Genomic DNA, 57,671 nt, shown 5'->3' with positions numbered 1-57,671 from the left:
TTGACAAGTCCATTGTCTGATCCAGGCGAGCAGGTAATGAAAGTCATACGATAACGGATACCATTTATTATTATTCATTGGAGGAAAAAGATATGTCATTTAGAAAAGATTTTTTATGGGGCGGCGCTACAGCGGCCAATCAATGTGAAGGCGGCTATAATGAAGGCGGACGAGGCTTAGCCAATGTGGATCTAGCCCCTGTCGGACCCGACCGTTTTCCAGTGATCACTGGTGAAAAGAAAATGTTTGAGTTTGATGATGAGCATTTTTATCCTGCACAAAACGCGATCGATATGTACCACCGTTACAAAGAAGATATTGCTTTGTTTGCAGAAATGGGCTTTAAGACCTATCGTTTATCGATTGCCTGGAGCCGGATTTTCCCTTTAGGTGATGAGACTGAGCCGAATGAAGAAGGCTTGAAATATTATGAAGATCTCTTCAAAGAATGCCGTAAATACAACATCGAACCATTGGTAACCATCACCCATTTTGATTGTCCAATGCACTTAGTCGAAAAATATGGCGCATGGCGCAGCCGTGAAATGGTTGGTTTTTACGAAAACTTATGCCGTGTGATTTTCAATCGTTACAAAGGTTTAGTGAAATACTGGTTGACCTTCAATGAGATCAACATGATCCTTCATGCACCATTTATGGGCGCAGGCTTGTATTTTGAAGAAGGAGAAAATAAAGAACAAGTCAAATATCAGGCTGCTCACCATGAGTTGGTAGCTAGTGCTGTGGCGACAAAAATCGCCCATGAAGTCGATCCGGAAAACCAAGTCGGCTGTATGTTAGCAGCTGGAACCAACTATGCGTATACATGTAAACCAGAAGACGTTTGGGCAGCACGTAAAGCAGACCGTGAAAACTTCTTCTTCATCGATGTCCAATCTCGTGGCGAATATCCAGCATATGCGCTGAAAGAATTAGAACGTGAAGGGATCGAATTACCGATCGAAGAGGGCGATTTGGAATTATTGAAAGAGCATACAGTTGATTTCATTTCCTTCTCTTATTATTCATCTCGCGTCCAATCAACAGATCCAGCGGTCAACGAACAAACAGCTGGCAATATCTTTGCCTCAGTAAAAAATCCTTACTTGGAAGCAAGTGAATGGGGCTGGCAGATCGATCCGCTTGGCTTGCGTGTAACAATGAATGACTTGTATGACCGCTATCAAAAACCATTATTCATCGTGGAAAATGGCTTAGGTGCCGTGGATACACCAGATGAAAACGGCTATGTGGTTGACGATTACCGTATCGAATATTTAGCGGCACATATTCAAGCAATGAAAGATGCCGTGGAATTAGACGGTGTCGATCTACTAGGCTATACAACCTGGGGCTGTATCGACCTTGTGTCAGCTGGAACAGGTGAAATGAAAAAACGATACGGCTTTATTTATGTCGATCGCGACAACGACGGGAATGGTACGTTGAAACGCTCGAAGAAAAAATCATTCGACTGGTATAAAAAAGTCATCGCGACAAATGGCGAAGATTTGACGAACTAAATCCTTGTGAATTGAAAAAGGGTGAACTTGAGAAATAATCCTCAAGTTCACCCTTTTTTGTATATTTTTTATTACAGTTTTTTTCTATATATGTTCTTTTCTAAATTCTGCCAATACATAAATATCTTTGAGCTGTGAACATTCTGTAACATCGAAAATTAGCGAAAGATACTGCATTTTTTTTCCGTTAGGTTCTGTATTGTTGATCAATTCTTTGGTTTGTTCTGATAAAGGTAGAGCGACCAACTGAGCTCGAATTTTTTCAGAAAAGAAAAATGACACTTTAAAAAAGCCATCCCAGATAGATAACCAAAAAATAGGCTTCACTTTTTCGTTTCCTCGCGTGCTTATCCATTTATACTCACCCTTAGATAACCAAGCTTTTCCATCATTATAATAACGCCACTTCATCAATGAAATCTGATACTCTTTTAAGTCTTCGAGAAACCTAACATAAACATCAAAGGAATGACCAAGTCCCTCAGAAATAAGATCGTCCGATGGTCGTATTTCAGGAACTCTTAATAATTGTTGTGCCTTTTCAGTCATCGCATTTCCTCCTCGTCTTCACTTGATTTAATTAAAGTATAGCATGGTCAAAATAAAAAAAGTATATTTCTTTGGTTGATCTTACATGTAACGTGTTACGTAAAATGGAACAAGATACATGCTGCTTTTGACTTTATCAAGAACTTCGAAAACGCTTTAAAAATTATTTTCCAGGCGTTATGATTAACTCGTCAAAAGGAATACTCGAGTAGCCGACAAAAAATCAAGAAAAGATTGGTGGAAAACAAGATGATGAAAAAAAGAGATTTTGTAGACACAAATGATTTTACGAAAGCAGAAATCGATTATCTGATCCAGTTAGGCTTAAAATTGAAAGAATCGATCAAAAATGGTTATTATCCGCCATTATTAAAAGATAAAACATTAGGAATGATTTTTGAACAATCTTCTACACGGACAAGAGTATCATTTGAAACAGCAATGACACAGCTCGGCGGTCATGCCCAGTATTTAGCGCCCGGACAAATCCAGCTTGGCGGTCATGAATCTTTAGGTGATACAGCACGTGTGTTATCACGTTTAGTTGATATTTTGATGGCTCGAGTAGAACGTCATCATACGATCGTAGATTTAGCCAAAGATGCCAGCATTCCAGTTATTAATGGCATGAGCGATTATAATCATCCTACGCAGGAATTGGGAGATATCATCACTATGACAGAATATTTACCAGCAGGTAAAACATTAAGCGATTGTAAAATCGTTTTTGTGGGAGATGCGACGCAAGTATGTGTATCAACGATGTTTATGGCAACAAAGATGGGGATGGACTTTGTTCAATTTGGACCAAAAGGCTTCCAAATCAAAGAAGAAACATTAGCAATTGGCCGTGAAAATGCTGCTGTGTCTGGCGGAAGTGTCTTGATTACAGAGGATGCCAAAGAAGCAATGAAGGATGCTGATTTTATTTATACAGATGTATGGTATGGCTTATATGAAGCTGAGCTATCAGAAGAAGAACGGATGGCAGCATTCTATCCGAAATATCAAGTCAATAAAGAATTGATCGAGTTAGCTGCACCTCATGTGAAATTTCTACATTGTTTGCCTGCGACTAGAGGAGAAGAAGTCACAGATGAAGTGTTAGATGCACCGTACTCTGTTGTACTGGATGAAGCAGAAAATCGTTTGACTGCGATGCGGGCATTACTTGTTTATTTCTTAAATCCTTATTTAAATTATGCAGGTGAAGCAGTTGCGGCTCACTATGATGCTGAATTCGAATTGATGTTAAGAAATGCTGTTGTTGCTAAATGATCTGAAGTAATGGCAAGAAAAAAGCATGGGATGACGCCTTTTTTGAACCGTGCCGTGCTTTTTTTCCAGCCGCTTTAATGAAAGGTGCGTACAAAACATGAAAGAAAAAAAGAAATTTCGGTTGTTTGACGCAGTTCTAATGGCTGTTGTAGTTATTTTAGTCGTTGAATCCGCTGCACCAGCAGCAGCTATAGGCTCATCACAATTTTTTTGGTGGGGAATTCTGTTGATTTTGTTTTTCCTTCCTTATGGTTTGATCTCCGCTGAGTTGGGAACGACCTATACAGGAGATGGAGGTATTTATGACTGGGTAAAAATGGCATTTGGACGCCGCTGGGGCGCTCGCGTTGCTTGGTTTTATTGGATCAATTTTCCAATTTGGATGGCAAGCCTTGCGGTTCTTTTTACAGAGGTCATGGTTCAAATTTTTGGATTGAATCTTGGAACACCAGCATTGATCATCGGTCAATTGATTTTTATTTGGTTAGTTACCTTGATCAGTTGTTACCCGGTCAGTGATAGCAAATGGATCTTAAATATCGCTGCATTTGCAAAAGTTGCGATCATGGTTTGTTTAGGTATTTTAGGTATTTATCATGCTGTAACAAAAGGCATGGCCAATGATTTTTCCGGCAAAGCGTTGTTGCCAACATTCGATCTAAATAGCTTAAGCTTCATTTCAGTCATCCTATTTAACTTTTTAGGATTTGAAGTTGTGACGACTCTGGCTAGTGATATGGAAAATCCTAAAAAGCAAATTCCTCAAGCGATTATTTACGGTGGAATCCTGATTGCTTTCTTTTATCTATTCGCTGCATTTGGTATGGGTGCTGCGGTTCCAGCGGATCAGTTATCAACCTCAGGTGGTTTGATCGACAGCTTCATTTTGTTGGTCGGAGGGATCAACCCGTTTGTTATCATAATCGGGATATTGTTTATGTATACATTAGCGGCAAATTTGATCTCATGGGCTTTAGGGGTAAATTATGTAGCGTTCTATGCGGCAAAAAATCATGATATGCCTAAAGTTTTTGCAAAAGAAAATCCTAAAAATGACATGCCTGTTGGTGCTTCTGTGATCAATGGCATTGTTGCCTCTATTTTAGTTATCGCAGCGCCATTTATTCCAAATGAAAATATATTCTGGGCTTTCTTTGCCTTAAATGTGGTCGCGCTTTTACTATCTTACATTATGATGTTTCCGGCATTTTTAAAATTGCGGAAAATAGATCCGAACAAAGAACGTCCATTTAAAGTGCCTGGCGGTCCAGTTCTATTAAAGATCATGGCATATGTTCCTTTAGTTTTATTAGTGATCACGTTATTTTTCTCTACGATTCCTTTATCAAGTAGTGAGTTTAGTGAGAAGATCCCTATTTTGATCGGGACTGTCGCAGCAGCACTTATTGGCGAATGCTGTATCCGTTTAGGCGATAAAGAATACAACAAAAAGCAGATGATAAAACAAAATCAGCAAAAGGAGAGTTTAGAGCATGAAAACAATTGATAGTTCACCAAAAAAAGATGGTTTTCGTATGCCGGGAGAATTTGAAGCGCATCAAGGTGTTTACATTTTATGGCCGGAACGTCCGGATAACTGGCGCAATGGCGGTAAACCAGCACAAAAGGTCTTTGTTGACGTAGCAGTAGCAATCAGCGAATTTGAACCTGTAACCGTTGGCGTATCGGCTGAACAATATGATAACGCCCGCCATATGCTCCCGGAAGAAGTTCGTGTCGTTGAAATTGCCAATGATGATGCTTGGGTTCGTGATTGTGGACCGACCTTTGTCAAAAATGACGAAGGAGAAGTGCGCGGGGTTGATTGGACATTCAATTCCTGGGGTGGATTAGTAGACGGCTTGTATTTTCCATGGGATAAAGATGATCAAGTTGCCCAAAAGATATGTGAGATCGAATGGAAAGACCGTTATCGTCTAAATGATTTTGTATTAGAAGGCGGCTCGATTCATGTAGATGGTGAAGGAACTCTGATCACGACGGAAGAATGCTTGCTCTCAGAAGGTAGAAATCCGCAGTTATCAAAAGAACAAATCGAACAGGTTTTAAAAGAATATCTTTCTTTAGAAAAAATCATTTGGCTAAAACGTGGAATATATTTGGATGAAACGAACGGGCATGTCGACAATATCATCAATATCGTCAAGCCTGGTGAAGTTGTATTAGCTTGGACAGATGACGAAAATGATCCGCAATATGACATCTCAAAAGAATGCTTGGAAATTTTAGAAAATGAAACAGACGCGAAAGGCCGCAAGTTGGTAGTGCATAAATTACACGTGCCAAAACCGATCTTGATTACAGAAGAAGAAAGTTTAGGTGTTGATGCAGTCGCTGGAACATTGCCTAGAGAAAAAGGAGATCGTTTGGCTGCCAGCTATGCCAATTATTATACAGCGAATGGTGGAGTGGTCGTTCCAACATTTGGTGATCCAAATGATGAAAAAGCTTTAAATTTACTACAAGAATTATATCCAGATAGAAAAATCGTTGGAGTTCCTGCACGCGAAATTCTCCTAGGCGGGGGCAATATTCACTGTATTACTCAACAAGTTCCGAAGTGAGGTAGAACAAATGACAAAAAGAATCGTCGTTGCTTTAGGCGGGAACGCTATTTTGACCACTGATGCGAGTGCTAAAGCTCAGCAAGAAGCTTTAGCCAAAACAGCACACTATTTAGCAGATTTTATAGAAGCTGGTCATGAATTGATCATTTCACATGGGAATGGTCCGCAGGTCGGTAATTTATTATTACAGCAACAACTAGGCGCTACAGAAAAAAATCCAGCTATGCCACTGGATACTGCGGTAGCAATGACACAAGGAAGTATCGGCTACTGGTTAGAAAATGCTTTGGTGGATGAACTGAAAAAAAGAAAAATTTCAAAACCAGCAGCAACGATTTTAACACAAGTTGTTGTGAGTGAAACAGACCCCGCTTTTCAAGCACCAAGCAAACCGATTGGTCCATTTTTGAGTAAAGCTGAAATGGATGCTGAAAAAGAGCAAACACAAGCAACATATGTAGAGGATGCGGGTAGAGGCTATCGCAAGGTGGTCCCTTCACCAACGCCTGTCGATATTGTTGAATATGCAGTGATCAAACAATTGGTCGAAAATGGCATCGTGACAATTGCAGGTGGCGGAGGCGGTATTCCAGTCGTCATGAAAAATGGCGTTTATGAAGGTGTTGAGGCTGTGATCGATAAGGACTTTGCCTCTGAGAAAATCGCCGCTTTGGTTCATGCAGATATGCTGGTGATACTGACTGGAGTAGATCATGTCAGTATCAATTTCAATCAGCCGAACCAAGCTGATTTGACGAAGGTAACGGTTACGCAAATGGAAGAATACATTCAGCAACAACAATTTGCTCCTGGCAGTATGCTGCCGAAAGTTCAAGCAGCAATTGCGTTTATAAAAGAGAGTAAAAACGGCAAAGCAGTAATCACTTCTCTTGAAAATATCAAAAATCTATTAGAAGAAGAAACGGGTACGATCATTACAGCCTAGTTGAAAAAAAGAGTAGAACAAAAACTAGTGTCTACTCTTTTTTTCTGATATATTAAAAATATATCGTTTACATAAAACAGCAATTTATGAAATGAAAAGGAGTGCAGCATTGATGAAATTAACGACTAGCAATCCTAAAGAAGACGGTTTTTGGGCACCAGCAGAATACGAACGGCATGAAGAAACATATATGATTTGGCCAGAACGTGCAGACAATTGGCGGAATGGCGGCAAACCAGCGCAAAAAGCATATGCTGCTGTCGCAAAAGCAATTGCTCAATTTGAACCAGTAACGATGCTGGTTTCAGCGAAACAATACAAAAATGCACGTCAGCTGTTGCCAAATTTTATCCGTGTGATGGAAATGAGTAATAATGATGCCTGGATCAAGGATTATGGTCCAATCTATGTCGTGAATAAAAGTGGCAAGGTTCGTGGTGTGGATTGGCGTTTTAATGCTTGGGGCGGCTTGCTGGACGGACTATATTTCCCATGGGATCAAGACGATCTGATCGCTGAAAAGCTGTGTGAATTTAAGCGGCTGGATTATTACAGTTTAGAAGACTTTGTATTAGAAGGCTGTTCTGTTCATTTAGACGGAGAAGGAACGCTGTATACTACAGAAGAGGTTTTGCTTTCAGAAGGAAGAAATGAGAACTATTCTAAAGAAGAGATCGAAGCAATTTTGATTGACTATTTTAATGTTGAAAAAATCATTTGGCTCAAACAAGGGTATTTTTTAGATGAAACCAATGGAGATATAGATAATATGATCAATATTGTTCGTCCCGGAGAACTTGTTTTAACTTGGACTGAAGATACAGAAGATCCCCAATATGAAATCTCTAAAGCAGCCTATGAACAATTACGGCAGGAGACAGACGCAAAAGGAAGAAAACTCGTTATCCATAAAATGGTAATGCCGGAGCCAATTTATATCACCACTGAAGAAAGTGAAGGGGTGGATCCTGTTAACGGGATGCTGCCGCGTTTTCCAGGAGATCGATTGACTGCAAGCTATGTTAGCTACTATACAGCGAATGGGGGTATCGTATATCCCATATTCAATGATAAAAATGACCATAAAGCACAGAAATTATTGGAGAAACTTTATCCAGATCGCAAAGTCGTCGGTGTTCCAGCTCGTGAAATTTTACTTGGTGGCGGTAATATCCACTGCATCGCACAAAGTATTCCTAAAACCTGCTAGGAGGGAAGAAGATGGATTTTTTTGAAGTAGTGAACCCTCATGTTTCAGAACTAACGAAAAATGAACATCTGCTCTTTGATTATGTTGTCAAAAACTTGAACGAAATCAAAAATAAAAGCATTCGGGAAGTAGCAGATGACTGCTTTGTTTCGACGACTACTTTTCTGCGATTTGTTAGGAAAGTAGGTTTTTCGGGCTACAGTGAATTCACCACAGTCATCAAATATACGCTGCTCAATCAGATCAAAGAAGAAAAAGTCAGTCCATTCGTCGTATCACAAAAAGATTATCGGGAAGAGTATTTAAAAAATATCAACGAATCTGTTCGTGTGATCGATAAAAAGAGTTTGGCAGTGGTTGGAGAGTACTTAAAGAAAAAACCGATCATTTATTTGTTCGCCAAAGGAATGAATAAACAGTTGATGCAGTATGTGAGATACTTGTTTGTAGCAGCAGGATTTTTGGTTGTTTTTCCAGAGGATCAATCAATGCGGGCTCTTGTTCAAAATCAAATCAAATCGACAGATATGGTTTTTATTTTGACCTATCAAGGTAAGGATCAAGAATGGATCAAACTGATGCAGCAACTGAAAAATACGGTTCATCCTCTACTCGTTTCGATCACCGGAGCAGATAATAATGTTGTTCAAAATATGAGTGATGTTAATTTCTATGTATTTACAGATGAGCTGTTTTTAAATAAAATGGAAATCACGTCGCATATCTCGATGCTTGCCATTTTAGAATTGATCTTGTATCAGTATCTGGATAATGCAGAGGATGGGGAATATCATTTAGTATTCAAATAACGCATTATTTGTGAATCACGTAGCAAAATAAAAAAAGTTGTCAAGAACAGTGAGTGTTCAGGACAACTTTTTCGTTTATAGTTTGCCATAGTCATGTTGATGTTTAGGGGTATGTCTTAAAAATGAATAGGCGGCAAATGAGAGTGCAGACAACGTTGCTCCTGTGACTAAAATTTTTTTCATAAAACACCATTCCTTTCATTAAGGTCATTTATGATCAAGTGCTGATCATCAGCACGTACGTGGACGGTAGGATTCGAACCTACACCTCATCGGTCGAGAATAAACATCCGTTAGTCCTCAAAGAGTTTTAACACCACGTTCATCCACAAAATATATTGGTTGTTTACTATGATTAAACTATACCTTTAATAGATTAAATCAAACATAAAAAAATTTGAAAAAAGTGTGAACTTGTTTGAAATTGTAGTGAAGAATGTGAACATCTTGCTAGATGAAATCACGAGGAGCTATGTTATAATAAAAAAATCATTAACGATAAAAAAAGGTGGGAACTTACAATGTGGAATAATTTAGACGAAAAGGAATCAGCATATAAACTATTGGTGCAACAACAAGCAGCCATCATTGAGATTGAACATGATAAAATCGCAAACTTAGCCAATTCATCAGCATTACTTGCAGAAACGTTACCAAATACAGTGTTTGCCGGCTATTATTTATTCGATGGGAAAGAACTAGTTTTAGGGCCATTTCAAGGGAAGGTATCCTGTACGAGAATCAAAATGGGGAAAGGTGTCTGCGGAGAAGCCGCCGAACATAGAAAAACCCTCATTGTTGATGATGTAAAAAAACATGAGAATTATATCTCTTGTGATTCAGCAGCTCAATCGGAAATCGTTGTGCCAATGGTAAAGGAAGGTAAATTACTGGGTGTTTTAGACTTAGATAGTTCGGTAACAGAAGGATACGATGCAATCGATCAGGAGTATTTAGAACAATTTGTTGAAGTGCTATTAAAAGATACGGATTTTTCATAAAGGTGAGCGTTATTTTCGCGCAATCCATTTCTGCATGAGATAATGAGCAAAATGATAGTGAGAGGATGGTACTCATGTTACAAGTCTATTTAAACTTTAAGAATCAGGCAGCAGAAGCAATCACTTTTTATGAAACCGTGTTTGATGTGAAAAATGACGGGATCATGACGTTTGCGGATGCACCAGAAGATCCGGAGCATCCTACACCTGAGGAATGGAAAGATTTGATCATCAATGCTTCGATGACGATCGAGGGTGTACCCGTCATGTTTTCAGATGTGCCGGATGGGATGGGCTTAACGTTCGTTGAAGGAAACAATGTATCTTTAGTTGTTTCAACAGAAGATGAGGAGAAAATCGATCGTATCTTTGCTCGGTTGTCTGAAGGCGGAAACATAACAATGCCGTTAGGAGAAACCTTTTGGGCTAAAAAATACGGCATGGTCGTTGATAAATTTGGCATCAATTGGATGTTGAATTGCTATACGGAAGCCTAAAGGCGCAATTATCTAAAAGATCATTACTAGTTTTTTCTAGTAGTGGTCTTTTTTTGTTATACTAGTGATGGAAGTTATTTAGGAGGAAAAAAATGATTGGATATTTGTATCTTTTGATCGCTATCATCAGTGAAGTACTTGCAACGAATTTACTGAAAGCTACAGTTGGATTCACCAAATTTATTCCCTCGATCACGTGTTTGATTGCCTACGCCATCTGTTTTTATACACTATCAAAAGCCATCAATTACATGCCATTGAATGTGGCGTACGCACTTTGGGGAGCAATAGGGATCATTATGATCACGGTTTTTTCAGTTGTTTATTGGAAAGAGCAGTTAAACGTACCAACAATGATCGGTTTAGGATTTATCGTCATTGGAACGGTTTTAGTCAATGTTTTTGGAACTGGGCATTGATGTTATACAAAATTCTGTTATTCCTTTTTATTAGAATGATGGAAGATAAGCGCCTGACTCTTTTAAGACAACAAAAAATATGTTATACTATTGAAAGCATGACATATGCTTTTAATCTGTACGGGGACGTTACGGATTCGACAGGCATAGTTGAGCTTGAATTGCGTTTCGTAGGTTACGTCTACGTAAAAACGTTACAGTTAAATATAACTGCTAAAAACGAAAACAATACTTTCGCTCTAGCTGCGTAAAACCAGCGGGTGAAGATCCTCTCGGCATCGCCCATGTGCTCGAGTAAGGGTCTCAAATTAAGTGGGATACGCTAACTTTTTCCGTCTGTAAAATTTAGAAGAGATCATCAGACTAGCGATACAGAATGCCTGTCACTCGGCAAGCTGTAAAGCGAATCTTTAAATGAGTGTACTATGAACGTAGAGGTTTAAGTGGCAATGTGTTTGGACGCGGGTTCGACTCCCGCCGTCTCCATGAATTTTGTGGAGAGAAACAGTAGAAACGCTGATGTACAAAGGATTGTACAGTGTTTCTACTGTTTATTTTTTTGTGTTGAATGCCATTTCTATAACTCAACGTAATTAGCAAACAATGCTGCAGTTTGTTCTTGTTTCTCTTTTTCTTCATTCTCCTATTTTCTTCATTTGTGTGCCCGATCTTTTGTCATGATTTTTTATTAGCTTAAGATTTCTATCAATAGATTTCAACCATTCAGGGGAACTCGCTGACAACGTTATGCTTCTATTTTTAGTAGATTTTACGATCCAACCTTGTCGCAAAAAAGCCGAGCAAAGTGCTGATCCTAAGGAACCTGCAAGATGGAATTTTCTTTCACTCCAATCCATGCAAAGTTTTCCGTTTAAAGATTCAGGTGCTTTGATACCCATTCCTTTAAAAAAAGTTACCCCCTCCTTGGATATACTAACTTCATGATTATTGTTTTCTATATACTGATTTTCTATTAAAAATTCAAACAGTCCCACACCCAATTCTCCCGCTAGATGAGAATAACAAGTACGCGCTTCTTTTATTTCTAAGTATTCTTTCTTTTGGTTGTATGAATTGATTTTCTTCGGAGCGGAAATAGTCATTAATGATTCGATGATCGCCGCAAGAGAATCATTTGTTAGTCCGTAGTAGACATTTCTTCCTTGCTTATAAGTGTCGATCCATCCTATGATAGAGAGCTTTTTCAAGTGATATGAGACTGTGCTAAGAGACACTTTCGTCCGTTTTGAGAGCTCTGTAACTGTATAGTATCGATGATCGATCAGGATTGTCAGTAGTTCTATTCTTGTAGGATCACCAATAAGCTGGAGTGTTTCTGGAAGATCTGGGATACCATTCATTCAATTCAACTCTTTTCTATACTTCGATCACCATCAAAGTATTTCTATGATAATTTATACTTATCATATCAGAAGAAAGAAGTGAATAGAATGGCTATTACTCAAAATCAAAGAGACAAAGCTAAGCAATTTCAAGAAATACATAGAAAAGAGGGACTATTTGTCTTACCAAACATTTGGGATGCTGGGGGAGCAAAAATTTTTGAGCAAAAAGGATTTGCTGCTGTGGCTACCACTAGTGCAGGAGTTGCTTTTGCAAATGGATTCTCCGATGGGGAAGAACTACCTCTTACTATTTTACTAGAGACAGTTCAGCGAATTTCCACTAAAATTACCATTCCGTTGTCGGTCGATTTTGAAAGAGGTTATAGTGAAAATGCTGAAGAGGTATACGAAAATGCCAAACAATTACTTCTTGCTGGTGCGGTGGGGCTCAATATTGAAGACGGATTACCCGACAAAAGTATCTCTGATCGGCAATCTATGAAGCGTAAGCTTGAATATCTGAACCAGTTAAAAAAAGAATTTGCACTTGATTTTTTGATCAATGCGAGAACAGATATCTACTGGAATCAAATTGGTGAGCAAAAGAGCCGACTATCTGCAACGATAGAACGCTTGAATAGCTATCTTTCATGGGGGGCTGATTGTGTATTTGTCCCAGGAAATATTTCCGTTGAAGAATTGCAAAGATTGACAAAAGAGGTGAACGGACCAATAAATATTTTATTGAGCAAAAATTTGAAAAATATAAATCAATTAAATGAATTAGGGGTCAAAAGAGTGAGTTTAGGCTCCTCAGTGAGTAGAAATAGTATCAAGCATCTATTCAATGAAAGCAATAAAATAAAAAGAAATGATTTTGACTCGTTACTGAGTGACAGTTTATCTTATGATTTTGTAAATCAGTTCTATGGAATGGGTGAAGAAAAATGACCTACATTGCAAACTATAAGTCTTCCTTTTTCCTACTGATAAGCATTATTGTTGGAGGAACCGTTGGCGTCATCTATCCTGAAAGTTCAGTAATCACTTATCCTATAGGAAATATCTATCTGAATTATCTTTATGTTTTAGTGGCTCCATTGATCTTCTTTAGTATTATCACATCCATTATTTCAACTAAAACGATGACTAAAGCCAGGAATATTCTATTTCTGAGTACGACTATTTTTTTACTATTTTCACTAGCAGCAAGTCTTATTGCTCTATTTTTAGGCTTACTGTTTCCTTTAATGATCGACACGAACAATATTTTGACTTCAACGACTTTACCACAGACAAATGAAAACGTGACTTTCACAGAAAAAATAATTGACATGATTTCTGTGAAAAATCTCCCTGAATTGTTTCATTCTGAGAATATGATACCGCTGCTGCTTTTTTCCGTGTTAGTCGCGGTGGCTATTCGGAAATTAGGGACTAAAGCAACTCCGTTCATTGCTTTTTTTTCACTAACTACGGAGCTCTTGTACACAATGATCTCAATAGTAATAAAATTTGCTCCGATTGGTTTTGGTTGCTATTTTTCATATAGCATGAGTCAAACAGGCCCTACGATATTAAAGAGCTATGCAAAAATTTTTGTGCTTTTTCTTTTTTTCTCACTCTTTTTTTATTGCGTTTTCTATAGCATAGTTCTTTATTTTTCAGGGGGATTTGCTAAGGTAAAACAATTTTGGAATTTTAGTACAATTCCAGCACTGACTGCTATTGCAACAGCATCAAGTTCAGCATGTATTCCAGCAAATCTAAAAGCTTGTGACCAGTTAGAAATTGATCAGGATGTTTCTAGAGCAGTCATTCCTTTAGGTGCAAACATCCATAAAGATGGTGCAACAGGTGCTAGTGTGTTGAAAATATTATTAATTTTGAGCCTTTGTGATATTGAGTATATGAACCCTTCTACACTAGCCTTAGTGATTTTTACAGCAATATTATCAGGAATTGTAATGGGGACTGTTCCAGGAGGAGGTGTATCTGCAGCAATTTTAACAATTTCACTTTTTCATTTCCCAGCAGAAATGATTTCGATCATTATATTATTGAGTACACTATTCGATATACCAGCAACACTATTAAATTCTGTAGGGAACATTCCAACTGCTATTATTGTGGATCGTCTTCTACAAAAAAAGAACAATTATGAATAATTCATAGAAAACAAAAATTTACTGATATATCTTTCGTTGTGTATGCTATTTAGTAAAAATGCTTTTTTGATTACGTTTGTATAACCGGGTTCATTGATTCATTTGTTAAATATACAAAGTATACATTACTAAATAAATTAGTGTCATTTAGGTTTATTATACATTTTTTGAGATATTAGGATTCGGCTAGTCTTTTGAAAGATGAACAAAAAGGTCTTTGAAATAGCTGGAGGAATTATTTTTTGAAAAGGAAAGCATGAAGTATACAGCTCGATAGCATCAAATAGACCGATCATAAATCTTATGAACTTAAAATACAAAAAGAGAGTACATGAAAAAATTATGCTGGTACTTAGTCAGCATAGTTCAAATAATTTTCCCCAATTATAAGATGTTAGTAAAAATAGGCTAATTATTGTTGTAAAGTAGTCTGTTCATTCTCTAATTGAATTTGTTTCTCTTCTAAATAAGATTTAAATTCATTGAGCTTATCAATTAATTTATATGGGTTTACCAAGTCACGAAGAGGAGCAACGGCTTCATTGTATTCTTGTTTTAATTGAGCGAGCTCTTCTGTAGAAACAGCTTGTTTCATCAAAACAGAAAATTCTTGTTTTAACCGCTTAAATTCTTCTTCTGCACTAGCTTCGTCCATAAAGGATTGATCATTCTCAGTTGAAGGGCTCTCAATCTCAGTCGGAACATGCACAGTTTCGACTGAGTTAGTTATTTCGGGTACCTCCGGATTCTCTCGCTCTTCGGAAGTAGTTGAAAACTTTGTTGGTTTATCATGTTTGGAGGTTTTTGTTTTTTCAGCACTGCTAGCTATAGGTTTTTGGATATCAGAATTATCTTCGCTATTCACCTTAATCAAAAATAGCACAAATAAAACAACAACCCCAATGCGTAATATTCGTCTCATAAAAAAACTCCTTTTCAAATTTTTCTATCAGTAATCATATCTGCTGTAACAGGTTTTTCTTGATGTTTACTTTTTCTTGATTTCAAATCTAGGATTCATTATGTTGCCAAAGGTCTGTTAACTCCAAGTATAGCAAATTAGAGGCTTGAATAAACGCAAATAATTGAAATTAAAGAGATACTTATATTATTTAGTTTGATTGTTTGTTGAGAATTTTATATTGAAAGTGTGTTACTGATGCAGATTCAGAAGAGGGAAAGAGCGTAAAGTGAGGTGTAGTATACATTTTAACCTGTTTTCGATCGAATAAAAAAATATTTAATGACTAAAGGGTTGAAATGTTAGACATTATATAGTATTATAAATATACCCTAACAGTATTTTCATTTTACTCAATCCGAGTAATACTCCTTATCCCACCTTTTATAAGGTGGGATATTTGTTTAATAGTAGGGTATTAAGTTTCTTTGAATAGACCAACAGAATATTTTTTAAGCATCTTTTCGCTGTCACGTTCATGCGTTAATAATTTTACTTCTTTTTTTACTTGTTCAGCTTGCAAGGTATCTCCAGCATTCTCTAGTAAATGTATGAAGTCATAGACTCGTTCCATATAGACTGGTTCACCTTCAAGAATATAATTTAAAAGATTACTTAAATATTGAAGGTTCAGTTTGAAGTTGTAGTTTTCATTTTGCTTATCTTGTTTCTTTGCTAATTTAATATATTTTGCAGCGCCCTCATAGTCTTTTGCATAGAGTCTCATTGAGATTAGATTGATGAGAATATTGTAGGCAAATTTTTTCGTAGTAAAATCCCGTTTTTCCTCAAATTTGATCGGAAACATGCGAGCTAGTAGCAAATCTGCTTGTTTTGAGTTGAAAAATCTAATTAGATTTGCTGTAATGACATAATCATATTGAACATAGAAAGTCTTTGTCAATAAAGAATTATAAATATCGGTTATTTCAACTTGACTTAATTCCTCGATTTCATCCCAATGAGCATAAAAATAATTTTTTATAGCAATATAGTTAGAAGTTTCTCTCAATGTTTTCTTTTTGTTATTCTTTAAAAAAACATAATAATTGATTAGTTTTTGTTTGGTACTTTTGTTTTCTAAATGTGCTCCACAATAGTAAAAAAGCTCTCGAAAATCTTGCTGCTTTTTATCAAAAGTAGCAAAGCTGAAAAACTCTTCAGCATTAATCGATGTATGTTCAAGGATTTCTTCAAGTTCAGTGACTTTTAAAGAACGCTTACCACTTTCTATTTTAGAATAGGTTGAGGGGTCCGTGAATTCTGACATCATTTCTTTTTGAGTAAGCTTCAGTTTGAGTCTGAAAAAACGTAAAGTTTCTATGATATTCAAGCGTTTCTCCCCTTTCATATGCGATTATAGCATGAAAAATGAGCTTATTTCCATTTTTTAAGAAAAAAATTATTTTTATTTTAGATATTTATGCCAATTTCGCACTTTTTCACATTACTACTTTCCTTTTTTTTATCTGTTTGTTATTCTTTACCTAAGGAAAATTATTTGTTTGCAAACGTTGATTTCTAATAATTTAGATGGAGGTGTGCTGGTGATTTCATTAATTGCAGTGTTATTTAGTGGTATTTCTATTTATGTTGTTACAGGAGGGGCCTAGACTTTTGTTTAGACATTTCTAAAAGTATTAAAAATTTGCAAACAAAAAATTAACCAAAAAAAAATAAAAACGTGTATAAATAAAAAGTGCAGAATAATAGCTTCCGATTTACTTTTGTTGAATGAGGTAAATCAGAGGCTATTATTTTTTGTATCTATCATGAGTTAAGCAGAAGCTGGCTGGATATATTGTTGTATTCCATACTTAGCTGCTAATGAGTTTGAGAAGGTTTTCTCTTTGTTCATTCGCATATATTCAAAGAAATGGAGCTCATCCTTTGTCGGAGTTTCTTTAGAAATAATTTCTTTCTCGTAAGTCAATGCAATATTTTCGGCAAAATAATAAGAATCACCTTTAGCAATAGAGAGTCGAAGTGTATCACCAAACAGAATCTTATTCTCTTTTGCAAAAGAATCTTTTTTTACATCGATCAGCCAAGTATTGTGAAACTTAGTGGAGACTTTTATTATATTTTCCATCATTAATTACTCCTATTCATCTTTTTGTCCTTGTTATTTTTATTATACCTAAAAGAAGTTAAAAATAAACAAAAGTATTGAAAAAATGTAGGATATGTCAATAATAAAGGGGGTGTAAAACAAGAAGTGTTCGAAGATGATTGTTTACGTAATTATTTTTTGTTATGATGTTTGGAGTGCAAGGTTAAATAGGAAGGTAAGAAATAGAAATTGGTAATCATCGATTTTTAGACACTTTAGTAAAATAGTTCGCTGATTATTAGATATTTGAAACAATGAATAGTTTCCTTAAATTATCCTTGTTGAAGTAAGGAAGCAAGAAAGATCACCTTTGACATAAAATTGACCTCTGCTTTTTCTTAAGTATAAAGAAAAAAGGAATAGCCAAAGAATAATTTATTGAAAGGACTGTGAAGAGATGCAGCAGATCACGTCAGAACAGTTTATAGATTTCCTTGAGAAAAAAGATCAGCGTTTTGCAGTAGTTATCCAGTATGGGTTCTATTATGTAGAACAAGGACGGATTTATCGTTTTGAGTCTAATCACAATGATAAGGCACTCCAAGCATTGCAAGCATTTTATGGTGGAGAGATGGATAGCTCATCCTTAGAAGAAGAAATTAAAAAAATCATTATTAAGCAAATGCAATATGATTGGTTTACTGATGTTTGGAAGGAAGACATTAATGAAAAAGTGATGCGCTCAGGCAACAATTTAGAGGCTTTTTTCTTTTAGAAGAATAGAATGCATATTATTTGAAATAATCTGTCTACGGCAGTAAGATGAATACATCCTAACAACAAACTTTTTTTCATTTACTCTCATGAGTAAAACTCCTTTCTCATCTTCTAATTGAAGGTGAGATTTTTTTAATTTTTTATGACTTCCTTTACAAAAATTATTGTAATTTCAAAGTGTTTTTGCTAAGATACATTCATGTGAATAAAAATGGTTGGGCGCAAGCTTCAAGGATCAGGTTCTTCAAGGGGTGAGAAGAACGATGTTTGAATTTGTGCCCTTTTTTATTATAAAAAAGGGATAGATCATGTCGTTTGATGAGGGCATGGTGTATTCCTTTTTGATTGTAATAAAAAGTGATCCGCTTCATAATAATAAGTACACTAATCGAAATCATAGAATAGGGGTGAAAATATGGTATTAGAAGCATTAGAGCGCATTCAAGATGCAGAAAAAAAAGTTGAAGAAATGCGTCAAACTGCTCAAAAAGAAATCCTGACATATGAGCAGAAAAAAGCGCAGAAATTCAAGCAATTACAAGATGAAAGCCAGGAAAAAGTCAGCAAGATGCTTCGAGATCGAGAGAGGCAGTTGGCAGAGCAGCTTGAGCAAGAAAGAGTATTATTACTAAGTGAAGCAAAAGAGCAAGATCAAGAGTTTAGGAATAAATATGAAAAAAAGAAAGATGCTATCGTTGATCACATAATAGAGAGGGTGAAAAAAGTTTATGGCAGTCAATAAAATGGAAAAAATGACGATCATTGCAGCCGCTGAGTATGAAGAAGCAATTCTTCAAACGATTCAAGGATTGCAAATGACAGAGATCAAAGATTTTTTTCATTCTAATGTAGATAGCAATTATCTTAAAGAACATTTCTCAGAAACGATACTGGAAGTTGACGATGTCCAACAGAAAGAGTATCAGAAAATATTGAACGAAATTCAGGAAGCGCTGATTTTTATTGAACGTTTTGCTGAAAAGACAGGTCAAAAGAGTACGTTTAAAAGACAGATCAAAACCTTAGAATCTTTAGAGCAAGCATTTGATCAACCAACGATCATTGGTTATTTACAAGACATTTCTAAATTGAAAAAGCAGCTTGCTTCTATTGAAGTAAGAAGAAAAGAATTGCGTACTAGGGAAAAGTTGCTTGCTCGCTGGCAGTATTTGGATGTCGTACCAAAAAAGAATTCATTAGACACAACAACGATTTTACTTGGTTCCATCAATTCAGCGAACCAACCGGACTTTTTAAATGATTGTTCGAGATATCCCTCGATCTATGTTGAAGAAATTTATCATAGTCAAAATCATGCGTATTATAGTTTGATCTATTTGAACGAAATGAAAGAAGTAGTAGCTGAGATCGAAAACAAATACAGCTTCAATGAATTCGTTTATCCATATGAAGAGTTGCCAAAAGAAGCGTATCAACATACAAAAGAAGCCTTAAGCGCTCTTGTTGAAGAGGAGCAACTAGTGAAATCTGAACTAGCAGCATATCGTTCTCATTTAGAAGAGCTGTATTTGGCAGAAGAGATGGTCTTTGCTTATATTCATCGAGAAGAAGCGAAGAAGCATTTGATCAATACGAGTTACTTTTTTATTTTACAAGGCTGGATTCCTGTAACTGAGAAAGATGAACTTACGGCAGCTTTAGATGAAGCTTTACCAAAAAATGAAATTTACATCGTATTTGATCAGCCGACAAAAGGTGAGATACAAGAAGATATTCCAGTGAAATTAAAAAACAATCCGGTTGTCGCACCATTTGAAATGCTGACAGAGATGTATAGTTTACCAAAATATGAGGAAATTGATCCAACGCCTATCATGACCCCTTTTTATATGGTCTTTTTTGGAATGATGGTGGCAGATATCGGTTATGGTCTGTTGATGCTGATAGGAGCTTTTCTTGCACAAAAATTCGTTGTATTGCCAAGAGGGATGAAACGTTTTGCTAAATTCTTTCTGATCTTGTCGTTTCCGACAATTATTTGGGGGTTTATCTATGGCTCATTTTTCGGTGCAGGATTGCCGAAAGAGCTTTTTGGAATCAGCTTGCCATTTCCGATTTTGTCCACAACTGAAGATGTCAATACGATCTTGATTCTGTCTGTTGTGTTTGGTTTTATTCAATTGATGACAGGGTTGATGGTCAATGGGATTGAACTGACGAAGCGTAAACGTTATTTAGAAAGTATTAGTGAGAGCTTTGCTTGGCAGGGGCTGCTTGTCGGTTTATTGATCGCAGTAGTAGGTATGCTGCTGCTTAACAATGATGGATTATTTACAGCCGGTGTCGTAGTGGCAATCATCTCGGCTTTATCGATTATCGCGGTTCCTGTGATTCAATCTAAATCAAAAGCAAAAGGGTTGGCAAAAGGCTTATACGGACTCTATGGTTTGACGAGTTATATTGGAGACTTGGTCAGCTATACTCGTTTAATGGCCCTAGGGATTTCCGGTGGAAGTATCGCAGCTGCCTTTAATATGCTGGTTGCTTTTATGCCGCCACTCGCTCGCTTTAGTGTAGGGATCTTACTGATCGTAGCTCTTCACGCATTAAATTTATTTTTAAGCTTATTAGGTGCGTATGTTCATGGTGCACGATTACAGTATGTAGAGTTTTTTGGGAAATTTTATACAGGTGGAGGACGGGCATTCAAACCACTGAAAACAGAAGAGAAATATGTAAATGTTGAGAAAAAACAAAAATAGATGAATTGTGGAGGAATAAAAATATGATAGATTACTTGATCAATAATAATGGTGGGATTCTTTTTGCAGTACTAGGAATGGCAATGGCGACGATTTTAGCAGGGATTGGTTCGGCAAAAGGTGTTGGGTTCACTGGAGAAGCGGCAGCAGCATTGACGACTGAACAGCCGGAAAAATTCGGCCAAGCGTTGATTCTTCAATTGTTACCAGGTACTCAAGGGTTGTATGGCTTCGTTATCGCCTTTTTGATTTTCATTAATTTAGATAATAGTATGTCGATGGTTCAAGGAATGGATTATTTTGTTGCGTCATTGCCGATCGCATTTGCTGGTCTATTTTCAGGAATTGCCCAAGGGCGTGTTGCAGCTGCCGGGATTCAAATTTTAGCGAAAAAACCTGAGCATGCAACGAAAGGGATCATTTATGCTGCCATGGTTGAAACATATGCTATTCTTGGATTTGTCATTTCATTCTTACTTGTCTTAAATGTGAAGTAACAGGAGGAAAAATATGGATGCAATCGAAAAGATCGTCGATCAAATTCTAGAAAAAGGAACAGCAGAAGTTACTGATTTAAAGAAAGTAGAATATAAACGAATTGATGAGGCTTATGCAGAACAAGAAGAAGTACTGCTGTTACAGGAACATAAATTGATTGAAAAGAATAGTGATCAAACTATTAAAGCGTTTAAACAAAAACAAAACCGTCAGCAATTGGAGATCAAACAAGCAACGTTAAATCAAAAACAAGGATATTTAGAGCAGCTTTTTTTAGAAGCGATCAAGCGAATGGATCGTTGGAATGAAGATGAATTCCAAGTATTTACAAAGCAAATCCTTGATCAATTGACACTGACTGGTCAAGCACAACTACAGTTAGGTGAGTACTCTAAAGGAAAGTTGACAGAGCAATGGTTGGAAAATCATAAACCAAATGAATTGGAGTTAGCTTTACTTCCAGAGTTCATACCAGGCGTTGGCGGTTTCCTCATTGCTCAAAATGGGATCGAGTATAATTTCTTATTTCCAAGTTTAGTTCAGGAAATCAAGAGAGCGGAAAGTTTTTCCATTGCAGAAATGCTTTTTAAATAGAGAGTTTATTAGCATCAAGTTTTTATGATAGGAGGGGCAAGATGAAAGAGACCGCGTATAATCAGATCAATCCGCTGATTCGTCTAAAAGAGACTGAACTGTTGAATAGTGCACAGTATGAACAATTATTGAATGCTAAAACAATCGAAGAGCTTCAAGATATTCTAAAAAGTACAATTTATAGTACCTACATGACGGAAGGATTTGTTGATGATTTTGAATATATTTATTCAAAAGAAAAAGGACGTTTATTTGAATGGCTATATGAGCTGGCTCCTGAACCGGAAGTCATCGATATTTATACGTCTCGTATAACATTCCATAATCTGAAAGTATTGACAAAAGCTGAGTTGACTGGAGAGAATCTGGATCACTTATTTATTGCTGATGGACGTTATTCGATTGAAACGATCAAAAGTGCGATACGTACACGTGTGTCGACAGAAATAGCTGACGAACTGATGCAGGCGATTTTAGAAGTGCTGGACTATTTTCAAGAATCCTCTATATTTCAGGCGATCGATATTATTTATGATCGGAGCTTTCTGACGTATCAAAAACGGTTGGCTGAAAAGCTGGGATATAAGGATATTATTGATGAAGTTACGGCTTTTATCGATTTAACGAATATATCCACGATGGCACGAGGAATCATCCAAGGTCAGCATGAAAACTTTCTATTGACTGTTTTATCAAGTTCTGGGAGTATTCCAAAATCTGATTTTTTAGCTTACAGTGAGCAATCTCTAGCTGCTTTTACAGAGTTTGTACTTAATATATCTCTTGGCGGAATTCTTGCACCGATTGTTTCATCAGAAACAAAAGAGCTTGATTTGATTGCTTTTGAGAAGGTGAAAGATGATTATTTGACAGGTTTATATGATAAATCAAAAATCATGGCTTTTGGCCCGCTGCCGCTGTTAGCTTTTTTAAATGCAAAAGAGGTTGAATGGAAAAATTTACGACTGATTTTAGTCAGTAAGCGTAGTAATTTTTCTGCGGATGTGGTGAGAGAAAGGATGCGTGCAGTAGATGGCTTATAAAATCGGAGTGATCGGCGATAGAGATTCTGTAATGCCGTTTAAGCTTTTTGGATTTGACGTTGTGTACGCAAAATCAGCTAAGCAAATAAGGGCAATGATCGAGTCGATGGCTAAAAAAAGTTATGGTGTCATTTTTATTACAGAAGACGCCTCTGAACGAGCAATAGAAACGATTGAGCGTTATAAAAGTGAAGTAACTCCGGCGATTATTTTGATTCCTAGTCATAACGGAACCAAGGGGATCGGATTAAAGGAGATTCAAAATAATGTAGAACGTGCAGTAGGACAGAATATTTTATAGATGAATCGGTTAACGAATAGATAAACGTCTTAAATGCCAAAAAGCGTCATTGAAGTCGTTTGCTAATTTGTTCAAGAGCTAAACGGATTGCTACGCTTTTTAGTTAATCTAGCTGCGCAACCCAGCTCTTTCAACAAATAGACAACCGTCTTAAATGCCAAAAAGCGTCATTGAAGTCGTTTGCTAATTTGTTCAAGAGCTAAATGGATTGCTACGCTTTTTAGAATAGGAGGAATGATTTTGCAAACTGGTACGATTATTAAAGTTTCTGGTCCTTTGGTCATGGCAGAGAATATGTCTGATGCAAGTATTCAGGATATTTGTCAGGTCGGAGAATTAGGTGTTATTGGAGAAATTATTGAGATGCGCGGTGATGTAGCATCGATTCAAGTATATGAAGAAACGACTGGGATCGGGCCAGGAGAGCCCGTAATAACAACTGGAGAAGCGTTATCTGTTGAATTAGCACCTGGGCTGATCTCTGAAATGTTTGATGGGATCCAGCGCCCATTAGACACTTTTGCAGAGGTGACGAAGAGTAATTTTTTAAGTAGAGGAGTTCAAATCCCAGCGCTGGACCGAACAAAGAAATGGACGTTTGAACCAAGTGTGTCTGTTGGCGAAGAAGTTTCAGCGGGTGATGTGATCGGTTCAGTTCAAGAAACAAAAGTCATCGCACATAAAATCATGGTTCCTGTTGGAATCAAGGGAACCGTAAAAGAAGTCAAGCAGGGCGAATTTACAATCGAAGAAACAATTTATATTATTGAAACAGCGACAGGTGAAAAAGAATTTACGATGATGCAAAAATGGCCTGTTCGCCGAAGTCGTCCGATTTCAGAAAAGTTGAATCCTAATGTTCCCTTGCTGACTGGTCAGCGAGTGATCGATACTTTTTTCCCAGTGACAAAAGGTGGGGCAGCAGCAGTTCCTGGTCCTTTTGGAGCAGGAAAAACAGTGGTTCAGCATCAAATCGCCAAGTGGGCTGATGTTGATTTAGTTGTTTATGTTGGTTGCGGTGAACGCGGAAATGAAATGACAGATGTTTTAAATGAGTTTCCTGAATTGATCGATCCAAATACAGGTGAATCAGTGATGGAGCGAACAGTTTTGATCGCAAATACGTCTAATATGCCTGTAGCTGCGCGTGAAGCATCGATCTATACAGGAATCACTATCGCAGAGTATTTCCGTGATATGGGCTATTCTGTGGCGATCATGGCAGATTCAACTTCTCGTTGGGCAGAGGCATTACGTGAAATGAGCGGACGTTTAGAAGAAATGCCCGGAGATGAAGGCTATCCAGCATATCTTGGAAGTCGTTTAGCAGAATATTATGAGCGTGCTGGACAAGTAGTGACTTTAGGCAAAGAACACCGGGAGGGCAGTATTACGGCAATCAGTGCAGTATCACCTTCTGGGGGAGACATTTCTGAGCCAGTAACGCAAAACACCTTACGTGTGGTAAAAGTTTTCTGGGGGCTAGATGCTACTTTAGCGCAAAAGCGTCATTTTCCTTCGATAAACTGGCTTCAAAGCTACTCTTTGTATGCGTCAGAAGTCGGAAAAGAGCTGGATCAGCAGCTGCAGGTCAATTGGTCTGGTATGGTAACAGAAGGAATGCGCATTTTACAAGAAGAGTCACAGCTTGAGGAGATCGTTCGTCTAGTCGGGATCGATTCTTTATCAGATAAAGACCGTTTGACTTTAGAGGTGGCAAAATCGCTTAGAGAGGATTATTTGCAGCAAAATGCCTTTGATGATGTTGATACATTCACATCACGAGAAAAACAATATAAAATGCTTCAGTTGATTTTGACGTTTTATAAAGAAGGTCAAACAGCTCTAGAATTAGGAGCCTACTTGAGTGAAATCATGTCTGGGACTGTTGATTTAAGAGATCAGATTGCTAGAAGTAAATACGTACCAGAAACACAAATTGAACGTTTAGATACACTGGTCGATGAGATCAAACAGACAATAAAGCAAATCATCGCAGATGGAGGGATGACAAATGATTAAGGAATATCGTACGATTAATGAAATTGTCGGTCCCTTGATGATCGTTGAAAAAGTCGAAGGAGTCAAATATGAAGAATTGATCGAAGTTCGGATGCAAAATGGTGAAATTCGACGTGGACAGGTTTTAGAAATCAACGGTGATAAAGCGATGGTTCAAATCTTCGAAGGAACAAGCGGCATCAATCTACGTGATTCTAAAGTCCGTTTTTTAGGTCATCCGCTAGAACTTGGCGTTTCAGAAGATATGGTCGGAAGGATTTTTGACGGTCTAGGTCGTCCCAAAGATAATGGTCCGGAAATTTTACCAGAGAAAATGGTGGACATCAATGGAGAGGTAATCAATCCGGTTGCCAGAGATTATCCAGATGAATTTATCCAGACAGGGATTTCTGCAATCGATCATTTGAATACATTAGTTCGTGGACAAAAGTTACCAGTCTTTTCAGCGTCTGGGTTGCCGCATAAGGAGCTAGCTGCTCAAATCGCTCGTCAAGCAAATGTGCTGAATAGTGAAGAAGAATTTGCGGTCGTTTTTGCGGCAATCGGAATCACATTTGAAGAAGCAGAATTTTTCATGGAAGATTTTAGACAAACAGGAGCGATCGACCGTTCAGTGATGTTTATGAATCTGGCAAATGATCCTGCGATCGAGCGAATCGCAACACCACGAATGGCTCTGACCGCGGCTGAGTATCTAGCTTATGAAAAAGGCATGCATGTTTTAGTGATCATGACAGATATGACCAATTACTGTGAAGCGTTGCGTGAAATCTCAGCTGCTCGTCGTGAAGTACCAGGACGTCGAGGCTATCCAGGCTATTTGTATACAAATTTGGCAACTCTTTATGAGCGGGCAGGAAGAATCAACGGATTAAAAGGTTCAGTAACGCAGATTCCGATTTTGACCATGCCGGAAGAAGATAAAACACATCCTATTCCCGATTTGACTGGTTATATCACTGAAGGGCAAATCATCTTGTCCAGAGATCTATATAAAAGCGGGATTCAGCCGCCGATCGATGTATTGCCATCATTATCACGTTTGAAAGACAAAGGAACAGGTGAAGGTAAGACAAGGGCAGATCATGCGGCGACAATGAATCAACTATTTGCTGCTTATGCGCAAGGAAAACAGGCCAAAGAGTTGGCGGTCGTATTAGGTGAGTCAGCACTATCAGATGTTGATAAAATTTATGCAAAATTTGCTGATCGCTTTGAAGCAGAATATGTCAATCAAGGGTTTTATACAAACCGTTCTATTTCAGAAACATTAGATCTAGGCTGGGAGTTGTTGTCTATGCTGCCTAGAACAGAATTGAAGCGGATCAAAGATGACATGCTGGATGAGTATCTTACTGAAGGAGAGTGATCGATTGTGGCTCGATTGAATGTGAATCCAACGCGAATGGAACTCTCTCGTTTAAAAAAACAATTAGGTACAGCTAGCCGCGGACATAAACTATTGAAAGATAAACAAGATGAATTGATGCGTCGTTTTATTTTGTTGATCAAGAAAAATAATACCTTGAGGTTGGACGTTGAAAAGGAACTAGCAACAGCTTTGTCTAATTTTGTCTTAGCTAATGCAACATTGAATGAAGCTTTTATTGAGGAATTAGTTGCTATACCTGCAAATGAAGTAACTCTGGATGTGATCGAAAAAAATATCATGAGTGTTACTGTACCAACGATGAATTTTCATTACGATGAAGCAGTGGTCGAAGCACCGTTGAACTATGGGTACTTAAATTCAAATGCAGAACTAGATAGTGTGTTTGTTAAGCTTTCATCGATTCTGCCAAAGCTTTTAGAATTAGCTGAGGTCGAAAAAACCTGTCAATTGATGTCAGAAGAAATCGAAAAAACCAGAAGACGAGTAAATGCACTAGAATATATGACGATTCCGCAATTAGAAGAAACGATTTACTATATACAGATGAAACTCGAAGAAAATGAAAGAAGTGAAATCACCCGATTGATCAAAATCAAAAATATGGGTGGAAATTAAAAAAATAAAGAGCCGAACAAAACTGATTTTTAGTTTTGTTCGGCTCTTTATTTTTTGGGATAGTCATTACTTTGGATCATCCACAATTGATCAGTAACACTTGCGATAAAAGAAATACCCTCATTTGTTTGTCCATTAGTAAAAACGGTTAAAATAAAAGGATGTTCTGTTTCTAAAATACCAATATCATGTAAAAATCCTGCATAAGAACCGATCTTATGAGCAACCTTTCCAGAGGTTGTTGGTGTATCCATTCGTTCATGGAAGACTGTATTTTTCATATAAGCATAAATCGCTTGGTATTCAGAATTTGTTGCTTTTTCGTCATACAAAATCTTAAGGATCTTTGCTGCGTCTTCGGAAGTGAATTTCGCATCATCCCATTGGGTTTCTTTTTGCAGAAAATGAGCATAGAGCGCTTTTTTAGCTTTTACATCATCGCCAAAAGTACCATAAAGCATATTTTTAGCAATATTATCAGAATAGATAATATTATATTCCTGTAATGTTCTAACGGAATAAGTGGGCTGGATATTATTGATGATAATCCCTGTTCCATCCTCATAATCTTCTTTTTCATTATAAACCAATTGATCGTCCCATTTTAATTCTCCAGCTTGGACTTTATCTGCGATCATCATTGCCAAAGGAACCTTGATGGTGCTGGCACTGTAAAATTCTTGTGTGCCATTTACAGAGATCTGCTTTCCAGTAGTCAGATCGACATAGGTCATTCCAACATCCCCATTGAAAGAATCACGGGCATTCTTCATTGACTGCTCGATTTTTTTATAAAAGGCAATGAGTGAAGGATCTGCTTTTTCTTCAGGAAGATCTGGTTTTGAAGCGGCTGCTGAAATAGTTTTTAATGGCATATCACTTTTTTCATTTGCCTCAGCTTCTTTTGCGTAATCTATTGTATGAGGAGAAAAAAAGAAGGATACGATCAAGAAGAAGCAAATTGAAAAAATCATCCCATATAGAGTCATTTTCTTTTTTTCCAAATACCCTTCGTTCCCTTCTAGTACATTCATTTATTATGGATCAAAAAATACGACACAACCATTTAATCATTTTTCCTCTTGTTTTGCAAGGCTCCGCGGACAAAGATTAAAATCAAAAGAAAATAGCTTTCTTTAAGTTCTGTTTAAGGTAACAAGATTAAAGTAATCTTTGTTCACAAGGAAACTTAGGAGGAATCATATGAATTTTATCAAACGAGCATTATTAAGTATGAGAGCAAAGAAGGGGCGGACATTCCTATTATGTGCTGTATTTTCAGCAATATTGATTTTTGTCTTAGCCGGTTTAACGATTCAAAGTGCTGCGTTGACAGCAACAGAAAATGCAAAGAAAAGTGTTGGAGCGACTGTGACACTTTCAGCAAACCGTGAAGCAGCAATGAAAAAAAATCAGGATAGCGCGTCTGGTGAAAGACCCGATCCTGGAAGCTTCAGTTTGACACCCGTTTCTTTAGAAGATGCGCAAAAAATTGCAGAATTGGCAAATGTCAAAACATATTCATTTCTATCATCATCTTCTGCTGGAGCAGGAGAAGGGATCACACCAATTTCTAGTGAAGATAGCGACACAGCCACATCTGAATCTAGCGATAGTGAACAAGCTGGTGGAGAAAATCCTGACGGTCAGATGCAGTCAGGAGGACAAATGGGCGGCGGTCCAATGGCTAATATGAAGCAAAGTGATTTTCAAGTCAGCGGTGTGATGGATTTGACGATGGCTAGTGATTTTTCTAGTGGTACAGCGGAAATAACCAGTGGTGAAGCGATCAGTGAATCAGATAAGGATACAAATAATGTAGTGATCGAAGAAACATTGGCGCAGGCAAATGATTTAGCTGTCGGTGACACATTCAAAATAACTGATCCAGAAGATGATGAAAAAACATACGAATTGACGATAAAAGGTATTTATAAAACATCTGAGAATGGTGATAGTATGGGCATGATGTTCAACTTCTTAAATCCTGCAAATACCTTATACACTTCTTATACATTAGCAAATACGTTAAAAGGAGAAGATTCAGCAGGTACGATCGATTCTGCTTCGTATACATTGGAAGATCCGAAAGAAATGGATAGTTTTGTAGCTGCAGCTGAGAAATTGATCGATACTGAAAGTTTCAGTTTGCAAACAAATGACCAAGCGTATCAACAAATGCTTCAACCATTGAACAATGTTGCTAGTTTTGCCAAAAATATCGTGATCTTGGTCGCTGTTGCAGGTGTAATTATTTTAACGTTGATCGTGATGATGACAATCAGGGAAAGACGATATGAGATTGGCGTATTACTATCTTTAGGCGAATCTCGCTTTAAAGTAGTACTGCAATTTTTCAGTGAGATCATTGTTTGTATGATCGTTGCGTTGATTATTGCTACTTTTAGTGGGAATATCGTAGGAAATGTCGTTGGTGAGCAGTTGATCGATCAACAAACGCAGTCAGCACAACAATCGACAACTGATCAAGCCGGACCGAATGGGATGCCAGGCGGCGATCAGCAAGGCGGCAGACCTAACGGTGGAGGTATGGGTAGAGGGATGAGCGGCATTGGTGCAAGTTCAGCAGAAGCTGCTCAAGCCATTGAAAATCTGAATATTTCGGTTCAGCCAAAAGAAATCGCGATTTTAGCGGGTCTGGGTGTACTGATCAGTTTCTTTTCAATTGTATTATCATCGATCGGGATTTTAAGATTACAACCTAAAAAAATCTTAACAACATAGAAAAGAGGAATTGCGATGTTACAGACACAAGAGGTAGGTTACTGGTATAAAAACGAAGAAGAATACCTATATAAACATGTAAACTTAGAATTTCAACGAGGAAAAATGTACGCTATTTTAGGAGCAAGCGGTTCAGGAAAAACAACCTTTCTTTCATTGATTGCTGGATTAGATCAGCCTAAAACAGGAACGGTTCTCTATAACGGAGAATCGCTGGCAAAGATCGGTCTGAGGAATTATCGTAAAAATGATGTGTCGATTATTTTCCAAGCGTATAATCTGCTCCCTTATATGTCAGCGTTGGATAATGTGTTGACCGCAATGTCGATCTCAAGTTCAAAGCAGGAAGATAAAAAAGCTTATGCGCTAGAAAATCTAGCAAGTGTAGGTATCGACGAAGGATTAGCTAAAAAAAATGTCGCCCAATTATCAGGTGGTCAACAACAAAGAGTAGCGATCGTCAGAGCGTTGTGTTGTGATCATGAATTGATCGTGGCAGATGAACCCACAGGAAATTTGGATGAAAAAACTTCTAAAGACATTGTTCAGCTTTTTCAAAAAGTAGCTCATGATCAACAAAAATGCATCATCATTGTGACACACGAGCAAGAGGTAGCTAAAGCTTGTGATAAAGTATATGAATTAAAAAATCAAGAGTTTATGATGGTGGAATAAATACAAAGATGAGTGCGAGACAAAACTAAAAATCGGTTTTGCTTCGCACTCTAAAACGTAAGAAACGATCGCCAAAACAGTGATTTTACAAAATCGAGCAATACGCTTTTAGTATTGCTCGATTTCATATTGCTCAAGTCTAATCGATTTTTGTCTCAATCGTATCTTTTATTTGTGTTGATCTGCCTAATTTTTTTTTTAAAGAGTTTGCTTCTGCGATTAAAGATGCTCCGATCGTTGTATCTTTGACTTTCAAACGCTTGATTTGCCGATCAACGATTTGTCTGTTGGAAAGAATATCTTGATTTTGTTTAATGGCTGCTTGTTTATCTGAAAATGGTTTATGAGCAGCTAACTGCATGCCAAATGAGTTATACAAAAGGGTGTAACCTGCAATTCCTGTAACACTTTGATAGGCTTTTGAAAAGCCGCCATCGATGACCAGCATTTTACCCTGTGCTTTGATCGGCGACTCTCCTTTGATCGTTTTAACGGGTGTATGTCCGTTGATGATATGAGCATTCTCAAGGTTTAAACGAAACGCATGCAGTATTTTTTGACAAATCTCGGGATCATTTCTTAATATGTAATACGCATTTTTTTCTTCCAGATGAGTGCTTTTATCTTCTATAAAATAGCGTTCAAAGGTTTTCATCGCCTTTTTACCGAAGAGAGAAGAACATTCACCACACCATAAATACCAGATTAGATCAGTTGCAAAATCTTCAGTTTGCCAAGGTTGATCGAACGCTCGTCTGATGTTGCTTTCAAAAAAATCGAGTAATTGTTTTCCAGCATAGGCCCGACCATCAAAGGTGATCGATTGAAAAGTTCCATTTGGATGTAAGGGAATACAGCCGTGGATCAATAAATTATTGTTGTATGGTAAGTAAAGTGCCCCTTTGTCAATGAGAAAAGCCATATGCTGATTGAGTCTTTCAGCATGTTGAAATTGGTGCAGTAAATCAGTGATCACAGCTTCTTCTTCTGAGGTCAATCGATAAGGATCGGACCAGTCGACAGTTTGAAAACATTCATTCACCAACGGGTAGGTAACATGATCTAGCATTATTTGTCCATTATGGATTTTATCCAGCAACAAACGAGGAGTCATCATAAATTCAGGCCTTCTTTGAATCAGTTGTCCTTCCAACTTTTCTTGAATGACTGCCATTGCCTGTTGGATTTTCATAGCGTCTGTGATTTCTGTGATCGAAAGTTTGCGGTAGGGATTGCTTTTAGGTTTGAACTTAAAATTCTCTTGGTATTTTTTTCGGCTAAATGTTCTTAAAGCAGATAAATCGATGCCATAATTGTCTTCTAACAAATCAAGATTGCCATATCGTGCAGAAATTCGTAAGACATTTGCGAGACATGCTTTTGATCCGCTCACAGCACCAAGCCAAATAATATCGTGATTTCCCCACTGGATATCAAGAGAATGATAGTCGATCAAAGCATCCATGATTTTATCGGGATACGGTCCGCGATCGTAGATGTCGCCGATCACATGAAGGTGATCGATGACAAAACGCTGGATCAAATAAGCTAAATCAGTTACAAAACGTTCAGCAGTTCCGAGATCGATGATTTTTTGAATAATTTGACGGTAATAAGCTTTTTTATCCGTTGTTTCATCATATTGATAAATCAATTCTTCTAAAATATAAGCATATGTTTTCGGTAAAGCTTTACGAACTTTAGAACGAGTATATTTACTCGATGAAAAACGAACGATACTCAGCAAGCGTTCGATCGCATCGAACCACCAGTCAGAGTTTAGGGAATGAACTTGTTTTAAAGTATTTATTTTTTCTTCAGGGTAATAAATTAAAAAGCATAGCTCATCCATCTGTTCATTCGTTAATTCTTGCTTGAATAAGGCGTGAACTTTTTCTCGAATACTTCCAGAGCCGTTTCTTAAGATATGATTGAACGCTTCATATTCTCCATGTAGATCACTGATAAAATGCTCTGTTCCTTTTGGCAGGTTCAAAATTGCTTCTAGATTAATGATTTCAGCAATCAATTCTTCATTACGACAATCTTTCATCTGCAGGTCCCCTTGATTATTTATTTTGTGTTAAATCTTCAATGATCGTTGTTGTTTCTTCGATCGATTTTTTATTTACATCGATCACAAGCGCGTTATATTTTGCGAAAACTTCGGCTGCATAATCTAATTCTTCCTGAATTCGATCTGCATTCGTATAAGCCGAATCTTCTTTCAGACCAAGTGAATGGAGGCGAGATTTACGAATATCCATCAAACTATCGATCGTCGTTGTTAAACCAATGATTTTTTTAGGATCGATCTGGTCCAGTTCTGCTGGTAATGCAACTTCTGGAATCAATGGTAAATTAGCCACTTTGTGGTTTCGATTTGCCATATACATGCTTAGTGGTGTCTTGGAGGTGCGGGATACGCCTAAAAGGACATAATCGGCTTCAAGGAAGCCTTTCGGATCTTTTCCGTCATCGTATCGGACAGCGAATTCAATAGCGGAAACACGGCTGAAATATTGTTCGTTCAATTTATGCAGAGCACCAGGTTCTTGTAGAGGCTGGACACCAAATGTTCCTTCCACGATCTCACTTAAAGGACTCATATAATCCACAAATTGTAAGCCGGTACGATCCGAAAATTCTTTCACTAGCTGAACTAATTTTTTATTCACTAAAGTTGTAACGACGACAGCTTTATCATGAAGGGCGTCTTTTAAGATCGGTTGTAATAATTCTTCATCTGTAATAAAAGGGAACCGTTGGATATCACTCATATCGATATCTGGATATTGCGCAGAAACGGCTGAGATGATTTTTTGAGCCGTTTCACCTACGGAATCGGAAACTAAGTAAATATTGATTTTGTTTTTTTGCATGAATAAACTCTCCTTTGCTGCAATGGTTAACAGCTGATTTTATTGTGATATATCATTGAAAAAATAGAACCCAAAAACTAATAATTTTCTTTTTCGATTTCATTACCAGCATTGATGAAATACGCCATGATTCTGCTTTTTGTTACTTTACCGATAACTTTCTTAGGATTATCGATTTCCACGACAGGTAAGGTATCGATACTATGCTGAAGTAATAGACCGCCTGCTTCTAAAATCGTGCGATCTTTTGTTATCGTAATGATATTCGGCATTCTGCTCATGATCATTGCAACAGGCGTTTTTTCTGTATTTGGGTTACTGATTGCAGCACGCAGTAGATCTTTTCGAGAAAGCACACCGATCAGTTCATCGCTATCATCTTTTACATATAATGAGCCGACATCATACATAAATAGATTAGTAACAGCATCATAAACAGTGGTTCCTTGGTGGATGAGTATTGGCGGTAAAAGGATATCCTCCACAGTTTTTTTATATAATTTTTCATAAAGTAACGGTTCAATGGTTTGTCCAGTGTAAAAATATCCAACTTTAGGTCTGGCATCCAGTAGCCCCGTCATCGTCAAAATCGCTAAGTCACTTCTTAGAGTCGCTCGGCTTAGGCCAAGTGTACTTGCGATACTGTCACCACTGATCGGTTCGTTTTCTTTGACGATCTTGATAATCTCTAATTGCCTAGAGGTGAGTTTCATTTTATCGACCTACTTTCTAAATGTGACACACTAATGATTATATATTTCTTATAAAAATAATGCAACAATAAAAAAAAGATACACTATTATCTATTGACATCTAATGTGATACACAATATAATCGATTTATCTTGAATGTGACATACTATTTAAATTAAAGGAGAGTTTGCTTGTGAACTATGTACTTGATTTTTCTGATGGCAGTAAGGAACAAACTGATTTACTGGGAGGAAAAGGGGCCAACCTAGCAGAAATGACTAAATTGAGGCTGCCGGTACCAACAGGATTTACGATTACTACAGAGGCCTGTTTAGACTATCTACAGAAAAAAGATTATGTTTCAGAAAACTTGGATGTAGAGATAAGACAACATATACAACGAATGGAGACTCGGAAAAATAAGCTATTTGGTTCAGTGAAAAACCCGCTGCTTGTTTCTGTTAGAAGCGGGTCTAAATTTTCAATGCCGGGAATGATGGATACTATTTTAAATCTGGGGCTAAATGATGAGACCGTATTTGGGTTGATCGAAAAAACTGGTGATGCACGTTTTGCTTATGATTGTTATAGAAGGCTGCTGCAAATGTTTGGAGATGTTGTTTGCGGTATTGATAAAAATCGTTTTGAAGATCAACTAGATTTTTATAAATCAAAAAAGAATTATCGATCTGATACTGAACTGACGGCAGAAGACTGGCAGGAATTAGTTCGTGTTTTTAAGGATATCTTTCTAGAAGTGACGCATAAACCATTTCCTCAGGATCCTTATGAGCAGCTAAAATTAGCTGTTGAAGCAGTTTTTCGTTCTTGGAATAATCGTCGAGCCATCACTTATCGCAGACTACATGGCATTTCTGATTCATTAGGAACGGCCGTCAATATTCAAGAGATGGTCTTTGGGAATTTTGGTTCACAAAGCGGTACAGGAGTTGCATTTACACGTAATCCTGCAACAGGAGAAAAAGGGATATTCGGAGAGTTCCTACTGAATGCGCAGGGAGAAGACGTGGTAGCTGGTATCAGAACACCACAGCCGATCAGTGAGTTAGAAACGCTCATGCCGGAAGTCTATCAAGAATTTCTCCGCTTAAGTGAACTTTTAGAACGTCATTATAAAGATATGCAGGATATTGAATTTACGATTGAAAATCGTCAGCTATACTTACTGCAAACAAGAAATGGAAAACGTACAGCAAAATCGGCCTTCAAAGTTTGTATTCAGCTGGTTGAAGAAGGGATCATTTCAAAAGAAGAAGCAATTCAACGAATCAGTCCATCGATGATCACGCAGTTGCTTCATCCGGTTTTTGAACCGGAACAGTTAAAGCGGGCAGAAGTATTTGCAAAAGGATTGCCAGCTAGTCCTGGAGCTGCAAGCGGTAAAATTTATTTTACGGCGGAGCAAGCGAAAAAAGCGAGCGATGCAGGAGAAAAAGTTATTTTAGTTCGTCAGGAAACGTCGCCCGAAGATATTGAAGGAATGGTCGTTAGTGAAGCGATCGTCACTTCAAGAGGAGGAATGACTTCTCATGCGGCGGTTGTTGCCAGAGGAATGGGTGTTTGTTGTGTCGCAGGATGTGAAGAAGTGCAAGTTGATGAGTTTTTGGAACAAGCAACAGCTGGAACTGTTACCTTGAGACAAGGAGATACGATCTCGGTAGATGGCACAACAGGAACCATTTATCGTGGGAGTATCCCTTATGTTGAAGGGGACGAATGGCAATTATTGGAAACGATCACAAATTGGGGCAAAGAAATAGCTAAAATCGGTGTGAAAGCAAATGCAGAAACACCATCAGATATTAAAACAGCGCTAAAATTAGGTGCACAAGGAATAGGCTTAGCCAGAACAGAGCATATGTTTTTTGGCGAACAACGGATTTTTGAAATGCGAAAAATGATTTTAGCTCAAGATGAGGAGTCATTAATGGCTCCATTAAATAAATTAAAAGAATTTCAAAAAGAAGATTTTCGCACGATGTTTGAACTTCTACAGGATAAGCCATGTACGATCCGCTTGCTCGATCCGCCATTACATGAGTTTTTACCGCAAATCGAAGAAGAGATAAAGCATCTAGCGAATGAAACACAACGGACTGTGGCTCAAATCAAGCATCGTATTGCTGAATTGCATGAACAAAATCCGATGCTAGGTCATCGTGGTTGTCGTTTAGCGGTCACAACACCTCAAATCTATGAAATGCAGGTTGCTGCTATTATTGAAAGCGCAATGGCAGTCTCACAGGAATCAGGAGTAGCGATCGTGCCGGAAATCATGATCCCGTTGATTGGAAGCAAAGAAGAACTAGTTTGGCTAAGGGAACGTTTAGTCCAAACGATCGAGCAAATCTTTGAAACCGAACAGCAACAAATTCCATACAAGATCGGAACAATGCTCGAAATCCCTAGAGCTTGTTTGACAGCAGATAAAATCGCTGAAGCTTCTGATTTTTTCAGCTTTGGTACGAATGATCTCACACAATTGACGTATGGGTTTTCTCGTGATGACTCAGTAAAATTCATTGGTGTATACGAAGAAAGAAAATTGCTGAAATCTGATCCATTCCAACACATCGATGAAGAAGGAGTTGGCGCTTTGATGACCATTGCGGTAGATAAAATCAGAAGTTTTGATTCCGATATTAAAATAGGTGTTTGCGGGGAAGTTGGTGGTGATCCTCAGTCGATTCGTTTCTTGCAAAAACTGGGTGTCGATTATATCTCTTGTTCGCCATATAGGATACCTGCTGCGATCTTGACGATTGCACAAGAAATTCTTTAAGCATAAAAGGGAATAGCTGAAAAGTTTTGTCTTTTTTCGTTGTTTATCTGAAATTTGAGTATGTAGAACAAAATGACTGTGTCGTTTTGTTCTACATACTCTTTAATTTTTTTGGAAAGTGGTATAATTTGAGAGAAGTGTTTGGAAAGAAGTGAGTTAGTTGAGTAAGCGATCAAAAAAAATAGTTTATGCTTGCCTATTATGTGTAGTGCTGGTCATTTTAGGTTATTGGTATTTTAAAGGGAGTCTTTTTTTTAGTGAACCTTTCGCCAATACAGAAAAAGCCGGCAAAACAAATCAGTCAACAAAGATAGCACGACAAAAGGAAATCGATCAGCTGATCGTGGATGCTCATTTTAAGGGAGCGGCATTGGTGATCGATCGAGGACAAGTGTTTTATGAAAAAGGCTACGGGTATGCTGATGTTGAAACCAAACAAGAAAATAAGGTCACCACAACATTTCCGATTGCCTCTTTGCAGAAAATCATTACGGGTGCTCTAATTTTGCAATTAGTCAATGACAAGCAGCTTTCATTAGATACGACCTTGGATCAATTTTATCCAACAATAGAAACGGCGAAGCAAATTACGATCAAGGATTTACTGAACCATACCTCCGGGCTTATGCTGCCCGAAGAAGAGCCTGATCATTTACTCAGTGATCAAAATACTCAAATCGATTATGCATTAAAAGAGCTGGAAGTCGATCAAGGCCAAGAATATCTATACTCAAACGGAAATTATACTATTTTAGCAGGAATCATTTCGATGATTTTGAAGCAGTCGTATGAAGAGGTGGTTCAAGAACGAGTAGTCGACAAATTAGGACTGAAACAAACGTATTTTTGGGATACTTTACCTATGAAAATCACTGTACCTAAACCATACATTTATGCTGGAAAAGACTATCAGCCGGATGTTTTTCCATCAAGCGAAAAATTATTTTCTAGTTTACTTGGTGCAGGTAATATGTATATGTCAACAACAGATTTTTGGCAATTTATTCAAGGATTGACCAATGGAAAACTATTCAAGTCATCTAAATATGATGAGCTTGCAGAGGTAAAAACAGGCGGTTATCAATCTGGGATGATCTATTTTGATTCATTAAAATATTCGATAGGGAGTCTAGGAGGATATAATACAGTGATTTATGGCGATCAAGAAAATCAACAAGTAGTGATTCTCTTTGCAAACCAGATAGGTGAGGAAGGAATCGGAGCTTTAGCGGAGCAAGTATATCAGAAAGTATTAGCTACGTAGGACAGGGTTTGTGAAAATGATGAAAAATAGATAGGAAGTTTCTTAATTTTATGCTATTATTTTTAATAAATTAGTTGGAGAAGGTGAAAAAATGCCATTATTATTTGGAACAGCGAGATTCAATACAGAAGAGCATTTAACAATCGGAGGTTGTGATACGGTTGCTTTAGCAAAAAAATACGGGACGCCTTTGTTTGTTTACGATGTTGCACATATTCGTGAACGTGCTAGAGGATTTAAACAAACCCTTAACTCTTTAGGAGTAAAAAATAAAGTCATTTATGCTAGTAAAGCTTTTTGTTGTTTAGCAATGTACAAATTATTAGAAGAAGAAGAACTAGGCTGTGACGTTGTTTCAGCGGGAGAAATCTATACAGCGATCCAAGCAGGGATGTCACCTGGAAATATCGAATTTCATGGAAATAATAAAACACAGGAAGAGCTTCTTTATGCTGTTGAGCAAGGCGTTGGGACGATCATCATCGATAATTTTTATGAGATCGAACTATTAAGTGCCATTTTAAAAGAAAAAAAGACGACACAGAATGTTTTATTCCGAATCACACCAGGAATCAACGCGGAGACACACGATTATATTTTAACAGGTCAGGTCGATTCAAAATTTGGCTTTGACGTAGCAAGTGGTCAGGCGACACAAGCTTTGGCGCAGATTTTAGCAGATGATCATTTAATATTAAAAGGTGTTCATTGCCATATCGGCTCACAAATTTTTTCTGCAGAAGGCTTTTTGGCGGCAGTTGAAAAAATGTTGGCGATCTTGAATGAGTGGAAGCAAGCTTTTGATTATACAGTAGACGTTTTAAATATGGGCGGAGGTTTTGGCGTACAATACACAGAATCGGATGATCCTTTAGAACCAGAAGCTTTTGTTAAGGCAATTGTAAATGCTGTAAAAGGTCAATGCGAATTGCTTGACTATGCATTTCCAGAAATCTGGCTTGAGCCAGGCCGCAGTATTATTGCAGAAGCGGGTACAACGATTTATACTGTTGGCTCTGAAAAAATAATTCCTGATGTGAGACATTATGTCTCTGTAGATGGCGGGATGGGTGATAACATTCGTCCAGCGTTATATGGTGCAAAATATGATGGTTTTTTAGCCAATCGAATCAGCCAAGAGCCAAAAGCAGTAAAAACGATTGTAGGAAAATACTGTGAATCAGGGGATATCCTGATCAAAGATATTGAATTGCCGCCGATGGAGCCAAGAGACTTATTTGCTATAACGAGTACGGGAGCTTATGGCTATTCGATGGCGAATAATTACAATCGTAATTTGAAACCAGCAGTTGTTTTTGTGGAAAATGGCGAAGCAAAATTAGCGATCCGCCGTGAAACGTATGCGGATCTAGTTTCATTAGATTGTGACAGATAGAGAAAGAATAAGGCTGAGATAAAAGTGCTTATTTCCGTGGAAGTTACTTTTTATTGCCCTTTATTCTAATTTAGAGAGCGGAACAAAACTGATTTTTAGTTTTGTTCCGCTCTCGTTCTTTTTCAGTAAGAAAAGGCTCAGGACATTGGTACTTTTTTTATTGATAAAAGAGTATACTTAGTGTAGAAGTTAAAAATTTAAGCGAGAGGTGATGTCAATGACAGGAATTATTTGGATCGTAATTATCTTGATCGGACTGATTATGGGGCTTGCATTTTATGCGGCAAATTTTTTTATAAACGTCGCTTTGTTCAGAGAAAATGAATGGTACCATACAACAGGACACAAAATGATGAACCCGGATAATTTCAATAAAGGGCGTTCCCAGTATGATTTAACAGAAGAAAAACAGCTTCAAAAAGGGGCAGAATTTTGGGAGCAGCCGTTTGCTGCAGATTATTGGTTGGAGGTAGGAAATGAACGTTTATATAGTCGCTTGTTTCAGCCATATCCTAAAACTAAAAAATGGGTGATTTGTGTCCATGGATATCGTTCTTATGGAAAACGGGATATGTCCTACGTAGCGTCTATGTTTGCAGAACAAGGATATAATTGTTTGGTTCCAGACCTAAGAGCGCATGGACAAAGCTCAGGAAATGTGATTGGTATGGGATGGTTGGACCGCTTAGATTTGTTGAGTTGGATCCAGGAAGTATTGAAAATCGAGCCGAACGCTGAAATTATTTTATTTGGAGGTTCTATGGGGGCTTCAACTGTTATGATGACAAGTGGCGAAGACCTACCGAAAAATGTTAAAGTTCTAGTTGCCGATTGTGGTTATTCTTCAGTTTATCATGAATTTGGTGCAATGCTGCGTTCTGCATTTAGATTGCCGAATTTTCCGATTTTGACGATTGCTGATTCTTTGGCACGAAAAAAAGTTGGTTATTCCTTGAAAGAAGCGTCCGCCGTCGATCAATTAGCTAAAAATGAACGACCGCTTTTACTGATTCATGGAACAGGCGATAAATTCGTTCCGCATCAAATGCTTTATAAAAATATGGAGGCGACAAATGGTGTCAAAGAAAGTTTGATGATTGAACAGGCGCCTCATCTTTCGTCGTTTATCTATGAACCAGAGCATTATTTTGAAACGGTCTTTGAATTTATACATCGCTATTGTCAATAAGGAGGGGTAAAAATGGATGCTAAGAAAAAACAGCAAAAACTTAGTTTGGGAATACTTCTAATTATTATTGCGGCAACATTAAGTAGTTTGGGGCAGTTGGCATGGAAATTCGGTGCAGATGGAAGCGGAAGCTATGCAGTGATTTTGTACGTAATTGGATTTATAGCTGCTGGTGCAGGAATGTTTTTTATGATGGCTGGCTTTCGCTTTGGTGAAGTATCGATTTTACAACCAATGATGAGTTTAGGATTTGCACTTTCGATCGTTTTAGGAGCAGTATTTTTGAATGAATCGATTACATGGTATAAATTGTTAGGAACTGGATTTATCGTAGCGGGATCGATTCTTTTAGGGATAGAAGGAAATGAGGGAGCGGCATGATCGATTATTTTGCTATTTTGATTATTTTGATTGTGTCGACATTATCTGGAAGCGCTGGCGCCTTAGCGTTGAAAAAAGGAATGAATGATTTAACTGAGTTGCGTTTTAAGTCCGTTTTAACGAATGCTTGGATCTACTTAGGCTCATTTTTGTATCTTTTGAGTGCGGGGACGAATATTTTATTGCTGAAATTTTTGGATTACTCGATCGCATTTCCGATGACTTCACTGACCTATGTTTGGACAGTGATCATTTCCTATTTTGTTTTTAAGGAAAGACTGACTTTTCGAAAGATTATAGCGGTTTTATTGATCATTATAGGTGTCTTTGTCATTAGCCAATAAGCAAATTAGTCGTATCAAGTAGTTATAGGTTGTAAGATGAATATATTAGGAGGGATAAGCATGAAAGTCAAAGCAGAAAAAATCGACAAATATTACAAGCAGTAACGACGATCGTCACCGGATTATTCATGTTAAGTACTGTGTTGAAACACAAAAGAAAATAAAGAAGCATATGTTCTTTTTCGAGAGTTAGTGTCTGAAACAAAACGGTTTTTTCGTTTTGTTTCGGGCGCTTTTTTGTTTGAAAGGATAGTGGGAGAAAATAGAAAGGCAGCTTCGAACATTTGCGAATATACTATGAAAAAGTGAGGTGACAAAGATGAAAAAAATGGATAAGTACTTATGTTTGTTTCTTTTCTTAGTAGGCGTTGGGATCGTTTTGTCAGGCTGTGTCATTGTTCGAATGTGAGGAGAGAAGACATGAGCAAATATTTATTTATAATTTTTCTAAGCCTTTCATTACTTGTGGGCTGTAAAATTGAGTATAATAGCCCTCAAAGTGCTCGCGATGATAATTATGGAGTGGGCTATGGAAGCAGTGGGGTAGCGACTGATGATAAAACGAGTGGAACAAAAGTAGCAAAAACAGGTACCGGAGATGATGTGATAACTAATATCACTTTAAAAAAAGGACCTGCTGTTTTTGAGTTGAAACATTCTGGAAACTCTAATTTTAAAGTAAAGTTACTTGATAGTGATGGTGAACTGATTGCTAATTTAGTAGAAACATCTGGTGCATATTCTGGAAAAGTTTTCGCTCAGATACCAAAGGATGCGGATAATTATGTGTTGGTCATCAATGCTAGCGCTTCTTGGGAAGTAAACAGTCAAGGCATGGAAGAAGGAGAATACAAATAGAAAAGAGCCGGCTGCAATTGAAATGCAGGCGGCTCTTTTTACATATCTGTTCTATCGAATTCCTAAAGCGATCCGAGCATAACGCGACATTTTATCTGTCGTCCAAGCAGGGTACCACACTAATTTTACCTCTGGATTTTTTACTTCGGGAATTTCTTTTAAAGCCTCGTGGATCTGCTCTGTCAACACATCTGCTAAAGGACAACCCATCGTTGTCAATGTCATTTTGATGACAGTATCTCCATTTTGGGCAAATTCTACTTCATAAATCAAGCCTAGATTAACAATGTCGATCCCAAGCTCAGGGTCGATAACTGTTTCTAAAGCAGTTAAAATTTGTTCTTTGATATCCTCGATTTCTTCAGCAGACCATTCTTGATTTGTTTCAGTCATTGTATCTACTCCTTTTCCTGGCTACAAAGCTCCTACATGTGAAATCGTCAGCAAGAAAAGCCGTGTGCCAATACAGTTCGTTCTTCCCATATAATACCTTTTTTTAAATACTTTGTAAATGAGAATCTTTTTCAATAAGCAACAAAAAAATAAAGAGAAAAAAACGAGTATTTTGTTAAAGCTTATACGGTAAAGTAGTATCCGCTAAAATTGAAGCGTAAAGAGCATCAACTCATTTTCAGTGGTATTCATGATATTATGTTGCGTGAAAGCTTCAAGAAAAATCGCATCGCCTTCATTCAAAACGAGTACTTCGTCCTTAAGCTCAACAGTGGCTTCACCTTTGATTACGTAGTTTATTTCACAAAGATTATGAGCAATTTTCTTTCCGCTGGAAGAAGACTGGGCATCGATGTAGATCTTTGAAATAACCATATTATTGGTATGTACCGGTAAGTTGAACAACGTATCATAGTAAGTAGAATTAGTTTGCCACGGATTATATTTTGTATTAGAGGTATTTCGAATGACCTTATATCCCTTTTCAGTCGTTTCGTCATCTTGAATGACTTGTGGGGCTTCATTGGCTAAAAGAGAGGCGACAGTTACATCCAAAGCGTCAGCAATTTTTCGTAAAGCTTCTAGTGAGGGGCGGTTGGCGCCACGTTCGATCTGAGATAAAAAACTAGCTGAGTAACCAGTTTTTTCTCCTAATTCGGTTAAAGTAATCTTTTTTTCTTTCCTTAAATTCTTGATTTCTCTAAATTCCATCTATAGCCGTCCTTTGTTTAGAATCCTTTTTTCTTTCATATTATCTCGAATTAGCTACAAAATTACAAGTACTTGAATTTTGATGACAGAACATACAGAAAATTCTCATTATTGTATTGACATTTTCATAGAGTAATCTTAAAATTGTAACAATTAATTCAATTTGAACGGCGTATTTGAACTTAAAATGCAAAAAAGAACATTTATTTGTTCTTTTAGATAAGTTTGTTGATTTAACGAAACTTTAATGATCGATTGGAAATCGAAGGAAATACTATTGGGGGATATCAAATGAAGATAACGAAAATCAATGTGGCGGCGAAAGCGGCTAAACTAAAAGAGCCGATCACGATCGCTCTTGGAACGATCGAACATTCAATGAGTGCAATTGTTGAGATCGAAACAGATGAAGGAATTATTGGCTATGGTGAGGGATCACCTGGAATTTTGATAACGGGAGAGACATTGAAAGGAACTACAGAATGTATCCAGTTATTTGAAAAGCAGTTGATTGGGGTCGATCCGCTGGATATTGAAAAAGTCCATCATATCATGAATACTGTTGCAGCTCATGCACCATCGGCTAAAACTGCGATCGATATAGCTTGTTATGACCTTTTAGGTAAGAAATCAAGTTTACCAGTATATAAATTACTAGGCGGTTTCTCACGTTCGGTCAAAACAGACTTAACGATCGGGATCGATACACCGGACATCATGGCTCAAAAAGCCAAGCAAGCTGTCTTACAAGGGTTTGATACATTAAAGATAAAAGTCGGTACAGGGGTTTCACAAGATATTTCCCGCATCGAAGCCATACGTCAGGCTGTGGGCAACGATATCAACTTAAGACTGGATGCAAATCAAGGATGGAAACCTAAAGAAGCGGTAAACATGATCCAACGTATAGCAGATTATGGAATCGAATTGGTCGAACAACCTGTCGCATACCATGACATTGACGGCCTCGCTTATGTGACCCAAAATGTTTCTGTTCCGATCATGTCTGACGAAAGCTGCTTCGATTCAAAAGACGCATTACGTTTGATCAGAGCTCATGCTGTCGATTACGTGAATATCAAGTTGATGAAATGCGGCGGGATCCACGAAGCACTCAAGATCAATAGTATTTGTGAAGCAGCTGGCGTGGAATGTATGATTGGCTGTATGGTGGAAGAAACGAATATTGGCGTAACAGCAGCTGCACATTTAGCCGCAGGGACAAAAAATATTACGAGAGCGGATCTAGATGCAACATTTGGATTGACTGAGGTAGCGATTCCAGGTGGTGTCGGATTAGAACCGATCAGTGTCATTGAATTGACAAACCAAGCGGGATTAGGTTTGAGCAAATAAGAAAGAAGGAATTTGAATGTATTACGACTTAAAGTATATGAGTGTACCGCTGCCGGAAGATATTATCAAATTGAAAAATTATGGTGATTTTACTGGTGCTGAAAAAATGATCGAGCATTTACTAGCAAAAGAAATTCCGCAAGCATTACGAAAGAGATTAGAGATCGAACAAGATATCATTCGAATCGTAGGGATCAATGAATACCCATTTGATTTTGAAGAAGCAAATAAAATGATGAAAGAAGCCTTTTCAAATTATCAGGAGCAAGAATTGACTGACTTGAAGGAAACGGGTAAAGTTGATTGGCTGTTTATCGATGGAAATGTTCATTTTCAAAGACGCTTCTTAATGAATTTGATCAAGACACAAGCTGATTATGAAGCGAGATTACTTGTAAAAGAAGATAGTGAAGTGGATCGTCTGCGCAAGCAAGAGCTAACTCAAAATATTCAGCTTATGAAAGAAAATGGTGGGCGAACAGTCAAGATTCATTTGAAAGCAAGTATTCAGGTGAAAAAGGAATACGAACGTCCTGGAGAAAAAGTTCGAGTGTATTTACCATTACCGAAAAGCTGTAAACAAGCTTCAGAGATCGAAATTTTAAATACGACGCCTGAAGCAACGTTTATCGCACCAGAAGAGGAAGCACAGCGGACTGTTTTCTTCGAAACAACGTTAGAAGAGGATCAAGTTTTCAGCGTGGAATATAGCTATATCAACCACGTTGATTATGTGGAATTAGATCCAGATAAGGCAATAATAGAACAACCGGATTTTGAATTGAGTGAGCAGCTGCCTCATATTCGATTTACGCCTTACTTGGAACAATTGCTTGAAGAAATTTTGGCAGGGGAAACAAATCCAATCAAAAAAGCGCGTAAAATCTATGATTTTATCACAACTAAAGTCAATTATTCCTTTATGAGGGAATATTTTACGATCGATAATATTTCTGAGTATGCTGCAGTCAATTTAAAAGGCGATTGTGGGGTTCAGGCGATTCTGTTCATCACACTTTGCCGAATGGCGAAAATACCAGCAAAATGGCAATCAGGATTGTACGTGTCGCAATATTACACAGGCTGCCACGATTGGGCACAATTTTATGTCGCACCTTATGGCTGGATATTTGCTGATCTATCTTTTGGCGGAGGAGCAAAAAGAGCAGGAGATGAAGAACGCTGGAATTATTACTTCGGTAATCTTGATATTTTTAGAATGCCTGCTAACAGCGAAATTCAAACTGATTTTAATCCGTCGAAACAGTTTTTAAGAGCAGATCCGATCGATAATCAACGGGGCGAATTTGAATATGAGAATCAAGGGCTTCCATATGCTTATTTAGACGTAAAGCAAGAATTGATCAAAATGGAAGAACTTGTGAATAAATAAAAAAGAAGGAAAAGGTGGAACGTATGAAAAAAGGAGTTAAAAAAAGTCTGACTTTAATGACGACATTATTGTTGCTGTCTGCTTGCGGCGGGAACGCAGGGAAATCAGCAACAGATGATTCGGGAAAAGGAAATGGGACCGAGCAAAAATCTACAAGAGTGTTAAATTTGATGGAGGCATCAGAAATAGGCTCAATGGATACGATATTTACACAGGATGAACCAAGCGTGAACGCTCAATCAAACGTTTTTGAAGGGTTGTATCAGTTGGATGAAAAAGATAAAATCATTCCGGCTGTTGCTAAAGAATTACCGGAAATCTCAGAAGATGGAAAAACCTATACGATCAAATTAAGAGATGATGCGAAATGGTCAAATGGAGATAAAGTAACAGCAAAAGACTTTGTCTTTGCATGGAAAAAAATGGCGGATCCCAAAAATCAGGCCAACTACTTTTTCTTGATGGACGGAACGATTTTGAATGGGACTGAAATCGTCAATGAAGAAAAATCAGCGGATGAATTAGGTGTCAAAGCGCTTGATGATTATACACTTGAAATTCAAATGGAAAAACCAGTACCGTATTTCACTTCATTATTGGCTTTTTCACCCTTCTTCCCGCAAAATGAAAAATTTGTTACTGAAAAGGGCAAGGCCTATGGAACATCTAGTGAAAACATTGTTTCAAACGGACCGTTCTTGATGGAAAATTGGGATCAATCATCTATGTCGTGGGATTTAGTTCAAAATCCGGAATATTACGATGCGGATAAGGTCAAATCTGAAAAAATTCATTTCGAAGTATTGAAAGAAACAAATACAGTATTTAATTTATATGAATCCGGAGAATTGGATGTTGCTGTTTTAACAGGAGACTTTGCAAAACAAAACAAAGACAATCCTGATTATGAAGCGATTCAGCGCTCAAAAGTCTATTCACTTAGAATGAATCAAAAGAGAAATGACAAGCCATCGATTTTCGCTAATGAAAATGTCCGCAAAGCAATTTCTTACGCTCTTGATAAAGAAAGCTTAGTCGATAACATTTTAGCTGACGGATCGACAGCGATTTACGGATACATTCCAAAAGATTTTGTTTCTAATCCTGAAACAGGAGAAGATTTCCGAAAAGAAGCTGGCGAGTTAGTAAAAACAGATGAAAAATTAGCAAACGAATATTTAGATAAAGCGAAGAAAGAATTGAACGGTGACGTGACGATCGAGTTATTGTCTAAAGATGGCGATGGAGACAAAAAAGTTGCTGAGTTTATTCAAGGGCAATTAGAAGATGCATTACCAGGATTAAAAGTCAACGTTAAAACAGTCCCACTGAACAACTCGATCGAATTGATGAAAAAAGGTGATTATGAGTTATCTGTCAGCATGTGGGGACCAGATTACCAAGACCCAATGACTTTCTTAGAAAGTTCTGTCAGCAGCAAAAACAAAACAAGCTACCGTAGCGAAAAATATGATCAGCTGATCGATGATGCATCTAACAAGTATGCCAATGATCCAGAAAAACGTTGGGAAACTTTGATTGCTGCTGAAAAAGTTTTAGTTGAGGAAGATGCTGCCTTAGTTCCATTGTACCAACAAGCAAGAGGACAATTAGTGCGACCAGGTGTTAAAGGAATCCAGTATCATAATTTTGGTGCGACTTGTACCTATAAATACGCATATATCAGCGAGTAGGCACTAAATAAAAAAAGTCTGAACTAAAAATTGATATCTGTTCTAACAGAAACACTTGACCTCAAACAAATTTGCTTGTATTATACTACTTGGGCACCTTTAAGAAGGTCAGAAGCTTGTAACGAATTTCCAGCTCCCTATTCATTTTGGATAGGGAGTTTTTGCTTTTTGTGTCAGGAAAGTCAAATAGGAAACGTTCGCTTCTCTCTACAAATCTATTTAGAGAAAGGGTTTTTTTATATTATGACGAAATACATCTTTGTTACAGGCGGCGTAGTTTCTTCGATCGGTAAGGGAATTGTCGCAGCATCGTTAGGACGTTTACTAAAAAATCGTGGCTTAAAAGTAACGATTCAAAAATTTGATCCATACATCAATGTGGATCCAGGAACAATGAGTCCTTACCAACACGGAGAAGTTTTTGTCACAGATGATGGTGCCGAAACAGACTTGGATCTAGGTCACTATGAACGTTTTATTGATATCAATCTCAATAAATATTCAAATGTGACAACGGGGAAAATTTATTCAGAAGTGTTAAGAAAAGAGCGTAAAGGTGAATATTTAGGCGCAACTGTTCAGGTGATCCCGCATATCACGAATGAGATCAAAGATAAGATCATGCGTGCAGCAACGTTGACAGATGCAGATATCATTATCACTGAGGTTGGCGGAACCGTTGGAGATATTGAATCACTGCCATTTTTAGAAGCTTTACGTCAAATGAAAGCAGAAGTGGGCAGCGATAATGTCATGTACATTCATACGACATTGATTCCTTATTTAAAGGCTGCAGGTGAAATGAAGACAAAACCAACACAGCATAGTGTGAAAGAATTGCGTAGTTTAGGGATTCAGCCAAATATTTTAGTTGTTCGTACAGAACTACCGGTTTCCCAAGGAACAAAAAATAAACTGGCACAGTTTTGTGATGTTGCGCCAGAAGCAGTAATTGAATCGCGAGATGTGGAAACACTGTACTCGATCCCGTTGGCTCTTCAAGCACAAAATATGGATCAGATCGTTTGTGATCACTTGAAATTAGATGTACCGGAAGCAGACATGACTGAATGGCGTGCTTTGGAAGAAAAAGTGCTTGGACTTAAGAAAACAACGAGAATTGCATTAGTTGGGAAATATGTTGAACTTCCGGATGCGTACTTATCTGTCGTTGAAGCATTGAAACATGCTGGTTTTGCTTTTGATTCAGACATTGCGATCGATTGGATCGATTCACAAGAAGTAACAGCAGAAAATGTCGAGGAAATCTTGAAAGATGCAGATGGAATTCTAGTTCCTGGCGGATTTGGTGATCGCGGGGTCGAAGGTAAAATAGAAGCTATTCGTTATGCTCGTGAAAATGATGTTCCGTTTTTAGGCATCTGTTTGGGCATGCAAATGCTTTGTGTAGAATTTGCTCGTAATGTTGTACACTTAGAAGATGCAGGATCGGCAGAAAATAATCCTGAAATCACAAACAATATCATAGACTTGATGGCAGATCAGGAAAATGTTGAAAATCTTGGCGGAACGCTACGTCTTGGCTTATATCCATGTAAAGTCAAAAAAGGAACTGTAACGGCTAAAGCCTATGAAGAGCAAGAAGTTGTTCAAGAACGTCATCGTCACCGTTATGAGTTCAACAACAAATACCGTCAGCTATTTGAAGAAAACGGCTTAGTCTTTTCTGGTGTTTCCCCAGATAACCGTTTGGTAGAAATCGTTGAATTGTCGGACAAAAAATTCTTTGTCGGCTGTCAGTTCCATCCAGAATTGATCTCTAGACCAAATAGACCGCAGCATTTGATTAAGGGATTTGTTGAAGCAGCGTTGAATAATCAATAAAAAAATGTCTGGGACGACTTGATAAGTCGTCCCAGACATTTTTTATTCAATCAACCTGATGAAGAACGGCCAGATCGAGAAGCATTATTTTGTTCAGGTGGTGCTGATGATTGCTCCGGCGGCACTTCAGTCGAAGTGATCGGTGGTTCTTCCGTCGACGATGGTGTAGGCGGTTCAGGTGCTTGTGTAGATGAAACAGGCGCGTCACTTGATTGTGAAACGGGTGTTTCTGATGATGGTACTGTTGAACTGCTTGAGGTTGGCTCAGAGCTTACAGGTGCTTCCCAAGAGGTTGAAGAAGTATAGCCTGTGTTAGAAGGCAACAATTGTTCTTCATAAGCACCTTTAACATAGAGTTCACTACCAGAGCGGATCACGCTATCAGGCATTGTCCAATCATCCGTTGCTGTTCCTTCAGAAAGATAAGTCATCATTTCACGATAGACAGAAGAAGCAGTACCCCAGTATTCGAAAGGAATAGGGGTCAAACGGTTCCTGTATCCTGTCCACACAGACACCGCATAATGAGGTGTATAACCTACGAACGTGCTGTCAGGTGCAATGCTGGAAGATTCTGAAGCGCCCATTTTAACAAGATCCTCATCCGTGTAGTTGGCCGTTCCTGTTTTACCCGCTTGGACAAGTCCGGGAACAGCTGCATTGAAGGCCGTTCCGCCGTTTATAACGTCTTTTAACATATCGGTCATCATATAGGCGGTAGAGTCTTTCATTGCACGATGACTTTCCGTTTGAGTGACCTCTTCAGAGCCATCTTGATAAACGATTTTATTTACATAGTAAGGCTTATTGTAGACGCCCATGTTTCCAAATGCAGCATATGCTGCAGCTAATTTTAAAGAAGAGACTCCGTATTTATTTCCACCGAGTTCACTTGTGTTACTGGAAATCGCGTTTGCAGCAACGATATCTTTAAACTCAATGCCTAAACTTTTCAGAAATTCAGCAGACTTATCGCTACCAACTGCATCAAAGGTTTGGATGGCGGTAGTATTACGGGAGTACATGATCGCTTTACGCATCGTCAATGCACCGTAATATTGCATGTCTGCATTTGTAACTGGAATATTAGTTCCTTCATAAGTTGTGGGTTTATCCATCATGATTCGACCCGTAGAGTAATTTAGATTTTCAATTGCAGGACCGTAATCAGCAATTGGTTTCATCGTTGATCCTACATCACGATCGGTTTCATTAGCAAAGTTAGTTCCTAATTGAACATCATCGGGGATATTACGTCCGCCGATCTGCGCTTTGACTTGTCCTGTTTTTACATCAATAACAGTTGAAGTTACTTGGAAATCTGCATCTGGATAGTCAACATACTGATCTGTATTGATGATATCGTAGAGATGCTTTTGTGCATTCATGTCAAGGTTTGTATAAATATCTAACCCGTCCGTATAAATATTTTTGCCCATCGCTTCTACTTCATCGATCACTTCTTTAATATAGTTGTCTACGATCTTACGATTATCGTTTGACTGTTTCAGTGGTTGCAATCCGTCATCGATCGGTGTGGCTTTGGCTTCATCGTATTCCTTTTGTGTAATTTTTTCATTTTCTTTCATCGTATACAAAACAACATCACGACGTTCTTTCGCAATATCAGGTTTTACATAAGGATCATAGTCGTTTGGTGCTTGCGGCATTCCTGCTAATAAAGCTGTTTGAGGAAGCGACAGCTCAGATAAAGTTTTGCCATAGTAAGTTTGTGCTGCAGTCTCCATACCGTATAGACCATTAGCCATATAGACCTTATTGATATAATACGTCAAAATTTCCTCTTTTGATTTTTCTTTTTCCAACTGGATCGCCAGCCAAGCTTCCTGAGCTTTTCTCTTTAAGTTTTGATCTTTTTCAGAGGTTGAAAAGTAAGATAACTTGATCAACTGTTGTGTCAACGTACTACCACCTTGAAGACCACCTGTTTTAAAGTTTGAGAAAGCTGAGCCTAAGATCCGAATGGGATCTACACCACTATGTTTATAGAAGCGTTTATCCTCAACCGATACCACAGCGTCCTTAAGCAATTGGGGTACATCTGTCGGCTTGATCATTTCCCGTTTTTCCGCACCCAGTTCTTCAAACACTTCATTATTGATATCGTAAAGTTTTGAAGAGACAGTGGCACTTAATTTTTCGTCATCTAATTTAGGGGCATCTTTTGCGTAAGACCAAAACAGGCCAAGACCGGCAAGTAAGCCGAGAATCCCTAGTATGACTAGTCCTAAGAAAATTTTTAGCAGAATTCTTTTTTTCTTAGGCTTTTTTCCGCCAGCAGAAGGCGGAATGCTTCCCGCACTGTTCGGGGCAGGGGCAGGTGAATGCCTATGTCTTGCAGCGCGTGATCCTATTTCATCAGTTGTCATTCATTGCAACTCCTTTATTCGATTGTATGTATTGTTCTACTGCGTCCAAATAAGGAACTCTTGGCGCAATTCCAATTTGGATTTCAATTCCCTCTTTTTCGATCATTGCTAGAGGTAGAGACTTTTTTCCAGTGATTTCTTGTTCCGACCAATAACTCACTAGCGCCTCACCACTAAAAAAGAAACATCTATTCAAAGATGAAAACCACAAGAGAACAAAGCAAATTCCTTTTTGACCCAAACATTGCCTAATATGGTCGATCTGGTGTTGGTGAAAGTTTTTAAAAGGAAAAGAGGTCTTATTTTTCGTTTCCTTCGCTTCGAAATCCAGATAGTATCCATTATATACACCATTATAGTCCGTCGTGGAGGCCTGTCTAAAGTAAGCTTCTTTGATGACTGCAGCGCTTCGACTAGGATAGTCCACTTTGACGATTTGGACGGGTGTCGGTTTTTTATGAATGACTGCAATAGTGCGAGCAAGGTAGTATGCATTACTTTTATTGATTTCTTCTTCAAAGTCCATACCGCGTTTGCCAAACTGAATCGATTTTTGTTTTTTTACTTGTTTTTTTGATTTCGGTGCTTCATGATTGTTATAGGGAGTACCATTAGGATAATGAAAAGCCATTTCTATCACACTCCTAGCAAATATTATAACAAAAAATCTTTATGAAAGAAAAGGAATGTCTATGGAAAACGTAAAAACACTTTATGTGACTGGATATAAAAGCTTTGAAATCGGGGTTTTTCAAGACAATGACCCAAAAATTATAGTTATTAAAAATGTCTTAAAAAGAGAAATTATGGGGTTTTTGGATGCTGGTTTAGAGTGGGTTTTAGTTTCAGGCAACCTTGGGACAGAAATTTGGGCAGCAGAAGTTGTGGCTGAATTGAAAAATGATTACCCAGAATTGAAGCTTGGGGTCATTTATCCTTTTAAAGAATTTGGCAGTAACTGGAATGAAAAAAATCAAACAAATTTGGAAAAAATCGAACGTCTTGCAGATTTTGTTGATTCGGTCAGTCACCAACCTTATCAATCACCAGCGCAGTTAAAAATGCACACTCGATTTTTATTAGAGCATACAGGAGCCAGTTTATTGATCTACGACCAGGAATACCCAGGAAAAACAGAGTATTTCTTAAAAGATGCGACTCTTTTTTCTGAGCAATATCCTTATGAAATACGTCTGATAACGATGGATGATTTACAAAACTCGATGGATTGGTGAGAATCTGTTTGATTTTCTGACGATTTTCCGATACAATAATGCTGTTGAACTATGAACTTTTATCCTAATCAAAGAAAATAATGAGGTGTAAGTATGGCAAATTTAGTATACAGTCCAAAAGATATTTTACAAAAAGAATTTAAAACCAAGATGCGCGGGTATGATCCGGTTGAAGTTGATGAATTTTTAGATAACGTAATCAAAGACTATGAAGCTTATAATAAGGAAATCTTAACTTTACAAGAAGAGAATAATCGCTTATTAGCTAAATTAGATCAAGCATCTAAAGTCCAACAAGCAATGCCTTCACGTAGTACACCAGAAATGCCTAAGAGTGCTGCTGTTACAAACTTTGATATTTTAAAACGTCTATCTAACTTAGAACGTGAAGTTTTTGGAAAAAAATTAGATGATACACCAGCTTCAAATCCAATTTCTGGTATGGGACAAACTCCTTCATATGAAAGTAATTTCCATAATTCTTATGAACGTGATGTCGATCATTCAGAAACACGTCAATTTTAATTGACCTTATTTATACATGTGTGATTTTCGGGTGATCGCGGTTTGATTTATCAGGCTGAGGAAAGTCCATGCTCGCACAGACTGAGATGTCTGTAGTGTTCGTGCTTAGCGAAAACATAAGCTAAGGTACTTGGATACATCAAAGTTGCTTAGGCGGATTTTATGTATTAGAGTAACGGCAGGAAAAATGACTAAGGTTTCGGCTATGTCAGAGTACCCTTGAAAGTGCCACAGTGACGAAGCAATTTTGGAAACGGAATTGGTGGAACGCGGTAAACCCCTCGAGCGAGCAACCCAAACAATGGTAGGGGCGCTCTTCTAAAGGAAATGAACGAGTAGAAGAGGCAGAATGATTTCTGCAGATAGATGATGACCATCGATTGTTTTTCCCTGAGAAACAGTCGATACAGAACATGGCTTACAGAAAATTACATGTAATCAGGATGACCTTCCAACTTTGTTGTGAAGGCTTTTTTTAAAGATGGAAGTAAAAATAGTAGAAAATCTGACAAATGAGGGGAACAAAACGTAGGATATGTTGACTTTTTGTTTCAACTTCAAGAGGAGATATCATGACAAAAGAAAGAACATTCAAGCTTGTAGCCACAGCTGCAAGTGGTTTAGAAGCACTAGTAGGAAAAGAATTACGTGATTTGGGGATTCCCTGTCAAGTTGAAAATGGAAAAGCATTATTTGAAGGAACGATGGAAACGATCGCGACAGCCAATCTATGGCTGCGTACCGCTGATCGTATAAAAATCATCGTTGGCGAATTTGATGCATTGACCTTTGATGAATTGTTTGAAAAAGTCAAAGCCTTGCCTTGGGAAGATTATTTGCCGATGGATGCAGAATTTCCTGTTGCTGGAAAATCGATCAAGTCTAAATTGTACAGTACACCAGACTGCCAAGCGATCACTAAAAAAGCGATCGTTAATCGTTTAAGAGAAGTTTATCATCGTCCAGCGTCAGTGCCTTTAGCTGAGTCTGGAGCCTTTTTCCAGCTGGAAGTAGCACTATTAAAGGATCATGTAACACTAACACTTGATACAACGGGACCAAGTTTATTTAAACGAGGATATCGACTTGAAAAAGGCGGAGCACCTTTAAAAGAAAATATGGCGGCAGCATTAGTCACTTTAACGAATTGGCGCAAAGACCGTCCTTTTTATGATCCCGTTTGCGGATCTGGTACGATCTGTATCGAGGCAGCATTGATCGGTCATAATATTGCACCAGGATTTAATCGCGAATTTGTTTGCGAAACCTGGAATTGGTTTGATCCAGCTGTATTCGAAAAGGTTCGCACAGAAGCTGATGAAAAAGCAGATTATGATATCGAATTGGATATCACAGGTTCAGATATCAATGGGAAAATGATCGATATTGCTAGAGCAAATGCTGAGGAAATCGGTTTGGGTGATTCTATCACGTTTAAACAGGTTGCTTTAAAGGATTTCTCGACTGACAAAGAATACGGTGTTATCGTTGCCAATCCTCCATATGGAGAACGTTTAGGAGAAGAAGAATCTGTTCGTAAATTGTATAAAGAAATGGGCGAAGTCTTTCGTCCGTTGAAAACTTGGAGCAAGTATATTCTGACTAGTGATCTAGCTTTTGAACAGTATTATGGTGCTAAAGCAACAAAAAAACGTAAATTATACAATGGCGCATTGCGTACAGATTTATTCCAGTATTGGGGAGAAAGACCGCCAAGAAAACCAAGAGAAGAGTAGGTGGATGAAAAAATGAAGGAACAAGAATTTCTACAAGAAGTAAAAGAAATCGAGTTATTGAATTCTGCATTAGGTTTATTAGAATGGGACAGTCAAACAGGGATGCCGGAAGCAGGCAGTGGATTTCGCGGTGAAACAGTAGGCTACTTATCCGGTATGTCATTTGAGCGTAGTGTAGGACCGAAAATCCAAGAAGCGCTAAGCTATTTTGACGAGCATCCAGATGAATTATCAGAAGTCGGGCTGGCAGTTTATAAACAAGTCAAAGAGGATTATGAATTAAATCACAGCATTCCTCCTGAACGTATGCAGGCGTATAATACAGCATTGACTAATGCGCATGCAGCATGGCTCAAAGCTAGAAAAATGAAAGATTTTGGTCAGATGAAAGCTGAAATCCAAACAATCATTGATTTTCTAAAAGAGTTTATCCCTTATTGGAAAAAAGAGGAGGCAACAAATTACGATGTTCTATTGAACCAATATGAACCTGAACTGACAGTGGCAAAGTTAGATCAAATCTTTGCTCAAGTCAAAACTGGGATCATGGAGATCAGAGCGGTGATCGCTGAAAAAGGAACAGCACCTAGAACAGACTTTTTATCAAGAAAGGTGACAAAAGAGCAGCAGCGAAAATTTGTCATAGGAGTAGCAGAACAGTTAGGCTATGATTTTTCTCGTGGTCGTTTAGATGATACGGTTCATCCTTTTATGCTGGATTTGAATCGAAATGATGCAAGAATCACTACGCGCTGGGATGAAACAAACTTTTCAATGGCGACTTTTGGAGTTATCCATGAAGCAGGACATGGTATTTATGAACAAAGTATCGATCCAAAATATGATTACACACCGCTTTCTACCGGTGCGTCAATGGGGATCCATGAATCGCAGTCATTGTTTAATGAAATCATCATTGGCAGTAATAAGCAGTTTTGGGAAAAGCAATTTCCGTTCTTCAAAGAATGTACAGAAGGAACATTTGATGATATTACATTCGCTGATTTCTATGATTCTTTGAAAGAGACCAAAGCCAGCTTGATTCGAATCGAAGCAGATAGTCTGACTTATCCGCTTCATATCATCATTCGTTATGAAATCGAAAAATTGATTTTTAATGAGGATATCTCAGTAGATGAATTACCAAAAATCTGGAATGACAAATATGAAGAATATTTAGGGATTCGTCCGGAAAATGATCTTGAAGGAATCGTTCAGGATGTGCATTGGTCTGGTGGTAGTTTTGGCTATTTCCCATCTTATGCACTTGGCTATATGTATGCAGCGCAATTGCGTCATGCAATGGAGAACGATGTTGAGATCAATGAAGTTCTAGCAAGTGATGACTACTCACCGATCAAAAACTGGTTGACTGAACATATTCATCAATATGGGGCTTCAAGAAAGCCGAATCGGTTGATCAAAGATGCAACGGGAGAAGAATTGAATCCGCAATATCTGATCGATTACATGAAATCTGTTTATTATGATGTTTACAAAATCAATGAGTAACTAATTAAGAAAAGAAAGTAGGGAGCAGTTATGTTATCAATCAATCAATATCTGCAAGCCGGTGAAACGACTGTCTCCAATCTAGTAATAGAAAATTATCAGAAAATCGGCTTAACAGATGAAGAATTCCTTTTTTGGCTGCAATTATTCCGTTCACAAGCTAAAGGAGATCTTTTTCCAGATTTAGCTGAAATCAGTCAGATCATGAATAAGCCCATGGAAGTCATCTATAAGTTATTGAATCAGCTCGTTTCAAGAGGATTTCTAACGATCCAGAC

At 37.8% G+C, this 57,671-nt stretch carries 54 protein-coding genes, 2 other RNA genes and 1 other annotated feature (2 of these 57 running past the window's edge); of the genes, 43 read left to right on the top strand and 13 right to left on the bottom strand.

Annotated elements, in window-relative coordinates:
• A protein-coding gene (locus tag A5889_RS02965) for a beta-glucoside-specific PTS transporter subunit IIABC (protein ID WP_087640371.1) crosses the window boundary here: on the top strand, nucleotides 1–54 show its end. 1,818 nt of this gene lie to the left of the window's left edge; the window shows 54 of its 1,872 coding nt (coding positions 1,819–1,872); its start codon lies beyond the left edge, outside the window; the stop codon is at nucleotides 52–54.
• Between the two features lie 38 nt (nucleotides 55–92).
• Nucleotides 93–1,523: a 6-phospho-beta-glucosidase gene (locus A5889_RS02960; RefSeq protein ID WP_087640370.1), complete on the top strand. Its 1,431-nt coding sequence runs from the start codon at nucleotides 93–95 to the stop codon at nucleotides 1,521–1,523.
• A gap of 84 nt (nucleotides 1,524–1,607) precedes the next feature.
• Here A5889_RS02960 and A5889_RS02955 read toward each other — a convergent pair whose 3' ends face one another.
• Nucleotides 1,608–2,072, bottom strand: a complete 465-nt coding sequence (locus A5889_RS02955) for a DUF3788 family protein (RefSeq protein WP_087640369.1) — start codon at nucleotides 2,070–2,072, stop codon at nucleotides 1,608–1,610.
• A 252-nt stretch (nucleotides 2,073–2,324) separates the two neighbouring features.
• Here A5889_RS02955 and ptcA point away from each other — a divergent pair, with 252 nt between their 5' ends.
• The 10 genes from ptcA to ssrA all read left to right on the top strand — a co-directional run bounded on the left by ptcA (nucleotide 2,325) and on the right by ssrA (nucleotide 11,309).
• Complete coding sequence (gene ptcA, locus A5889_RS02950) at nucleotides 2,325–3,350, top strand: putrescine carbamoyltransferase (RefSeq protein WP_207114586.1); 1,026 nt, start codon at nucleotides 2,325–2,327, stop codon at nucleotides 3,348–3,350.
• A 97-nt stretch (nucleotides 3,351–3,447) separates the two neighbouring features.
• Complete coding sequence (locus tag A5889_RS02945) at nucleotides 3,448–4,857, top strand: APC family permease (protein WP_087640367.1); 1,410 nt, start codon at nucleotides 3,448–3,450, stop codon at nucleotides 4,855–4,857.
• Nucleotides 4,844–5,935 carry an agmatine deiminase gene (gene aguA, locus A5889_RS02940; RefSeq protein ID WP_087640366.1) on the top strand — a complete coding sequence of 364 codons (1,092 nt, stop codon included), beginning with the start codon at nucleotides 4,844–4,846 and terminating at the stop codon, nucleotides 5,933–5,935. The genes A5889_RS02945 and aguA (A5889_RS02940) overlap by 14 nt, the downstream gene beginning before the upstream one ends.
• A 10-nt stretch (nucleotides 5,936–5,945) precedes the next feature.
• Nucleotides 5,946–6,884, top strand: coding sequence for a carbamate kinase (gene arcC, locus A5889_RS02935; RefSeq protein WP_087640365.1), 939 nt, complete (start codon nucleotides 5,946–5,948; stop codon nucleotides 6,882–6,884).
• A gap of 112 nt (nucleotides 6,885–6,996) precedes the next feature.
• Nucleotides 6,997–8,094 (top strand): agmatine deiminase, encoded by a 1,098-nt coding sequence (aguA, locus tag A5889_RS02930; protein ID WP_087640364.1) that lies wholly within the window; start codon nucleotides 6,997–6,999, stop codon nucleotides 8,092–8,094.
• An 11-nt stretch (nucleotides 8,095–8,105) separates the two neighbouring features.
• Entirely contained in the window at nucleotides 8,106–8,903 is a 798-nt protein-coding gene (locus A5889_RS02925) for a MurR/RpiR family transcriptional regulator (RefSeq protein WP_087640363.1), read from the top strand.
• Between the two features lie 521 nt (nucleotides 8,904–9,424).
• Nucleotides 9,425–9,904, top strand: coding sequence for a GAF domain-containing protein (locus tag A5889_RS02920; RefSeq protein ID WP_087640362.1), 480 nt, complete (start codon nucleotides 9,425–9,427; stop codon nucleotides 9,902–9,904).
• Nucleotides 9,905–9,978: 74 nt separating this feature from the next.
• Complete coding sequence (locus tag A5889_RS02915) at nucleotides 9,979–10,401, top strand: VOC family protein (protein WP_087640361.1); 423 nt, start codon at nucleotides 9,979–9,981, stop codon at nucleotides 10,399–10,401.
• Between the two features lie 92 nt (nucleotides 10,402–10,493).
• Nucleotides 10,494–10,820, top strand: a complete 327-nt coding sequence (locus tag A5889_RS02910) for a DMT family transporter (RefSeq protein ID WP_087640360.1) — start codon at nucleotides 10,494–10,496, stop codon at nucleotides 10,818–10,820.
• A 122-nt stretch (nucleotides 10,821–10,942) separates the two neighbouring features.
• Nucleotides 10,943–11,309, top strand: a transfer-messenger RNA (tmRNA) gene (gene ssrA, locus A5889_RS02905).
• Between the two features lie 146 nt (nucleotides 11,310–11,455).
• On the opposite strand, the gene A5889_RS02900 is transcribed toward ssrA, so the two are convergent.
• On the bottom strand, nucleotides 11,456–12,181 hold the full coding sequence (locus A5889_RS02900; protein ID WP_087640359.1) for an ArsR/SmtB family transcription factor: 726 nt from the start codon (nucleotides 12,179–12,181) through the stop codon (nucleotides 11,456–11,458).
• Nucleotides 12,182–12,271: 90 nt separating this feature from the next.
• Here A5889_RS02900 and A5889_RS02895 point away from each other — a divergent pair, with 90 nt between their 5' ends.
• Nucleotides 12,272–13,117: an isocitrate lyase/PEP mutase family protein gene (locus tag A5889_RS02895; protein ID WP_087640358.1), complete on the top strand. Its 846-nt coding sequence runs from the start codon at nucleotides 12,272–12,274 to the stop codon at nucleotides 13,115–13,117.
• Complete coding sequence (locus tag A5889_RS02890; protein WP_087640357.1) at nucleotides 13,114–14,334, top strand: dicarboxylate/amino acid:cation symporter; 1,221 nt, start codon at nucleotides 13,114–13,116, stop codon at nucleotides 14,332–14,334. The genes A5889_RS02895 and A5889_RS02890 overlap by 4 nt, the downstream gene beginning before the upstream one ends.
• A 412-nt stretch (nucleotides 14,335–14,746) precedes the next feature.
• On the opposite strand, the gene A5889_RS02885 is transcribed toward A5889_RS02890, so the two are convergent.
• From A5889_RS02885 to A5889_RS02875, 3 genes are all read right to left on the bottom strand, one after another.
• Nucleotides 14,747–15,256, bottom strand: coding sequence for a hypothetical protein (locus A5889_RS02885; RefSeq protein ID WP_087640356.1), 510 nt, complete (start codon nucleotides 15,254–15,256; stop codon nucleotides 14,747–14,749).
• A gap of 457 nt (nucleotides 15,257–15,713) precedes the next feature.
• On the bottom strand, nucleotides 15,714–16,628 hold the full coding sequence (locus tag A5889_RS02880) for a helix-turn-helix domain-containing protein (RefSeq protein ID WP_207114540.1): 915 nt from the start codon (nucleotides 16,626–16,628) through the stop codon (nucleotides 15,714–15,716).
• A 444-nt stretch (nucleotides 16,629–17,072) separates the two neighbouring features.
• Nucleotides 17,073–17,387 (bottom strand): hypothetical protein, encoded by a 315-nt coding sequence (locus A5889_RS02875; RefSeq protein ID WP_242585262.1) that lies wholly within the window; start codon nucleotides 17,385–17,387, stop codon nucleotides 17,073–17,075.
• Between the two features lie 418 nt (nucleotides 17,388–17,805).
• Here A5889_RS02875 and A5889_RS02870 point away from each other — a divergent pair, with 418 nt between their 5' ends.
• From A5889_RS02870 to A5889_RS02825, 10 genes are all read left to right on the top strand, one after another.
• Nucleotides 17,806–18,123, top strand: a complete 318-nt coding sequence (locus A5889_RS02870) for a hypothetical protein (RefSeq protein ID WP_087640354.1) — start codon at nucleotides 17,806–17,808, stop codon at nucleotides 18,121–18,123.
• A 215-nt stretch (nucleotides 18,124–18,338) separates the two neighbouring features.
• Nucleotides 18,339–18,386: a sequence feature (sodium ion sensor (DUF1646 type); this cis-regulatory element may regulate processes involved in with the transportation of sodium ions), on the top strand.
• Nucleotides 18,387–18,540: 154 nt separating this feature from the next.
• Nucleotides 18,541–18,867 (top strand): hypothetical protein, encoded by a 327-nt coding sequence (locus tag A5889_RS02865; RefSeq protein ID WP_087640353.1) that lies wholly within the window; start codon nucleotides 18,541–18,543, stop codon nucleotides 18,865–18,867.
• Complete coding sequence (locus tag A5889_RS02860; protein ID WP_087640352.1) at nucleotides 18,854–20,848, top strand: V-type ATP synthase subunit I; 1,995 nt, start codon at nucleotides 18,854–18,856, stop codon at nucleotides 20,846–20,848. Before A5889_RS02865 ends, A5889_RS02860 begins: the two co-directional genes overlap by 14 nt.
• 23 nt (nucleotides 20,849–20,871) lie before the next feature.
• Nucleotides 20,872–21,345 carry a V-type ATP synthase subunit K gene (locus tag A5889_RS02855; RefSeq protein ID WP_087640351.1) on the top strand — a complete coding sequence of 158 codons (474 nt, stop codon included), beginning with the start codon at nucleotides 20,872–20,874 and terminating at the stop codon, nucleotides 21,343–21,345.
• Nucleotides 21,346–21,358: 13 nt separating this feature from the next.
• Nucleotides 21,359–21,940 carry a hypothetical protein gene (locus tag A5889_RS02850; protein ID WP_087640350.1) on the top strand — a complete coding sequence of 194 codons (582 nt, stop codon included), beginning with the start codon at nucleotides 21,359–21,361 and terminating at the stop codon, nucleotides 21,938–21,940.
• Nucleotides 21,941–21,981: 41 nt separating this feature from the next.
• The gene (locus tag A5889_RS02845; protein WP_087640349.1) at nucleotides 21,982–22,983 is read left to right on the top strand and encodes a V-type ATPase subunit; all 1,002 of its coding nucleotides are present in this window, start codon (nucleotides 21,982–21,984) and stop codon (nucleotides 22,981–22,983) included.
• Entirely contained in the window at nucleotides 22,973–23,284 is a 312-nt protein-coding gene (locus A5889_RS02840; RefSeq protein WP_087640348.1) for a V-type ATP synthase subunit F, read from the top strand. The genes A5889_RS02845 and A5889_RS02840 overlap by 11 nt, the downstream gene beginning before the upstream one ends.
• Before the next feature lie 240 nt (nucleotides 23,285–23,524).
• Entirely contained in the window at nucleotides 23,525–25,306 is a 1,782-nt protein-coding gene (locus A5889_RS02835; RefSeq protein WP_176372783.1) for a V-type ATP synthase subunit A, read from the top strand.
• Nucleotides 25,299–26,675 (top strand): V-type ATP synthase subunit B, encoded by a 1,377-nt coding sequence (locus A5889_RS02830; protein ID WP_087640346.1) that lies wholly within the window; start codon nucleotides 25,299–25,301, stop codon nucleotides 26,673–26,675. The genes A5889_RS02835 and A5889_RS02830 overlap by 8 nt, the downstream gene beginning before the upstream one ends.
• Nucleotides 26,676–26,681: 6 nt before the next feature.
• Nucleotides 26,682–27,314: a V-type ATP synthase subunit D gene (locus tag A5889_RS02825; protein WP_087640345.1), complete on the top strand. Its 633-nt coding sequence runs from the start codon at nucleotides 26,682–26,684 to the stop codon at nucleotides 27,312–27,314.
• Between the two features lie 47 nt (nucleotides 27,315–27,361).
• On the opposite strand, the gene A5889_RS02820 is transcribed toward A5889_RS02825, so the two are convergent.
• Complete coding sequence (locus A5889_RS02820; RefSeq protein WP_087640446.1) at nucleotides 27,362–28,303, bottom strand: serine hydrolase; 942 nt, start codon at nucleotides 28,301–28,303, stop codon at nucleotides 27,362–27,364.
• A gap of 214 nt (nucleotides 28,304–28,517) precedes the next feature.
• Between A5889_RS02820 and A5889_RS02815 the strand changes: the two genes are divergently transcribed.
• Nucleotides 28,518–30,059 (top strand): ABC transporter permease, encoded by a 1,542-nt coding sequence (locus A5889_RS02815; RefSeq protein ID WP_087640344.1) that lies wholly within the window; start codon nucleotides 28,518–28,520, stop codon nucleotides 30,057–30,059.
• Between the two features lie 15 nt (nucleotides 30,060–30,074).
• Nucleotides 30,075–30,734, top strand: a complete 660-nt coding sequence (locus A5889_RS02810; protein WP_087640343.1) for an ABC transporter ATP-binding protein — start codon at nucleotides 30,075–30,077, stop codon at nucleotides 30,732–30,734.
• Between the two features lie 139 nt (nucleotides 30,735–30,873).
• Here the strand turns inward: A5889_RS02810 and A5889_RS02805 are convergent, their stop codons facing one another.
• The 3 genes from A5889_RS02805 to A5889_RS02795 form a co-directional block, all read right to left on the bottom strand.
• Nucleotides 30,874–32,787: a fructose-1,6-bisphosphatase gene (locus A5889_RS02805; RefSeq protein WP_087640342.1), complete on the bottom strand. Its 1,914-nt coding sequence runs from the start codon at nucleotides 32,785–32,787 to the stop codon at nucleotides 30,874–30,876.
• A 16-nt stretch (nucleotides 32,788–32,803) separates the two neighbouring features.
• Nucleotides 32,804–33,616, bottom strand: coding sequence for a pyruvate, water dikinase regulatory protein (locus A5889_RS02800; protein ID WP_087640341.1), 813 nt, complete (start codon nucleotides 33,614–33,616; stop codon nucleotides 32,804–32,806).
• A gap of 77 nt (nucleotides 33,617–33,693) precedes the next feature.
• On the bottom strand, nucleotides 33,694–34,329 hold the full coding sequence (locus tag A5889_RS02795; protein WP_087640340.1) for a helix-turn-helix transcriptional regulator: 636 nt from the start codon (nucleotides 34,327–34,329) through the stop codon (nucleotides 33,694–33,696).
• Nucleotides 34,330–34,501: 172 nt separating this feature from the next.
• On the opposite strand from A5889_RS02795, the gene ppdK reads away from it, so the two are divergent.
• The 7 genes from ppdK to A5889_RS02760 all read left to right on the top strand — a co-directional run bounded on the left by ppdK (nucleotide 34,502) and on the right by A5889_RS02760 (nucleotide 42,543).
• Nucleotides 34,502–37,111: a pyruvate, phosphate dikinase gene (gene ppdK / locus A5889_RS02790; protein ID WP_087640339.1), complete on the top strand. Its 2,610-nt coding sequence runs from the start codon at nucleotides 34,502–34,504 to the stop codon at nucleotides 37,109–37,111.
• A 160-nt stretch (nucleotides 37,112–37,271) separates the two neighbouring features.
• The gene (locus A5889_RS02785) at nucleotides 37,272–38,375 is read left to right on the top strand and encodes a serine hydrolase domain-containing protein (RefSeq protein ID WP_087640338.1); all 1,104 of its coding nucleotides are present in this window, start codon (nucleotides 37,272–37,274) and stop codon (nucleotides 38,373–38,375) included.
• A 91-nt stretch (nucleotides 38,376–38,466) separates the two neighbouring features.
• Complete coding sequence (lysA, locus tag A5889_RS02780) at nucleotides 38,467–39,771, top strand: diaminopimelate decarboxylase (RefSeq protein ID WP_087640337.1); 1,305 nt, start codon at nucleotides 38,467–38,469, stop codon at nucleotides 39,769–39,771.
• Between the two features lie 217 nt (nucleotides 39,772–39,988).
• Nucleotides 39,989–40,960: an alpha/beta hydrolase gene (locus A5889_RS02775; RefSeq protein ID WP_087640336.1), complete on the top strand. Its 972-nt coding sequence runs from the start codon at nucleotides 39,989–39,991 to the stop codon at nucleotides 40,958–40,960.
• A 12-nt stretch (nucleotides 40,961–40,972) separates the two neighbouring features.
• Nucleotides 40,973–41,341: an EamA family transporter gene (locus A5889_RS02770; RefSeq protein WP_087640335.1), complete on the top strand. Its 369-nt coding sequence runs from the start codon at nucleotides 40,973–40,975 to the stop codon at nucleotides 41,339–41,341.
• Nucleotides 41,338–41,685, top strand: a complete 348-nt coding sequence (locus tag A5889_RS02765) for an EamA family transporter (RefSeq protein WP_087640334.1) — start codon at nucleotides 41,338–41,340, stop codon at nucleotides 41,683–41,685. Before A5889_RS02770 ends, A5889_RS02765 begins: the two co-directional genes overlap by 4 nt.
• 420 nt (nucleotides 41,686–42,105) lie before the next feature.
• Nucleotides 42,106–42,543, top strand: a complete 438-nt coding sequence (locus tag A5889_RS02760) for a hypothetical protein (RefSeq protein WP_087640333.1) — start codon at nucleotides 42,106–42,108, stop codon at nucleotides 42,541–42,543.
• Nucleotides 42,544–42,594: 51 nt separating this feature from the next.
• On the opposite strand, the gene A5889_RS02755 is transcribed toward A5889_RS02760, so the two are convergent.
• Both A5889_RS02755 and A5889_RS02750 read right to left on the bottom strand, forming a co-directional pair.
• Complete coding sequence (locus A5889_RS02755; protein ID WP_069644547.1) at nucleotides 42,595–42,936, bottom strand: metal-sulfur cluster assembly factor; 342 nt, start codon at nucleotides 42,934–42,936, stop codon at nucleotides 42,595–42,597.
• A gap of 204 nt (nucleotides 42,937–43,140) precedes the next feature.
• Entirely contained in the window at nucleotides 43,141–43,707 is a 567-nt protein-coding gene (locus A5889_RS02750; RefSeq protein ID WP_087640332.1) for an XRE family transcriptional regulator, read from the bottom strand.
• Nucleotides 43,708–43,998: 291 nt separating this feature from the next.
• On the opposite strand from A5889_RS02750, the gene A5889_RS02745 reads away from it, so the two are divergent.
• The 4 genes from A5889_RS02745 (at nucleotide 43,999) to A5889_RS02730 (ending at nucleotide 49,995) form a co-directional block, all read left to right on the top strand.
• Complete coding sequence (locus tag A5889_RS02745; protein ID WP_087640331.1) at nucleotides 43,999–45,063, top strand: dipeptide epimerase; 1,065 nt, start codon at nucleotides 43,999–44,001, stop codon at nucleotides 45,061–45,063.
• A gap of 16 nt (nucleotides 45,064–45,079) precedes the next feature.
• Nucleotides 45,080–46,456: a transglutaminase-like domain-containing protein gene (locus tag A5889_RS02740; protein WP_087640330.1), complete on the top strand. Its 1,377-nt coding sequence runs from the start codon at nucleotides 45,080–45,082 to the stop codon at nucleotides 46,454–46,456.
• Nucleotides 46,457–46,479: 23 nt separating this feature from the next.
• Complete coding sequence (locus A5889_RS02735) at nucleotides 46,480–48,150, top strand: peptide ABC transporter substrate-binding protein (protein ID WP_087640329.1); 1,671 nt, start codon at nucleotides 46,480–46,482, stop codon at nucleotides 48,148–48,150.
• Between the two features lie 243 nt (nucleotides 48,151–48,393).
• On the top strand, nucleotides 48,394–49,995 hold the full coding sequence (locus A5889_RS02730) for a CTP synthase (RefSeq protein WP_087640445.1): 1,602 nt from the start codon (nucleotides 48,394–48,396) through the stop codon (nucleotides 49,993–49,995).
• Between the two features lie 50 nt (nucleotides 49,996–50,045).
• On the opposite strand, the gene A5889_RS02725 is transcribed toward A5889_RS02730, so the two are convergent.
• Together A5889_RS02725 and recU are read right to left on the bottom strand one after the other, a co-directional pair.
• Complete coding sequence (locus A5889_RS02725; protein ID WP_087640328.1) at nucleotides 50,046–52,385, bottom strand: PBP1A family penicillin-binding protein; 2,340 nt, start codon at nucleotides 52,383–52,385, stop codon at nucleotides 50,046–50,048.
• Complete coding sequence (gene recU, locus A5889_RS02720) at nucleotides 52,375–53,016, bottom strand: Holliday junction resolvase RecU (protein ID WP_087640327.1); 642 nt, start codon at nucleotides 53,014–53,016, stop codon at nucleotides 52,375–52,377. The genes A5889_RS02725 and recU overlap by 11 nt, the downstream gene beginning before the upstream one ends.
• A 61-nt stretch (nucleotides 53,017–53,077) precedes the next feature.
• Between recU and A5889_RS02715 the strand changes: the two genes are divergently transcribed.
• From A5889_RS02715 to A5889_RS02690, 6 genes are all read left to right on the top strand, one after another.
• The gene (locus A5889_RS02715; RefSeq protein ID WP_087640326.1) at nucleotides 53,078–53,620 is read left to right on the top strand and encodes a DUF1273 domain-containing protein; all 543 of its coding nucleotides are present in this window, start codon (nucleotides 53,078–53,080) and stop codon (nucleotides 53,618–53,620) included.
• A gap of 93 nt (nucleotides 53,621–53,713) precedes the next feature.
• Nucleotides 53,714–54,145: a cell division regulator GpsB gene (gene gpsB, locus A5889_RS02710; protein WP_087640325.1), complete on the top strand. Its 432-nt coding sequence runs from the start codon at nucleotides 53,714–53,716 to the stop codon at nucleotides 54,143–54,145.
• A 23-nt stretch (nucleotides 54,146–54,168) separates the two neighbouring features.
• Nucleotides 54,169–54,571: RNase P RNA component class B (rnpB, locus tag A5889_RS02705), an RNA gene on the top strand.
• Nucleotides 54,572–54,717: 146 nt separating this feature from the next.
• Nucleotides 54,718–55,881 (top strand): THUMP domain-containing class I SAM-dependent RNA methyltransferase, encoded by a 1,164-nt coding sequence (locus A5889_RS02700; protein WP_087640324.1) that lies wholly within the window; start codon nucleotides 54,718–54,720, stop codon nucleotides 55,879–55,881.
• 12 nt (nucleotides 55,882–55,893) lie between these two features.
• Complete coding sequence (locus A5889_RS02695; RefSeq protein ID WP_087640444.1) at nucleotides 55,894–57,393, top strand: carboxypeptidase M32; 1,500 nt, start codon at nucleotides 55,894–55,896, stop codon at nucleotides 57,391–57,393.
• A 30-nt stretch (nucleotides 57,394–57,423) separates the two neighbouring features.
• On the top strand, nucleotides 57,424–57,671 hold the 5' end (the start) of the coding sequence (locus A5889_RS02690) for a DnaD domain protein (RefSeq protein WP_087640323.1). It continues 469 nt past the right edge of the window; only the first 248 of its 717 coding nucleotides appear in the window; it begins with the start codon at nucleotides 57,424–57,426; its stop codon lies off the right edge, out of view.

It is taken from the genome of Enterococcus sp. 9D6_DIV0238, from assembly GCF_002174455.2.
GTDB classification, from domain to species: Bacteria; Bacillota; Bacilli; order Lactobacillales; family Enterococcaceae; genus Enterococcus_L; species Enterococcus_L dunnyi.
This window is presented reverse-complemented; position numbering and strand designations above follow the sequence as displayed.

Excerpts from the sequence above, each read along its gene's own strand:
- arcC (WP_087640365.1), top strand. The coding sequence starts at position 5,946 with ATGACAAAAAGAATCGTCGTTGCTTTAGGCGGGAACGCTATTTTGACC.
- A5889_RS02955 (WP_087640369.1), bottom strand. The coding sequence starts at position 2,072 with ATGACTGAAAAGGCACAACAATTATTAAGAGTTCCTGAAATACGACCA.
- A5889_RS02875 (WP_242585262.1), bottom strand. The coding sequence starts at position 17,387 with ATGGAAAATATAATAAAAGTCTCCACTAAGTTTCACAATACTTGGCTG.
- A5889_RS02855 (WP_087640351.1), top strand. The coding sequence starts at position 20,872 with ATGATAGATTACTTGATCAATAATAATGGTGGGATTCTTTTTGCAGTA.
- A5889_RS02695 (WP_087640444.1), top strand. The coding sequence starts at position 55,894 with ATGAAGGAACAAGAATTTCTACAAGAAGTAAAAGAAATCGAGTTATTG.
- lysA (WP_087640337.1), top strand. The coding sequence starts at position 38,467 with ATGCCATTATTATTTGGAACAGCGAGATTCAATACAGAAGAGCATTTA.
- A5889_RS02890 (WP_087640357.1), top strand. The coding sequence starts at position 13,114 with ATGACCTACATTGCAAACTATAAGTCTTCCTTTTTCCTACTGATAAGC.
- A5889_RS02845 (WP_087640349.1), top strand. The coding sequence starts at position 21,982 with ATGAAAGAGACCGCGTATAATCAGATCAATCCGCTGATTCGTCTAAAA.
- A5889_RS02895 (WP_087640358.1), top strand. The coding sequence starts at position 12,272 with ATGGCTATTACTCAAAATCAAAGAGACAAAGCTAAGCAATTTCAAGAA.
- A5889_RS02865 (WP_087640353.1), top strand. The coding sequence starts at position 18,541 with ATGGTATTAGAAGCATTAGAGCGCATTCAAGATGCAGAAAAAAAAGTT.
- A5889_RS02960 (WP_087640370.1), top strand. The coding sequence starts at position 93 with ATGTCATTTAGAAAAGATTTTTTATGGGGCGGCGCTACAGCGGCCAAT.
- A5889_RS02840 (WP_087640348.1), top strand. The coding sequence starts at position 22,973 with ATGGCTTATAAAATCGGAGTGATCGGCGATAGAGATTCTGTAATGCCG.
- A5889_RS02850 (WP_087640350.1), top strand. The coding sequence starts at position 21,359 with ATGGATGCAATCGAAAAGATCGTCGATCAAATTCTAGAAAAAGGAACA.
- A5889_RS02700 (WP_087640324.1), top strand. The coding sequence starts at position 54,718 with ATGACAAAAGAAAGAACATTCAAGCTTGTAGCCACAGCTGCAAGTGGT.
- A5889_RS02730 (WP_087640445.1), top strand. The coding sequence starts at position 48,394 with ATGACGAAATACATCTTTGTTACAGGCGGCGTAGTTTCTTCGATCGGT.
- aguA (WP_087640364.1), top strand. The coding sequence starts at position 6,997 with ATGAAATTAACGACTAGCAATCCTAAAGAAGACGGTTTTTGGGCACCA.
- A5889_RS02920 (WP_087640362.1), top strand. The coding sequence starts at position 9,425 with ATGTGGAATAATTTAGACGAAAAGGAATCAGCATATAAACTATTGGTG.
- A5889_RS02755 (WP_069644547.1), bottom strand. The coding sequence starts at position 42,936 with ATGACTGAAACAAATCAAGAATGGTCTGCTGAAGAAATCGAGGATATC.
- A5889_RS02945 (WP_087640367.1), top strand. The coding sequence starts at position 3,448 with ATGAAAGAAAAAAAGAAATTTCGGTTGTTTGACGCAGTTCTAATGGCT.
- A5889_RS02795 (WP_087640340.1), bottom strand. The coding sequence starts at position 34,329 with ATGAAACTCACCTCTAGGCAATTAGAGATTATCAAGATCGTCAAAGAA.
- A5889_RS02715 (WP_087640326.1), top strand. The coding sequence starts at position 53,078 with ATGGAAAACGTAAAAACACTTTATGTGACTGGATATAAAAGCTTTGAA.
- A5889_RS02760 (WP_087640333.1), top strand. The coding sequence starts at position 42,106 with ATGAGCAAATATTTATTTATAATTTTTCTAAGCCTTTCATTACTTGTG.
- A5889_RS02810 (WP_087640343.1), top strand. The coding sequence starts at position 30,075 with ATGTTACAGACACAAGAGGTAGGTTACTGGTATAAAAACGAAGAAGAA.
- A5889_RS02815 (WP_087640344.1), top strand. The coding sequence starts at position 28,518 with ATGAATTTTATCAAACGAGCATTATTAAGTATGAGAGCAAAGAAGGGG.
- A5889_RS02870 (WP_087640354.1), top strand. The coding sequence starts at position 17,806 with ATGCAGCAGATCACGTCAGAACAGTTTATAGATTTCCTTGAGAAAAAA.
- A5889_RS02765 (WP_087640334.1), top strand. The coding sequence starts at position 41,338 with ATGATCGATTATTTTGCTATTTTGATTATTTTGATTGTGTCGACATTA.
- recU (WP_087640327.1), bottom strand. The coding sequence starts at position 53,016 with ATGGCTTTTCATTATCCTAATGGTACTCCCTATAACAATCATGAAGCA.
- ptcA (WP_207114586.1), top strand. The coding sequence starts at position 2,325 with ATGAAAAAAAGAGATTTTGTAGACACAAATGATTTTACGAAAGCAGAA.
- A5889_RS02735 (WP_087640329.1), top strand. The coding sequence starts at position 46,480 with ATGAAAAAAGGAGTTAAAAAAAGTCTGACTTTAATGACGACATTATTG.
- A5889_RS02800 (WP_087640341.1), bottom strand. The coding sequence starts at position 33,616 with ATGCAAAAAAACAAAATCAATATTTACTTAGTTTCCGATTCCGTAGGT.
- gpsB (WP_087640325.1), top strand. The coding sequence starts at position 53,714 with ATGGCAAATTTAGTATACAGTCCAAAAGATATTTTACAAAAAGAATTT.
- A5889_RS02860 (WP_087640352.1), top strand. The coding sequence starts at position 18,854 with ATGGCAGTCAATAAAATGGAAAAAATGACGATCATTGCAGCCGCTGAG.
- A5889_RS02900 (WP_087640359.1), bottom strand. The coding sequence starts at position 12,181 with ATGAATGGTATCCCAGATCTTCCAGAAACACTCCAGCTTATTGGTGAT.
- aguA (WP_087640366.1), top strand. The coding sequence starts at position 4,844 with ATGAAAACAATTGATAGTTCACCAAAAAAAGATGGTTTTCGTATGCCG.
- A5889_RS02745 (WP_087640331.1), top strand. The coding sequence starts at position 43,999 with ATGAAGATAACGAAAATCAATGTGGCGGCGAAAGCGGCTAAACTAAAA.
- A5889_RS02770 (WP_087640335.1), top strand. The coding sequence starts at position 40,973 with ATGGATGCTAAGAAAAAACAGCAAAAACTTAGTTTGGGAATACTTCTA.
- A5889_RS02740 (WP_087640330.1), top strand. The coding sequence starts at position 45,080 with ATGTATTACGACTTAAAGTATATGAGTGTACCGCTGCCGGAAGATATT.
- A5889_RS02775 (WP_087640336.1), top strand. The coding sequence starts at position 39,989 with ATGACAGGAATTATTTGGATCGTAATTATCTTGATCGGACTGATTATG.
- A5889_RS02805 (WP_087640342.1), bottom strand. The coding sequence starts at position 32,787 with ATGAAAGATTGTCGTAATGAAGAATTGATTGCTGAAATCATTAATCTA.
- A5889_RS02750 (WP_087640332.1), bottom strand. The coding sequence starts at position 43,707 with ATGGAATTTAGAGAAATCAAGAATTTAAGGAAAGAAAAAAAGATTACT.
- A5889_RS02910 (WP_087640360.1), top strand. The coding sequence starts at position 10,494 with ATGATTGGATATTTGTATCTTTTGATCGCTATCATCAGTGAAGTACTT.
- A5889_RS02885 (WP_087640356.1), bottom strand. The coding sequence starts at position 15,256 with ATGAGACGAATATTACGCATTGGGGTTGTTGTTTTATTTGTGCTATTT.
- A5889_RS02820 (WP_087640446.1), bottom strand. The coding sequence starts at position 28,303 with ATGACTCTATATGGGATGATTTTTTCAATTTGCTTCTTCTTGATCGTA.
- A5889_RS02725 (WP_087640328.1), bottom strand. The coding sequence starts at position 52,385 with ATGACAACTGATGAAATAGGATCACGCGCTGCAAGACATAGGCATTCA.
- A5889_RS02925 (WP_087640363.1), top strand. The coding sequence starts at position 8,106 with ATGGATTTTTTTGAAGTAGTGAACCCTCATGTTTCAGAACTAACGAAA.
- A5889_RS02915 (WP_087640361.1), top strand. The coding sequence starts at position 9,979 with ATGTTACAAGTCTATTTAAACTTTAAGAATCAGGCAGCAGAAGCAATC.
- A5889_RS02830 (WP_087640346.1), top strand. The coding sequence starts at position 25,299 with ATGATTAAGGAATATCGTACGATTAATGAAATTGTCGGTCCCTTGATG.